Source organism: Nocardia sp. NPDC052254 (genome assembly GCF_040679495.1).
Taxonomy (GTDB): domain Bacteria; phylum Actinomycetota; class Actinomycetes; order Mycobacteriales; family Mycobacteriaceae; genus Nocardia.
This window is the reverse complement of sequence record NZ_JBFAUW010000001.1, coordinates 630,003-687,006: the sequence shown is the minus strand read 5'-3', so window position 1 is coordinate 687,006 and position 57,004 is coordinate 630,003. Positions and strand designations below refer to the sequence as shown.

At 67.7% G+C, this 57,004-nt stretch carries 51 protein-coding genes and 1 pseudogene (1 of these 52 running past the window's edge); 19 read left to right on the top strand and 33 right to left on the bottom strand.

Annotation, left to right across the window (positions count from 1 at the left end):
• From AB0L57_RS03160 to AB0L57_RS03150, 3 genes are all read right to left on the bottom strand, one after another.
• Nucleotides 1-1,528: the 5' portion of a DUF4153 domain-containing protein gene (locus AB0L57_RS03160; protein WP_364956233.1), read on the bottom strand. 356 nt of this gene lie to the left of the window's left edge; the window shows 1,528 of its 1,884 coding nt (coding positions 1-1,528); the start codon lies at nt 1,526-1,528; its stop codon lies beyond the left edge, outside the window.
• Nucleotides 1,529-1,604: 76 nt separating this feature from the next.
• A complete protein-coding gene (locus AB0L57_RS03155; RefSeq protein ID WP_364957256.1) occupies nt 1,605-2,627 on the bottom strand; it encodes an ATP-binding protein in 1,023 nt (340 codons plus the stop codon).
• A 53-nt stretch (nt 2,628-2,680) separates the two neighbouring features.
• Nucleotides 2,681-3,382, bottom strand: a complete 702-nt coding sequence (locus tag AB0L57_RS03150) for a response regulator transcription factor (protein ID WP_364956230.1) — start codon at nt 3,380-3,382, stop codon at nt 2,681-2,683.
• Between the two features lie 400 nt (nt 3,383-3,782).
• Between AB0L57_RS03150 and AB0L57_RS03145 the strand changes: the two genes are divergently transcribed.
• Entirely contained in the window at nt 3,783-4,247 is a 465-nt protein-coding gene (locus AB0L57_RS03145; RefSeq protein ID WP_364956227.1) for an RDD family protein, read from the top strand.
• 14 nt (nt 4,248-4,261) lie between these two features.
• On the opposite strand, the gene AB0L57_RS03140 is transcribed toward AB0L57_RS03145, so the two are convergent.
• On the bottom strand, nt 4,262-4,714 hold the full coding sequence (locus AB0L57_RS03140; RefSeq protein WP_364956224.1) for a helix-turn-helix domain-containing protein: 453 nt from the start codon (nt 4,712-4,714) through the stop codon (nt 4,262-4,264).
• 90 nt (nt 4,715-4,804) lie between these two features.
• Here AB0L57_RS03140 and AB0L57_RS03135 point away from each other — a divergent pair, with 90 nt between their 5' ends.
• On the top strand, nt 4,805-6,040 hold the full coding sequence (locus AB0L57_RS03135; protein WP_364956221.1) for an MFS transporter: 1,236 nt from the start codon (nt 4,805-4,807) through the stop codon (nt 6,038-6,040).
• An 85-nt stretch (nt 6,041-6,125) separates the two neighbouring features.
• On the opposite strand, the pseudogene AB0L57_RS03130 reads toward AB0L57_RS03135, so the two are convergent.
• Both AB0L57_RS03130 and AB0L57_RS03125 read right to left on the bottom strand, forming a co-directional pair.
• Nucleotides 6,126-6,218 (bottom strand): annotated as a pseudogene (locus tag AB0L57_RS03130) (NAD(P)-binding protein); the annotation flags it as partial.
• An 8-nt stretch (nt 6,219-6,226) separates the two neighbouring features.
• Nucleotides 6,227-7,036: an inositol monophosphatase family protein gene (locus AB0L57_RS03125; protein WP_364956218.1), complete on the bottom strand. Its 810-nt coding sequence runs from the start codon at nt 7,034-7,036 to the stop codon at nt 6,227-6,229.
• 283 nt (nt 7,037-7,319) lie between these two features.
• On the opposite strand from AB0L57_RS03125, the gene AB0L57_RS03120 reads away from it, so the two are divergent.
• On the top strand, nt 7,320-7,817 hold the full coding sequence (locus AB0L57_RS03120; RefSeq protein WP_364956215.1) for an LppP/LprE family lipoprotein: 498 nt from the start codon (nt 7,320-7,322) through the stop codon (nt 7,815-7,817).
• Between the two features lie 79 nt (nt 7,818-7,896).
• Here AB0L57_RS03120 and AB0L57_RS03115 read toward each other — a convergent pair whose 3' ends face one another.
• From AB0L57_RS03115 to AB0L57_RS03085, 7 genes are all read right to left on the bottom strand, one after another.
• Entirely contained in the window at nt 7,897-8,748 is an 852-nt protein-coding gene (locus AB0L57_RS03115; RefSeq protein ID WP_364956212.1) for an acyl-CoA dehydrogenase family protein, read from the bottom strand.
• A 69-nt stretch (nt 8,749-8,817) separates the two neighbouring features.
• Nucleotides 8,818-9,906: an acyl-CoA dehydrogenase family protein gene (locus AB0L57_RS03110; protein WP_364956209.1), complete on the bottom strand. Its 1,089-nt coding sequence runs from the start codon at nt 9,904-9,906 to the stop codon at nt 8,818-8,820.
• A gap of 74 nt (nt 9,907-9,980) precedes the next feature.
• On the bottom strand, nt 9,981-10,397 hold the full coding sequence (locus AB0L57_RS03105) for a nuclear transport factor 2 family protein (protein ID WP_364956206.1): 417 nt from the start codon (nt 10,395-10,397) through the stop codon (nt 9,981-9,983).
• Nucleotides 10,384-11,595 (bottom strand): amidohydrolase family protein, encoded by a 1,212-nt coding sequence (locus AB0L57_RS03100; protein WP_364956203.1) that lies wholly within the window; start codon nt 11,593-11,595, stop codon nt 10,384-10,386. Before AB0L57_RS03100 ends, AB0L57_RS03105 begins: the two co-directional genes overlap by 14 nt.
• 3 nt (nt 11,596-11,598) lie before the next feature.
• A complete protein-coding gene (locus AB0L57_RS03095) occupies nt 11,599-11,940 on the bottom strand; it encodes a hypothetical protein (RefSeq protein WP_364956199.1) in 342 nt (113 codons plus the stop codon).
• Nucleotides 11,927-13,192, bottom strand: a complete 1,266-nt coding sequence (locus tag AB0L57_RS03090) for an aromatic ring-hydroxylating dioxygenase subunit alpha (protein ID WP_364956196.1) — start codon at nt 13,190-13,192, stop codon at nt 11,927-11,929. The genes AB0L57_RS03095 and AB0L57_RS03090 overlap by 14 nt, the downstream gene beginning before the upstream one ends.
• 4 nt (nt 13,193-13,196) lie before the next feature.
• Nucleotides 13,197-13,727: a carboxymuconolactone decarboxylase family protein gene (locus AB0L57_RS03085; RefSeq protein ID WP_364956193.1), complete on the bottom strand. Its 531-nt coding sequence runs from the start codon at nt 13,725-13,727 to the stop codon at nt 13,197-13,199.
• A 291-nt stretch (nt 13,728-14,018) separates the two neighbouring features.
• On the opposite strand from AB0L57_RS03085, the gene AB0L57_RS03080 reads away from it, so the two are divergent.
• The 7 genes from AB0L57_RS03080 (at nt 14,019) to AB0L57_RS03050 (ending at nt 20,790) form a co-directional block, all read left to right on the top strand.
• Complete coding sequence (locus tag AB0L57_RS03080; protein ID WP_364956190.1) at nt 14,019-14,324, top strand: hypothetical protein; 306 nt, start codon at nt 14,019-14,021, stop codon at nt 14,322-14,324.
• 44 nt (nt 14,325-14,368) lie between these two features.
• Nucleotides 14,369-15,535 carry an acyl-CoA dehydrogenase family protein gene (locus AB0L57_RS03075; RefSeq protein WP_364956187.1) on the top strand — a complete coding sequence of 389 codons (1,167 nt, stop codon included), beginning with the start codon at nt 14,369-14,371 and terminating at the stop codon, nt 15,533-15,535.
• Nucleotides 15,535-16,299 (top strand): SDR family NAD(P)-dependent oxidoreductase, encoded by a 765-nt coding sequence (locus AB0L57_RS03070; protein ID WP_364956184.1) that lies wholly within the window; start codon nt 15,535-15,537, stop codon nt 16,297-16,299. The genes AB0L57_RS03075 and AB0L57_RS03070 overlap by 1 nt, the downstream gene beginning before the upstream one ends.
• A complete protein-coding gene (locus tag AB0L57_RS03065) occupies nt 16,299-17,543 on the top strand; it encodes a CaiB/BaiF CoA-transferase family protein (RefSeq protein WP_364956181.1) in 1,245 nt (414 codons plus the stop codon). The genes AB0L57_RS03070 and AB0L57_RS03065 overlap by 1 nt, the downstream gene beginning before the upstream one ends.
• A 104-nt stretch (nt 17,544-17,647) precedes the next feature.
• On the top strand, nt 17,648-18,490 hold the full coding sequence (locus tag AB0L57_RS03060; RefSeq protein ID WP_364956178.1) for an enoyl-CoA hydratase-related protein: 843 nt from the start codon (nt 17,648-17,650) through the stop codon (nt 18,488-18,490).
• Nucleotides 18,483-19,628: a thiolase family protein gene (locus AB0L57_RS03055; RefSeq protein ID WP_364956175.1), complete on the top strand. Its 1,146-nt coding sequence runs from the start codon at nt 18,483-18,485 to the stop codon at nt 19,626-19,628. The genes AB0L57_RS03060 and AB0L57_RS03055 overlap by 8 nt, the downstream gene beginning before the upstream one ends.
• Nucleotides 19,629-19,641: 13 nt before the next feature.
• Nucleotides 19,642-20,790, top strand: a complete 1,149-nt coding sequence (locus tag AB0L57_RS03050; RefSeq protein WP_364956172.1) for an acyl-CoA dehydrogenase family protein — start codon at nt 19,642-19,644, stop codon at nt 20,788-20,790.
• Between the two features lie 55 nt (nt 20,791-20,845).
• On the opposite strand, the gene bfr is transcribed toward AB0L57_RS03050, so the two are convergent.
• The 3 genes from bfr to AB0L57_RS03035 form a co-directional block, all read right to left on the bottom strand.
• Complete coding sequence (gene bfr / locus AB0L57_RS03045; protein WP_364956169.1) at nt 20,846-21,325, bottom strand: bacterioferritin; 480 nt, start codon at nt 21,323-21,325, stop codon at nt 20,846-20,848.
• 55 nt (nt 21,326-21,380) lie between these two features.
• Nucleotides 21,381-21,572 (bottom strand): (2Fe-2S)-binding protein, encoded by a 192-nt coding sequence (locus tag AB0L57_RS03040; protein ID WP_364956166.1) that lies wholly within the window; start codon nt 21,570-21,572, stop codon nt 21,381-21,383.
• Between the two features lie 153 nt (nt 21,573-21,725).
• The gene (locus tag AB0L57_RS03035; RefSeq protein WP_364956163.1) at nt 21,726-22,706 is read right to left on the bottom strand and encodes a helix-turn-helix domain-containing protein; all 981 of its coding nucleotides are present in this window, start codon (nt 22,704-22,706) and stop codon (nt 21,726-21,728) included.
• A 100-nt stretch (nt 22,707-22,806) separates the two neighbouring features.
• Here AB0L57_RS03035 and AB0L57_RS03030 point away from each other — a divergent pair, with 100 nt between their 5' ends.
• From AB0L57_RS03030 to AB0L57_RS03020, 3 genes are all read left to right on the top strand, one after another.
• Complete coding sequence (locus AB0L57_RS03030; RefSeq protein ID WP_364956159.1) at nt 22,807-24,120, top strand: MFS transporter; 1,314 nt, start codon at nt 22,807-22,809, stop codon at nt 24,118-24,120.
• A gap of 87 nt (nt 24,121-24,207) precedes the next feature.
• Nucleotides 24,208-25,473: a serine hydrolase domain-containing protein gene (locus AB0L57_RS03025; RefSeq protein WP_364956156.1), complete on the top strand. Its 1,266-nt coding sequence runs from the start codon at nt 24,208-24,210 to the stop codon at nt 25,471-25,473.
• Between the two features lie 200 nt (nt 25,474-25,673).
• On the top strand, nt 25,674-26,783 hold the full coding sequence (locus AB0L57_RS03020; protein ID WP_364956153.1) for a hypothetical protein: 1,110 nt from the start codon (nt 25,674-25,676) through the stop codon (nt 26,781-26,783).
• A gap of 10 nt (nt 26,784-26,793) precedes the next feature.
• Here AB0L57_RS03020 and AB0L57_RS03015 read toward each other — a convergent pair whose 3' ends face one another.
• A complete protein-coding gene (locus tag AB0L57_RS03015; protein ID WP_364956151.1) occupies nt 26,794-27,096 on the bottom strand; it encodes a hypothetical protein in 303 nt (100 codons plus the stop codon).
• A 187-nt stretch (nt 27,097-27,283) separates the two neighbouring features.
• Between AB0L57_RS03015 and AB0L57_RS03010 the strand changes: the two genes are divergently transcribed.
• Both AB0L57_RS03010 and AB0L57_RS03005 read left to right on the top strand, forming a co-directional pair.
• Nucleotides 27,284-27,658 (top strand): VOC family protein, encoded by a 375-nt coding sequence (locus AB0L57_RS03010; protein ID WP_364956148.1) that lies wholly within the window; start codon nt 27,284-27,286, stop codon nt 27,656-27,658.
• Nucleotides 27,659-27,725: 67 nt separating this feature from the next.
• Complete coding sequence (locus AB0L57_RS03005; protein WP_364956146.1) at nt 27,726-28,208, top strand: GAF domain-containing protein; 483 nt, start codon at nt 27,726-27,728, stop codon at nt 28,206-28,208.
• A 68-nt stretch (nt 28,209-28,276) separates the two neighbouring features.
• Here AB0L57_RS03005 and AB0L57_RS03000 read toward each other — a convergent pair whose 3' ends face one another.
• Nucleotides 28,277-28,897, bottom strand: a complete 621-nt coding sequence (locus AB0L57_RS03000) for a DUF4822 domain-containing protein (protein WP_364956144.1) — start codon at nt 28,895-28,897, stop codon at nt 28,277-28,279.
• A gap of 178 nt (nt 28,898-29,075) precedes the next feature.
• Here AB0L57_RS03000 and AB0L57_RS02995 point away from each other — a divergent pair, with 178 nt between their 5' ends.
• Nucleotides 29,076-29,930 carry a MaoC/PaaZ C-terminal domain-containing protein gene (locus AB0L57_RS02995; RefSeq protein WP_364956141.1) on the top strand — a complete coding sequence of 285 codons (855 nt, stop codon included), beginning with the start codon at nt 29,076-29,078 and terminating at the stop codon, nt 29,928-29,930.
• Nucleotides 29,931-29,940: 10 nt separating this feature from the next.
• Here AB0L57_RS02995 and AB0L57_RS02990 read toward each other — a convergent pair whose 3' ends face one another.
• Genes AB0L57_RS02990 through AB0L57_RS02980 form a run of 3 tightly spaced genes read right to left on the bottom strand, consistent with a single transcriptional unit; the run spans nt 29,941 to nt 39,031 of the window.
• Complete coding sequence (locus AB0L57_RS02990; protein ID WP_364956138.1) at nt 29,941-30,786, bottom strand: alpha/beta hydrolase; 846 nt, start codon at nt 30,784-30,786, stop codon at nt 29,941-29,943.
• Nucleotides 30,783-38,168: an SDR family NAD(P)-dependent oxidoreductase gene (locus AB0L57_RS02985; RefSeq protein ID WP_364956135.1), complete on the bottom strand. Its 7,386-nt coding sequence runs from the start codon at nt 38,166-38,168 to the stop codon at nt 30,783-30,785. Before AB0L57_RS02985 ends, AB0L57_RS02990 begins: the two co-directional genes overlap by 4 nt.
• On the bottom strand, nt 38,165-39,031 hold the full coding sequence (locus AB0L57_RS02980) for a prenyltransferase/squalene oxidase repeat-containing protein (protein WP_364956133.1): 867 nt from the start codon (nt 39,029-39,031) through the stop codon (nt 38,165-38,167). The genes AB0L57_RS02985 and AB0L57_RS02980 overlap by 4 nt, the downstream gene beginning before the upstream one ends.
• Nucleotides 39,032-39,500: 469 nt before the next feature.
• On the opposite strand from AB0L57_RS02980, the gene AB0L57_RS02975 reads away from it, so the two are divergent.
• The 3 genes from AB0L57_RS02975 to AB0L57_RS02965 all read left to right on the top strand — a co-directional run bounded on the left by AB0L57_RS02975 (nt 39,501) and on the right by AB0L57_RS02965 (nt 43,225).
• Nucleotides 39,501-41,144, top strand: coding sequence for an AMP-binding protein (locus AB0L57_RS02975; RefSeq protein WP_364956130.1), 1,644 nt, complete (start codon nt 39,501-39,503; stop codon nt 41,142-41,144).
• Nucleotides 41,141-42,412, top strand: a complete 1,272-nt coding sequence (locus tag AB0L57_RS02970) for a cytochrome P450 (RefSeq protein ID WP_364956127.1) — start codon at nt 41,141-41,143, stop codon at nt 42,410-42,412. Before AB0L57_RS02975 ends, AB0L57_RS02970 begins: the two co-directional genes overlap by 4 nt.
• Before the next feature lie 234 nt (nt 42,413-42,646).
• The gene (locus tag AB0L57_RS02965; RefSeq protein ID WP_364956124.1) at nt 42,647-43,225 is read left to right on the top strand and encodes a carboxymuconolactone decarboxylase family protein; all 579 of its coding nucleotides are present in this window, start codon (nt 42,647-42,649) and stop codon (nt 43,223-43,225) included.
• 50 nt (nt 43,226-43,275) lie between these two features.
• Here AB0L57_RS02965 and fabG read toward each other — a convergent pair whose 3' ends face one another.
• The 12 genes from fabG to AB0L57_RS02905 form a co-directional block, all read right to left on the bottom strand.
• Nucleotides 43,276-44,019: a 3-oxoacyl-ACP reductase FabG gene (gene fabG, locus AB0L57_RS02960; protein WP_364956121.1), complete on the bottom strand. Its 744-nt coding sequence runs from the start codon at nt 44,017-44,019 to the stop codon at nt 43,276-43,278.
• Nucleotides 44,016-44,843: a TauD/TfdA family dioxygenase gene (locus AB0L57_RS02955; protein ID WP_364956118.1), complete on the bottom strand. Its 828-nt coding sequence runs from the start codon at nt 44,841-44,843 to the stop codon at nt 44,016-44,018. Before AB0L57_RS02955 ends, fabG begins: the two co-directional genes overlap by 4 nt.
• A 44-nt stretch (nt 44,844-44,887) precedes the next feature.
• Nucleotides 44,888-45,436 carry a nuclear transport factor 2 family protein gene (locus tag AB0L57_RS02950; protein WP_364956115.1) on the bottom strand — a complete coding sequence of 183 codons (549 nt, stop codon included), beginning with the start codon at nt 45,434-45,436 and terminating at the stop codon, nt 44,888-44,890.
• A gap of 41 nt (nt 45,437-45,477) precedes the next feature.
• Nucleotides 45,478-46,338, bottom strand: coding sequence for an SDR family NAD(P)-dependent oxidoreductase (locus AB0L57_RS02945; RefSeq protein WP_364956112.1), 861 nt, complete (start codon nt 46,336-46,338; stop codon nt 45,478-45,480).
• A gap of 29 nt (nt 46,339-46,367) precedes the next feature.
• Nucleotides 46,368-46,910, bottom strand: coding sequence for a nuclear transport factor 2 family protein (locus AB0L57_RS02940; protein ID WP_364956109.1), 543 nt, complete (start codon nt 46,908-46,910; stop codon nt 46,368-46,370).
• Between the two features lie 139 nt (nt 46,911-47,049).
• Nucleotides 47,050-48,486, bottom strand: a complete 1,437-nt coding sequence (locus AB0L57_RS02935; protein ID WP_364956106.1) for an aldehyde dehydrogenase family protein — start codon at nt 48,484-48,486, stop codon at nt 47,050-47,052.
• Between the two features lie 52 nt (nt 48,487-48,538).
• A complete protein-coding gene (locus tag AB0L57_RS02930) occupies nt 48,539-50,239 on the bottom strand; it encodes a thiamine pyrophosphate-binding protein (protein ID WP_364956103.1) in 1,701 nt (566 codons plus the stop codon).
• Complete coding sequence (locus tag AB0L57_RS02925) at nt 50,236-51,168, bottom strand: SDR family NAD(P)-dependent oxidoreductase (protein WP_364956101.1); 933 nt, start codon at nt 51,166-51,168, stop codon at nt 50,236-50,238. The genes AB0L57_RS02930 and AB0L57_RS02925 overlap by 4 nt, the downstream gene beginning before the upstream one ends.
• A gap of 37 nt (nt 51,169-51,205) precedes the next feature.
• Nucleotides 51,206-53,032: an NAD(P)/FAD-dependent oxidoreductase gene (locus AB0L57_RS02920; RefSeq protein ID WP_364956098.1), complete on the bottom strand. Its 1,827-nt coding sequence runs from the start codon at nt 53,030-53,032 to the stop codon at nt 51,206-51,208.
• 34 nt (nt 53,033-53,066) lie between these two features.
• Nucleotides 53,067-54,443, bottom strand: coding sequence for an aromatic ring-hydroxylating dioxygenase subunit alpha (locus AB0L57_RS02915; RefSeq protein WP_364956095.1), 1,377 nt, complete (start codon nt 54,441-54,443; stop codon nt 53,067-53,069).
• Between the two features lie 19 nt (nt 54,444-54,462).
• Nucleotides 54,463-55,311 (bottom strand): SDR family NAD(P)-dependent oxidoreductase, encoded by an 849-nt coding sequence (locus tag AB0L57_RS02910; RefSeq protein WP_364956092.1) that lies wholly within the window; start codon nt 55,309-55,311, stop codon nt 54,463-54,465.
• A gap of 5 nt (nt 55,312-55,316) precedes the next feature.
• A complete protein-coding gene (locus AB0L57_RS02905) occupies nt 55,317-56,963 on the bottom strand; it encodes an SMP-30/gluconolactonase/LRE family protein (protein ID WP_364956090.1) in 1,647 nt (548 codons plus the stop codon).
• Nucleotides 56,964-57,004: the final 41 nt, after the last annotated feature.

Genomic DNA, 57,004 nt, shown 5'->3' with positions numbered 1-57,004 from the left:
GCAGGCGCAGCACGGTGAATCCATACGCCTGCTGATAGGTCCACATGCGGCCCAGCGCGGAGGCGATGATCACCAGGGTGAGCCCGCTGATCGTGCAGAGCAGTCCGCGCAGCCAGCCGCGGTCGGTCGCCGAATCACTGGCGGCCCGGTGCAATACGGGCAGGATGATCGCGAGTGTGAGCAGCGTGACCGCGGCCAGTTGCCAGAAGCCGCCGCGCGCATAGTCGGCGTAGGTGAGCCCGGCGGTGCGCTGCACATAGTCGTCGCCACCGAACAGCGCCATCAGTTGCGCGCCGACGAACAGTGCGAACAACACCGTCAGCGCGCCGACCGGCAACCCCCATTCCAGCCGTGCCAGTGTGCGTTTCGGCGTTCGTCGGTGTTGGTCGGCGGGAGCCGGGGGCCCCGCGAGCACGTACAGTGCGCCCAGAGTCGCGGTGCCGACGAGCAGGAACGCCACGATCCAGCCGGTGAGGGTGGCCGCGTCCAGGCGCGGGACCAGACCCTCGACCATGGCCGCGAACGTGGCGTCGGCGCCGGCGAGCAGCGGCACGAACACCGCCAGCAACACCATCGTTGCGGCGACGGACACCGCGAGCCGCCGGTGCCGTGCTCCGGTACCGCCTCGTCGCGTGGCCTGCGCCGCGTACACCCAGGCGAAGGCGCCGGCCGATGCCAGCGGGACCGCGATCGCATCGTGGAGTACCCCGCGGGCCGACGGCCGGCCCACCACCGCCAGCGACCCGGCCACGGCCGCCGCGATCAGGCAGAGGACGAACAACCACCCCGCGGCCCGGAAGGTGCCCACCGCGAGCAGTGCCAGCGCGGCCACCGCCCACCAGCGACCGGGGCGGTTGTGGCGCTCGGCGGCCGCATCCTCGCGGACCGCGGCGCGACGATGGACCGTGCCGACCGCCACCGCGGTCGCGGATCCCGCCAGCAGCCAGCCGATTCCGGGCCGGTCGAAGGAGAGCGTGGCCGCCGCGACCAGACCCGCGCCCGTGGCTGCGGGCAGCACACCCGCCGGATGGGCGACCCGTCGCCAGCGCGGCGGAGCGGCCGGCGCGGGCATGGGGTGCCCGGCAGCCCGCGGCTGCGGACCGAGAGGTCCCGGCAGCCAGGTCGTGGCGCGTTGATCGCCCGTCGGGCCCCGGTGTGGTCCGCCGGATATCGCTACACCGGTCGTACCCGGATTCCGGGACCACACCGAGGCATCGACGGAGCCGGCCGTCGCCGTGGCGCCGACAGCGGCGAGGCTGTGCGCTGCGGTGCCCGTGGTTTCGCCGGGGTCGTTCCGGGGTGCGGTGTGCGCCCGATTCGGTGCGGTGCCCGCGGATGCCGGTGCGACCGTGGGGGATTGCTGTGCCGGTGCCACGGGACCGGTGGCAGCCGCCCGATCGTCCGGACCGACGGTGTCGTCCGGTGTCGGTGCGGGCTGCTTGGATTCGGCCGGAGCCGAGGCGGGCTCGGTGTGCGCCGGCCGCTCGGCGGAGTCCGCCGGGTCCGCGGGTTCGGGTGCTTCGGGCATGACTGGGGTCCCTCCTCAGGGTGTGCGGTATCGGCCCGGAACCGAATCGGTCGGCCGGGCTGCGGAATTCGAGATGTCAGTGGCGCGGTGGTGTGGCCGGGAGTACCACGCGGATTCGTGAGCCGGGTTCGGCCACCGCGATGGAGCCGTCGTGCAGATCGATCACCCAGCGGGCGATGGCGAGGCCGAGCCCGGTGCCACCGCCGTCGGTGGTCCCGCCGCGGCTGAAGCGGTCGAAGATGCGTTCCCGCTCCGCGGGCGGGATGCCGGGCCCGTCGTCGGAGACATCGATCACGAGATCGCCGCCCATGGTGCGGGCGTGCAGGCGGACTTCGCCACCGGCGGGGCCGTGCCGGACGGCATTGTCCAGTAGGTTCAGCAGCACCTGGTGGAGGCGGGCGCGGTCGGCGTACACGGTGGCGGTGGCGGGATCGACCTCGCTGCGGAAGCGGACACCGCGGCCCAGCGCCGCGGTCATGACCTCCGCCTCGGCGGTCACCGTCCTGAAGATCGGTGCGATGTCGAACAGTTCGCGGTCGAGCGGGATCGCTCCGGCCTCGATACTGGACAGATCGAGTAGTTCGGACACGAGCCGGCCGAGCCGTTCTGTTTGTGCGAGTGCGGTTTCCAGTGTGCTCGGATCAGGTTCGGACACCCCGTCCACGAGGTTCTCCAGCACGGCGTGCAAGGCCGTGATCGGCGTGCGCAACTCGTGCGAGACATTGGCGATCAGTTCGCGGCGCTGCCGGTCGGCGGCGGCGAGGTCGGTCGCCATCCGATTGAACGCGTCGGCCAGCTGTCCGACCTCGTCGCGGGAGGAGGCGCGGACCCGGCTCGTGTAGTCGCCGTGTGCCATCCGCCGCGCCGCGGCCGTCATCTCCCGGAGCGGCATGGTGATGCCGTGCGCCAGGAACTGGGACGACACCAGGGCGATGAGCATCGCGGTCAGCATGGTCGCCGGCGGCAGCCAGCCGATCCGGAGACTGAACCAGCCGAAGGCCAGCCCGCCCGAGAAGGTCATCAGAGCGGCCAGTTTGAGTTTGATGGATCGGATTCGATCCAGCGGGCGCGGTAGCCGATCCGACGCCAGTTTCAGCATGGCCGGAACCCGGTACCCGGGACGATCGTCGGCGTCGATGCCGGCCCGCTCGCTCATCGGGGCTCCAGCGCGTAGCCGACGCCGTGGACCGTGCGGATCAGATCGGCACCGAGTTTGCGGCGCAGCGCCTTCACATGACTGTCGACGGCACGGGTGCCGGCGGCATCTGCCCAGTCCCACACCTCTTCGAGGAGCCGTTCCCTGGCGAGCACCGCGCGCGGACGCCGGGCGAGCCGGGCCAGCAATTCGAATTCCAGCGGCGTGAGCTGGGCTTCGACCCCGCCGCGCCAGACCCTGCGCTGGTCGGTGTCGATGCGCAGATCACCGACGACGGTGACCGCGCCGCGCTGATCACCCGCGCGCTCGACCCGGCGCAGCAGCGCATGCACGCGTGCGGTGAGTACCCGCAGCGAGAACGGTTTGGTGAGATAGTCGTCCGCGCCCACACCCAGACCGATCAGCTGGTCGGTCTCGTCGGTCCGCGCGGTGAGCATCAGTACCGGTATCGAGCGCTCGGCCTGGATCCGCCGGCACACCTCCAGCCCGTCGTAGCCGGGCAGCATGACATCGAGGACCACGAGGTCGGGCTCGAACGACGTCGCGGTCGCCACCGCGGCCGGACCGTCGTGGGCCTTGGCGACCGTGAACCCTTCGGCCCGCAGCCGCGCCGCCACCGACTCCGCGATCGTCGACTCGTCGTCCACGACCAGAATCCGCCGCGCGGTCGCGGGATCGGCCGGTGCGTTCAGTTCCATGACCGGGGAGCCTAGCGATCCGATGTGGAGAGAACCGGTACCAGTTGTGGAGATTCTGTGTGGCGGGCGGGCGTCGGTTCCGCTGCGGGCGACAGCGTGCCGGCAGGTGCGCAAACCCGTTGTGGCGCAGCGTGGATCGGCCGAAGTCGTGTACCTGTCGCGCTGGAGCCGCAGGTCGGTTGCCTGCGGTGAGAGCGCGAGAGCTGTGGGTCGGAACGGGGGCGGCAGGCCCGGCCTCGGCGGCACCGCTCCACCGCGTTCGACGAGCCGGAGTATCCGGTGAGCCCGGAGCTGCCGTGCATACCGAACACGGCACAGTTTCCCCGGAGTTTGCTCCGTATGTGCGATCGTAGGGACGCACACCCGACACAGCGTGGTCGTCCTTACGAGGAGGAGCGTGATGAGTACCGGTGGATACCAACCTCAGTTCGGCGCGGCGGCGGGCGTGGCCCCGGGTGGCCTCGCCAAACGCGCCTTGGCACGCTTCATCGACTGGATAATCGCGGGCATCGTCGGCGGAATCCTGTTCTGGTTGCTGAACAAGGCGCACACGCCCGATTGGGTGTCGGTCCTGCCCGGCGCCGGATTCGGTTTCCTGTACTTCGTCGGATTCGAGATAACGACGGGATCCACACCGGGCAAGAAGATCCTCGGCCTGCATGTCCGGGGCTCCGGTGGCGCCGACAAGCCCAATATCAAGGATTCCGCACTACGCAATGCGTACATGCTGCTCAACCTGATTCCGTACATCGGCGGCCTGCTGTGGTTCGTCGCCGCGATCGCCATCGCCGTCACGGTGAGTTCCAGCCCGACGAAACAGGGCTGGCACGACCGACTGGCCAACGGCACCCAGGTGGTCGACTGACCGGAGCTCCGCGGTCATCGAACTTTCCGAACGGTTGTCGTATCGGGGTTCACCGGTTGCCCTGTCGAGTCCGTGGGTTGGAGCTCGGGGATCGGGACACCGGATTCGTCGACGAGGACGGAATGCTGCTCGGCCGGTGCGAATGTGTGCCGCTCACCCCACTGGCGCAGGGCGACGACGACGGTGAACAAGTCCCGCCCGGCCGGTGTGAGTGCGTAGATGTGCCGCCGGCCCGACGGTCCGGGGGTTCGGTCGATGATGCCGTGCCGAACCAGGCGCCGGAGTCGGTCGGTGAGGATGTTGCGCGCTATCCCGGTGGACTGCTGGAAGTCGCCGAATGTCCGCGCGCCGTCCATCGCATCGCGAACGATCAGCAGACTCCAGCGGTCGCCGACCACGTCGAGCGTGCGGGCGACCGGGCATGCCGGATCGGTCCAATCGATGTGTTCGGCAGTCGGCTGGGTCATCACACCCTCCCATAACGGTTGCTAATTGCAACCATTGTGACGTACCGTCCAAATGGTTGCAAAATGCTACTGATTGGAAGCTGGGTGTTCATGTCCGCCGGTCGACGTCTGCTGTTCGCCACGATCTGCGCGGTATCCGTCGCGACCGTGTACTCGGCCCAGCCGATCCTCACTCGAATCGGCGACGACCTGGGGATATCGGGTGCTGCCCTGGGATGGATCGTCACGGCCGGGCAACTCGGGTATCTGGTGGGACTGGCCTTTCTCGTTCCGTTGGGAGACATGGTCGATCGGCGCACGCTCATCGCCGGGCACCTGCTGCTCACCGCTGTCGGCGTCCTGGCGGCGGCGAGTGCGGCACGCGGCTGGGTGCTGCTCGCCGGGGTGGCCGTCGCGGGCCTGTTCGCGGTCGTCGTACAGACAACGGTCGCCTATGCCGCGGATCTGTCGGCACCCGGGGAGCGGGGACGCACCCTGGGGCTGGTCACCTCGGGCGTCGTCGCGGGCATCCTCGGTGCCCGGATCGCCGCGGGCGCGGTGGCCACGGCCTGGGGGTGGCGCAGCGTCTATGCCGCCGAGGCTGTCCTTCTCGTCGTACTGGCCGTGCTGGTCCTGGCGCTGCTGCCGACCGACACGCGAACCGGTCGCACCGAGTATCGGCAGGTCCTGAGCGCGTCGATCCGGTTGTTCGGCGGCGGTCTCTTCCTCTCCCGCGGACTGATCGCCATGTTCGTGTTCGCTTCCTTCGGTGCGCTCTGGAGTGGTCTGGCACTGCCACTCGAGGCATCACCGTGGCATCTCAGCAGCGCTCAGATCGGCTTGTTCGGGTTCGCCGGGCTGGCGGGCGCACTGGGCGCGGGCCGAGCCGGACGGTGGGCGGATGGCGGTTTCGCGAACAGGGTCACCGGGGCGGGGCTCGTCTTGCTGGCTGTCTCGTGGCCGGCGACCGCACAGGCGACATGGTCGCTGTGGTTGCTCGTCGTCGGCGTGCTCGTCCTCGATTTCGCTGTGCAGGCCGTGCACGTCGGCAACCAGCACCTGCTCACCGCATCCCACCCGGACCGGACCAGCAGCGTCATCGGCGGTTACATGCTCTTCTATTCCGTCGGTTCGGCACTCGGCGCACTCACCACCACCGCCGTGTACTCCGTCGCCGGCTGGACCGGATCGAGCATTCTCGGCGCCGTGTTCGCGATCGGCGCGCTGGCGGTGTGGGCGGTCGGCCGCAAAGTGGCGCAACCTGCCGCGACTCCTGCCGAGTTCGCCTGTGCCGCACCTGCCATCGACCCCGTGGATGTCGTCTGCCGCGCTGAACCGACGTCGTGACCGTCCATGGGCGCACCCGGTCCAGCGCCGTGCTCGCGGCGGTGCCCAGCGGCACCCGTCCACCGTGATCGGATGCGCGCGGGCCGGTCTCGAAAACCTCGACATCCGCACCGATTCGGGCCAACGTGACAGCGACGGTGGCTCCGGCGATGCCCGCCCCGACGACGGCCGCGCGCACACCTCCGGTCACATCCCCGCCTGTTCGTCCAGGTACCCCAGCAACTCGTTGTGCAGCAATCCGTTCGACGCCGCCGCGCTGCCGCCGAGTGGATGAGGTCTGCCGTCGAGACCGGTGAAGGCGCCGCCGGCCTCGGTGACGATGACCGCGCCCGCGGCCATGTCGCCCGGAGACAGCTCGGGGTCGGCGCAGATGTCGATCACACCTTCGGCGACCATCATGTAGGGCCAGAAGTCGCCGTAGGCGCGTGTCCGCCACACCTCGCGAGACAGCGCGAGGACATTGTTCAACCGGCCGTCCTCTTCCCAGCCGGTGATGCTGGAGTAGGCGAACGAGGCGTCGGGCAGCGTCGAGACACCGGACACGCGCACGCGCGAGGCCGAGGACAGGCTGCGACCGGTGAACGCGCCGTGATCCTTGGCCGCCCACCACCGCCGCGCGAGCGCGGGAGCGGAGACCAGGCCGACAATGGGCCGATAACCGCCCATCGAGACCTCCAGCAGCGAGATCTGGGTGGCCCACACCGGCACACCTCGCGCATAGTTCTCGAGCCCGGCGATGGCGTCGACCACCCAGCAGCGCGGACCACCGCCCACCAGCCCCTCACCGGCGCCCAGCACAGCGTCACGCGGCCGGGAACGGCGGAGTTGACCACGGATGAGCTTTTCCACGGCGTTCTCGGCCTCGCTCACCGAGGTCATATCCGGTCTCGTCCGGACCGAGAGGTCGAGGCCCTTGAAGCGGTCCATGTTCACCGCGTCGGCGGAATCGGCGAGGACATGGGCGAAACGGAGGTCGTCGTCGAGGTGGTCTTGCATGACTGCAAGCTATCCGCAGGAGTCGGCCACTGCCACCGGTTCGGGTGACGAGGGGATTCCGGTTTCCCGACCGGCGGCCCACGGCCCTGGGTGCACGGTGTGCGGCCCAGCAGCCGCTCGCGGCCATGATGCGCACGGCGGCCATGTCGATTGCGCGCAATCCCAATACAATTGAGCACGCCCGGCCCGGTGCGTATGTCGCCAGATCGATCACCTCGGTTGACGTGGCGGCGTTCCCGGTCGACGTACCGGGTGTCGATGTCGAACGAAAGGAGCCCACTGGATGCGTAGAACCGCTATCGCACTGGCACTGACATTCGCCGCTACGACAGTCGGAGCCGGCACCGCTGTCGCCGCCCCCGAACCCCCAGGATCACCGCAGCCGTGTCCCGCCCTCCCCGCCGATCGGGTCGACGAGGCCGTCGCGGGACTGCCACAAGCCTTCCCGAATGTCGCGTGGCATGTTTCCGGCAGCGGTTCGTCGGTCGATTGCGCGCTGAACTGGGTGCAGGTCGATCCGGAGGGCGCGACAGGTAGTTCGCCCACCCACATCCTGCTGTTCGACCACGCCACATTCGGGGGCACGGCCACCGAGAAGCCGACCGCGTTCACCAGTGTCGCCGGCAGCGATGCCCCCGGGCAGATCACGGTGTCGTTCCGGTGGCTCAATCCCGGTGACCCGAACGCGAATCCGACCGGACAGGCCGCTGTGCGCTACGAGCTGTCTCCGCAGGCGCCGCCGCACGCGATCGATCCGATTCCGCCCCAGGTGATCCACTGACGCGCACCGACCCACGAGCGCGGTAGCCGGAGCCGAGGTGTCGAGCCGGGGCTGCCCGCTCGACACCTCGGCTCCGATCTCACAGCTGGGCCAGCCGCGGCGCGCACGCGCGGGTGCGAATCCAAGCGCCCGCTTCGCGCGTCAGATCGGTTGTGCTGCCCAGTAATCCATCGAGTACCAGTGTCCGGCGGACGTGCCGGTGGAATTCGTGTTCGGCGGTGAAACCGATGCCGCCCAGCACCTGCTGACAGTGCCGTGCGGTGGTGCGGGCGGCATCCCCGGCGGCGGCCTTGGCCAGCAATGCGCCCAGGTCGTCATCGGCGGTGGCGAGCGTGGCCTCGGCGCCTTCGATGGCGACGAGGGTTTCGGCGAGGCGGTGGCGCACGGCCTGATGGGCGGCCAGGGGCCGGCCGAACTGGATGCGGTCGAGGGCGTGGCGGCGGGCCAAAGCCAGCATGGCGCGGCTGGTGCCGATCAGCCACCAGGCCAGGGCGTGCCGGCCTTCGGCGAGGGGGAGGGTTTCGCCGGCGCGGACGCGGCGCAGCGGCAGTTCGGGATCGAGCGCCGAATCACCCTCTGCCCCACACTGGTCGGCACCGATCGATGGCCTGGGCGCAGCCACGACGCCGCTCCCGGTGATCGGTCCCGCGGCGCGCTCCCACGACAGCCATCGCCCGCCCGTGAACGGCATCGGCACCGCCGCGGGCAGATCGCGACCCGCGGCGTGCGCGATGACGTCGTTGAGCAGCGGCGCGTGCGCACCGGTCTCGCCGAGCAGCCGGAACACCAGCGGTATTGCGATATCGGGTGATTCGGTGAGCAGATCGAGCCAGCCGAATTCGAGCAGGGCACGGTCGAGATCGTCGCCGGTGCGTTCGATCATCGTGGCGCGCAGCGTGCCGGTCAGCAGATCGAGTTCAGCAGCGTCCATGATGCGTCCGTTCGGCGGTGGGGTGGGTGGCTCTCGGTACGCCCGGACCGGGTGCGGGCCGCAGTATCGTCATTCCTTGCCCAGGTCCAGCAGTCGCCGGGCGATGATGTTGCGCTGGATTTCCGCGGTGCCGCCGTAGATGGTGGCGGCGCGTGAGTACAGGAACTCGGTGCGCCACTGCGGATCGTCGAATTCGATTGTGCCGGGCAGCATATCGCGCGCGGTATCGAACAGTCGCTGTTCCGCGGTGGCCAGCAGCACCTTGTCGACGGAGGTCTCCGGGCCCAGCCGGCCGCCGTCGGCCAGGCGCCGCTGGGTGGCGTGCGAGCGGCAGCGCACGGTGTGCAGCGCCAGATACGCCGCGCCGAGTGCGGCATCGTCGCGCAGCTGTGTCTCGGCGATCAGGGCATCCAGCCGGGTGAACAGATACGCGATGCGATGCCAGAAGCAGGTGGACCGCTCGTGCGGCAGCAGATCCATCGCGACCTTCCAGCCGTCACCGGGCTCGCCGAGCATCCGATCACCCGGAACCAGCACATCGTCGAAGTACACCTCGGCGAATTCGTCGACGCCGTGCATGGTCCGCAGCGGGTGCACGGTGATCCCGGGGGAGTCCATGTCGACGAAGAAGGCGGTGATGCCGTCGTGCCCGGGCGCGGTGCGGGTCAGCAGGACGCAGCGCGCGCAATACTGCGCCAGGCTGGTCCACACCTTCTGACCGCTGATCACCCAATTATCGCCGTCGGCAACGGCTTTGGTGCTCAGGGAGGCCAGATCACTGCCGGATCCGGGTTCGGAGAACCCCTGGCACCACTGCTCGCGCCCGGACAGCAGCGCGGGGACCATCTCGGCGGCCAGTTCCGGGCGAGCATAGGAGATCATGGTCGGTGCCAGCACCTCGACCATCGAGTAGATGCCGGGTTCTGCCAGGCCGCGAGTGGCGACCTCCTCACCCAGCACCGCCCGCAGTGCGGCGGGCCCGCCGAGTCCGCCGACATGTCCGGGCCAGCCGTAGCGCATCCATCCGGCATCGAACAGCGCCCGCCGGACCCGGGCCAGTTGCGCGACCTGTTCGTCGAGACCGTGACCATGCCCGGGGGTGAGGTCGTTGTCGGCGAGCCACCGCCGCAGCTCGTCCCGGAACGTCTCGATATCCATCCCGTCATCTCTCGGTTGTGTTGTGCGAAAGCTACATTCGGTTCGATCGGCGTACGGATCCCGGAATCTCGCGCTCAGACGCCGGGGCGTTCGAAGGCGTGCGGGATGCCGGAATCGTGGTCGCCGCTGCGCCGGATGAAGGTCATCTTGCGGGTCTTGATCCGCCAGCCGTCCGCGGTGCGGACATAGGTGTCGCTGTAGTAGCCGATCCGCATATCGTGGGTGGAATGCTCGACGAAGCACAGCGTCTGGGTGCCGGTGGCGTTGTCGCCGTCCAGGTCCAGAACCGGTGTGCCGGTCATGAACAGGCCCTTGGGGGCGGCGGCGACGAGTTCGGGGAACACATCGAGGCTGTAGCTGTCGCCGAAGGCGCTGTAGGTGCCGTCGGGGGTGAAAACTCCGACCAGACCGTCGATATCGCCCTGGGTGATGGTCACCGCGTAGCGCGCGAGCAGTTGCTGGATGTCGAGCAGATCGTCATTTCTGGACATAGATCTTTCCGCCTTTCATCACGAATCGCACATCCCGGGTGAGGGTGATGTCGTCCAGGGGATTGCCCGGTACGCCGATGATGTCGGCGAGCAGTCCCGGCGCGACCCGGCCGCGGTCGTCGGCATCGATGAGGTCGGCGGCGTTGATCGTGCCCGCGCGCAGCACGTCGATCGGTTTCAGTCCGCGTTCGACCAGCGCCACCAGTTCATCGGCGTTGCGGCCGTGCGGGATCGCCGGCGCGTCGGTACCGACCGCGATCCGCACACCGGCGTCGTAGGCGGCCTTGACCGAGATGCGGGCCTTGGGGAACATCTCGGCGGCCTTGGCCTGCAACGCCGGATCGGCCTTGGAGACGTCCATGGCATCGGCCAGGCGGGTGGTGGGCACCAGCCAGGTGCGGGCTTCGACCATTTGCGCGATGGTTTCGTCGTCGATGAGGAATCCGTGTTCGATGCAGTCGATTCCGGCGGCGATGGCGTGCCGAACGGCTTCGGCGCCGTGCGTGTGCGCGGCCACCTTGAGTCCGCGCCGGTGCGCCTCGTCGACGATCGCGCGCAGTTCCTCGTCCGAGTAGTGTTGTGCGCCAGGCGCTCCGGTGAGTGACATGACACCGCCCGAAACGCAGATCTTGATCAGCTGGGCGCCGTACTTGATCTGGTAGCGCACCGCCTTGCGCACCTCGTCCACGCCGTTGGCGATGCCCTCCTCGATGGTGAGGTTCAGGATGTCGGGCATGAACGCTGAGAACATGGTCGGATCGAGGTGACCGCCGGTGGGAGTGATGGCGTGCCCGGCCGGCACGATCCGCGGCCCGTCCACCCACCCCTTGTCGATCGCCTTGCCCAGCGCCACATCCAGCAGATAGCCACCGGTTTTGACGAACAGGCCCAGATTGCGCACGGTGGTGAATCCGGCACGCAGGGTGCGGCGGGCGTTACCCACGGCCCGCAGCACGCGCGTGGCCGGATCGTCGGTGACACTGGAGGCCAGTCCGGATTCCCCGCGCCCGCCCATGAGCAGGTTGACTTCCATATCCATCAGACCGGGTAACAGCACCAGATCGCCGAGATCGATGACCTCGCCCTCGGGTTCGCCGCCTACGCCGACGATTCGGTCGTCTTCGACCCGGACCACGCCGGGGCGGATGATCTCACCGGAGTCGATGTCGAGGACACCGGCGGCCTTCAGTGTCAGCATGGCCTACACCACCGTCTCTCGCACCAGATCCAGATATGCCGCACCCGAATCGGGCACCCGCGGCTGCTTCCACACCTCGACCGGGAACGACACCATGATCAGCGACTGCATCAGATGTGTCAGATACCGTGCGTCGTCGGGCATTTCGTCGAGCGGGAACTGGTCCAGATAGTCCAGTGCCTCCTCGAGCCGGGGGAACAGGGCGTCGTAGACGGCCTGCATTTCCGGCATGGTCGAGGCGAGCCGCTTGCGATAGCGTTCGGGCTCGGACTCCAGAATCCAGCCGGAGAACTTCTCCAGATCGGCGAATTCACCGGGCAGTTTCTTGACCTCAGGCGTTGGCATTGCGGTACTCCTGAACCTTGGTCTGCGCGACATGGTGCAGATGCCGCAGCAGGACTTCCTGATCGTTGAGGGGGAATTCCTTGATGACGGCTGTTTCCAGCATGGTCTGGGTGGCCTCGAGGGTGTTGGCGTCCTGCAACGCGTATTCCTTGAAGGTCACCCCGGCCAATTCCTGGCGCAGCCGCTCGCGGGCGTTCTTCGGCGGGACGAAGTACAGGTTCGCCTCGAAGATGTGCTTGTCCACCGCGGTCGGCCAATAGTGGTAGGTCAGGTACCAGCCCGGCGCCCAGATCAGGATGCCGAAGTTCGGGAAGACCTCGAATTCGTCCACGCCCCAGGCCCTGTGGCCCGAGGGGTTGACGCCCGACGGCAGCGGGTCCAGGCCCTCGATGTCCGGTCGGTCCCACGGCCCGAACAGGCCCGAGCGTAGGACTCGCTCGATCGGCTTGACCATGTTCGGGTCCTTCGGCGGGGCCATTCCGCCCCACGAGGACACCATGGAATGCGGGGAATCGATCTGGTAGTGCAGCGCCTCGAAACCGACGTCGGCGAGTTTGGCGGCCTCGTCCTTGACCGCCTGCTTCATGTGCAGGATCGGTGCGTGATAGAACTCGGCGAACGCGTCGATGAACAGTTTCCAATTACTGCCCACCTCGGCCTTGTAGCTGTAGACCTCGGTGAATTCGTGGAAGGGATATCCCTCGAGTCCCTTCACCATCGAGCCGAGGTATTCCTCGAGCGGTGCGGCATCGGGGTCGACATTGATGAAGATGAACCCCTCCCACACCTCGCACCGCACGTCGGCGAGGCTGTAGTCCGCCTTGTCCATGCCGAAGAATTCCTTCTCCTGCTGCACGAAGGTGCACTTACCGTCGAGGTCGTAGCGCCAGGCGTGGTATTTGCAGGTGAACTGGCGGCAGGTACCGGAGGTCTCCTCGTTCGGGAAATCGTCCCAGACGAGTTTGTTACCGCGGTGACGGCAGATGTTGTGGAAGGCCCGGATGACATCGTCGGTGCCCCGCACGATGATCAGTGAGGTGCCGATGCAGGACAGTTCCTTGGTGAAGTAGCTGCCCTTGCGCGGTAGCTGCAGGTCGCGGCCGACGCACAGCCAGCTCTTGCGGAAGATCGCGTTGCGCTCGTCCTCGTAGAACTGCGGATCGGTCGAATCGGAGTAGTCGACGGTGCCGGTACCCAATTCGGGATAGTTCTCGGTCCAGCTTCCGGCAGCTGGTTTGCTGAAGTGCGACAAGGGATTACCTCTCGTGTTCGGGCTGGATGCCGAAAGTGTTGAAGGCCATCGCGACCATGGCGTAGCCGCCGACGGTGAAAACCAGATCCATGCGCTGGCGTTCGTCGAGGTAGTCGCTCAACGCGGCCCAGGTGGTGTCGGACAGGTGCGACTGCTCGTCGAGTTCGTCGACCGCCGCCAGGAGCAGGCGGTCGAATTCCGCGGTGAGCTCACCACGCTCGATGCCGGCGACATCGGCGGCGGACAGGCCGTTGTCCTCGGCCATTGCGACGTGATGGGCCCATTCGTAGGCGCAGTGATGACGGTGTGCGATGCGCAGTATGGCGATTTCGCGCACGCGTGGCGGCAGGCTGGATCGGAACAGCAGATAGACCCCGAAGCCCAGATACGCCTCGGCCAGATCCGGGTGCCGGGCCAGGGCCGACATCGCCGGTCCCGCACCGTCGGGGTTGCGCCGAGCACGTGGCAGCAGAGCGGCCAGGGCGCCGCGGGTCCGATCGTCCCATTGATCGGCCGGCAGTGGCGGCAGGCGCATCCTTCCTCCTCTCATTCAGGAGAATGACATTCTCCTCAACGGACCAATAGATTTTCACGAAAGGGGTCGACTCGTCAACGCCGGCCGAGAATGTTAGTAAAGCGCCTGGTCGAGAGGGGGTAAGAGAGTGTGGCCCGGCGTGCGCGCACCGGCGTGTGTGGCTGTGAGGGGTGCGTCCCGGTGTGGTTCGCGCGGCGACGACCCGCGTGCGCGAGCACGAAAGAGAAGGTTGATTCTCCAAATATGAGAAGATAGTTTTCTAGTGCATCGTCCAGGAAAGAGGAGTCGGCCATGACAGCCCTGCGTCCCGGTGAACAGCTCGCCAGCACCGTCTGCACCACGAAGGTGGTGGTGGTGCGCGCCCCCGCCGATGCGAGCCCGGAATTGGCCTGCGGCGGAAGTCCTTTGGTCCCCGCGGCCGGCGCGGCACCCGTCGCGCCCACCGGCGGCGAACCGGCCACTCTGATCGGCAAGCGCTACGTCGATGCCGCCGACACCGTCGAATTGCTGTGCACCAGTGCCGGAACCGGCGAACTGAGCTGCGGCGGGGTGCCGATGACGATCAAGGCGGCCAAGGCGCTGCCGGCCTCGGACTGAGCGGGGGCGCGGGTGTGGAGAGCAGGTGTGATGTGTCCGAGGGGATGACATTCGAGCCCAGCGATGATCAACGGCTGATCCGCGAGGGCGTGGCCGAACTGTGCCGCAAATTCGACGACCGCTATTGGATGGACAGGGACCAGGGCCACGAATTCCCCGTCGAGTTCTACCGGGCGATCGCCACCGGAGGCTGGCTGGGGATCACCATCCCGGAGGAGTACGGCGGGCACGGGCTCGGGCTGACCGAGGCCACCATCCTCGCCGAGGAGGTCGCGCGCTCGGGCGGCGGGATGAACGCCGCCACCTCGATCCATCTGTCGATCTTCGGTATGCAGCCGGTGGTCAAATACGGTTCCGAGGAACTCAAACAGCGCACCCTGCCGCGCGTGGCCACGGGTGATCTGCATGTCTGCTTCGGTGTCACCGAACCGGGTGCGGGCCTGGACACGAGCCGGATCAGCACCTTCGCCCGGCGCGACGGGGACCACTATGTCGTCAACGGACGCAAGGTGTGGATCTCCAAGGCGCTAGAGTCCGAGAAGATTCTGCTGTTGACCCGTACGCAGTCCCGGGACGAGGTCGCGCGCAAGACCGATGGTATGACGTTGTTCCTCACCGATATCGACCGCGCGCACATCGATATCCGGCCGATCGCGAAGATGGGCCGCAATGCGGTGTCGTCGAACGAGGTCTTCATCGACAATCTGCGGATCCCGGTCGAGGACCGGGTCGGTGAGGAGGGGCAGGGTTTCCGCTATCTGCTCGACGGACTGAACCCCGAGCGGATGTTGATCGCCGCCGAGGCACTGGGACTGGGCCGGGTGGCATTGGACCGCGCGGTGAAGTACGCGGGCGAGCGGGTCGTGTTCGACCGCCCGATCGGAATGAATCAGGGCATCCAGTTCCCCCTCGCCGATTCGCTGACCCACCTGGATGCCGCCGAACTGGTGCTGCGCAAGGCGACCTGGCTCTACGACAATGGCAAACCCTGTGGGCGCGAGGCCAATACCGCCAAATATCTGTGCGCCGACGCGGGATTCACCGCGGCCGATCGCGCGCTGCAGACCCACGGCGGCATGGGATACGCCGAGGAATACCACGTCGCGCGCTACTTCCGCGAGGCGCGTGTCATGCGTATCGCGCCCGTCAGCCAGGAAATGATCTTGAACTACCTGGGTTCGCACACACTGGGATTGCCGAGGAGCTACTGATGCCGCAACGAGGACTTTTCGATCTGACCGGCCGCGCGGCCATGGTCACCGGCGCGGCGGGCGGTATCGGCTCCGCGGTCGCGCAGGCATTGGCCACCGCCGGTGCCGCGGTCCTTGTCACCGACATCGACCCGGGTGCCGCGAAGGCGGTGGCGGACAAGATCGTCGGCGCGGGTGGCCGGGCGGCGAGTTGCGGGCTGGACGTATCCGACCGTGCCGCCGCCGATCTCGCCGCCGGACAGGCCGCGGCCCTCGCCGACGGCACGCTGCACATCGTGGTGAACAACGCCGGAGTGACCGATCCCGCGATGTTCTCCAAGACCACCGTGGAGTCGATGCGCCGCCTCTACGACATCCACTCGCTGGGCACCTTCAACTGCGCCCAGGCGGCGCTGCCGTTCCTGGCGACCGACGGTACCGGGCGCATCATCAACGTCACGTCCTCGGCCGGGCTCACCGGAACGCTGGGCCAGGTGAACTATTCGGCGGCCAAGGCCGCCATCGTGGGCATCACCAAATCGCTGGCGCGCGAGTTGGCCCGCAAGAACATCCTGGTCAACGCCCTGGCTCCGCTCGCGGCCACACCCATGACCACCACCATCCGCACCGACGAGAAATTCGCCGCGCAGATGCTGAACCGGATTCCGTTGCGCCGCTGGGCCGAACCCGAGGAGGTGGCGGGCGCCTTCGTCTTCCTCGCCTCGGACGCCGCGTCGTTCGTCACCGGGCAGGTGCTGCCGGTGGACGGCGGCATGGTGATGTGATGATCATCGATCCGCAGGCCGCGGGTCCTCTGGCGGGAGTGACCGTGGTCGCTCTCGAGCAGGCGGTGTCCGCGCCGATGTGTACCCGCACCCTCGCCGATTTCGGGGCGCGGGTGATCAAGGTCGAGAATCCCGACGGCGGCGATTTCGCCCGCTACTACGACGATGTGGTCGAGGGGCAGGCCGCGCACTTCGTCTGGGTCAACCGGGGCAAGGAATCGGTGACCCTGAACCTGAAATCCGGTGCGGGAGTCGAGCTGCTGCACACACTGCTCGATCGCGCCGATGTGCTGGTGTCGAATCTGGCGCCGGGCGCGATCGACCGGCTCGGCCTGTCGGCGGCCGAACTCGAAGGCCGGCATCCGGATCTGATCTCGCTGAGTATCGACGGTTTCGGCGCGGGTGGGCCGTTGTCGCACAAACGCGCCTACGATCTGCTCGTCCAGGCCGAATCGGGGGTGTGTTCGGTGACCGGAACCGCGGGCGAACCCGCCAAACCCGGTCCACCGGTAGCGGATGTGACCACCGGGCTGTACGCGGCGCTGTCGATCGTGGCCGCGCTGTGCGGGCGGCTGCGGCGCGGCCCGGGGCCCGGAACGACGATCGCGGTGAGTTTGTTCGACACCATGGCCGAGATGATGGGCTATCACCTCACCTATGCCCGGCACAGCGGAATCGACCAGCAGCCACTGGGAATGAGTTCCCCGGCCGTGGCGCCCTACGGTGCGTACGGCACCGCCGACGGGCAGACCGTCGTTCTGGGCACCACCAATGACCGGGAATGGCAGCGGCTGGCCACCGATATTCTGGACCGGCCCGATCTGGCCGCCGACGAACGCTTCCGGACCAATCCAGGTCGGGTCGCCCATCGCGGTGAGCTGGATACCGCGATCGGAACCTGGTGTGCGCACAACGATCTCGCCGATATCCAGGCAGCCGCCGACGCGGCCGGAATCGGGAACTCGCGCTACAACACCCCCAGTGAGGTGCTGGCGCATCCGCAGCTGTCCGAGCGTGATCGCTGGCGCGGCATCGACACCCCGAACGGCCCGATTCCCTCGCTGCTGCCCCCGGCGGTGATCGAGGGCTATCACCCTCCGATGGGGGCGGTGCCCGGCCTGGGTGAGCACACCGATGCCGTGCTCACCGAGATCGGGTGCGATGCGGGGGAAATCGCACAGTGGCGCGATGCGGGCGCGATCGGTCCCGCGTACGCCCCGGCCGGTACGGCCCATGCACGGTGACGACATCGCGGCCCGGGCCACCACTCGGGCGCGGCCGAATCGAGCCGGTGTGGCAACCGCGGTGTCGCATCCGTGCGGTGGGGACCCCGATCCGAGGAGTGCCCATGGGTTCGGATGAGTCCGTGCTGCTGTGCGCCGACCTCGACGGTGTGCGCACCCTGACCCTCAACCGCCCGCATCACAAGAACGCGATCGACGCCGAGCTGTGGGCAGCGTTGCAGCAGACCCTGCGCGCCACCGCGGAAGACCGCGGGGTACGGGCCGTTGTCGTCACCGGGGCCGGTGGCGACTTCTGTTCCGGCGCTGACATTTCCACCCCCGACAACCGGCATCCGACCTATCGGATGCGGGATCTCACCGAGGTGGCCCTGGCCCTGCACGAACTGCCCATGCCGAGTGTGGCGAAGGTACGCGGTGTGGCGGTCGGCGCGGGCTGGAATCTCGCGCTGGGCTGCGATTTCGTCGTCGCCACCGCACAAGCTCGGTTTTCGCAGATCTTTCCCCGGCGCGGTCTGTCACCCGATCTGGGCGGATCCTGGCTACTGCCCAAGATCGTGGGCTTGCAGCAGGCGAAAAGACTGGCGCTACTTGGCGATACGATCGACGGCGAGCAAGCGCTCGCCATGAATCTGGTGACCTGGCTGCACCCCGACGACGAGCTCGACGGTGTCGTCGACGATCTGGCGCGGCGGTTGGCGGCCGGCCCGCCGGTGGCGCTGGCGCAGACCAAGGCCCTGCTCAACGAGGGTGCCGACCGCACCCTGCGCGAGGCGCTGGCGGGTGAGGCACGGGCGCAGGGCATCAATTTCGCCACCGCCGACGCCCCGGAGGCGTTCGCTGCCTTCGCCGAGAAACGCCAACCCCGGTTCACCGGACGGTGGACGGTCACCCGGCCGCCGGTCCGCAGCGCGGACCGGCCCGACAACGAAGGGCGAACAGATGCGTGAGGTAGTCATCGCCGCGGCGGTCCGCACCCCGATCGGCAAACGTAATGGCGGACTGGCCGGTTGTCACCCGGCAGATCTGTCCGCTCTGGTGCTGACGACGCTGGCCGAGCGCACCGGCGTGGATCCGGCGCTCGTCGACGACGTGATCTGGGGATGTGTATCGCAGGTCGGCGATCAGTCCTCGAATATCGCGCGCTACGCGGTGCTGGCGGCGGGCTGGCCGGAATCGGTGCCGGGCACCACGATCAACCGGGCCTGCGGGTCGAGTCAGCAGGCGGTGGATTTCGCTGCCGCCGTTGTCGGTTCCGGTCAGCAGGACCTCGTGGTCGCGGGTGGCGTGGAGGTGATGAGCCGGGTACCGCTGGGCGCGGCACGCTCCACCGGTGCGCCCTACGGCCCGAAAGCTCGTGCCCGCTACGACGACTTCTCCTTCGACCAGGGCATCTCGGCCGAATTGATCGCGCAGAAGTGGGGATTCACGCGAACGCAGCTCGACGACTATTCGGGTCGCTCGCACGCGCTGGCCGCCGAGGCGGTGGATCGTGGCGCCTTCGATGACCAGATCATCGATGTCGCTGTCGATTCCGCGACGATCTCCGCCGACGAGGGCATTCGCCGGGGGACATCCGCGGAAACGCTGGCCCGGCTGAAACCGGCCTTCCGCGCCGATGGCGTGATCCACGCCGGCAATTCCTCCCAGATCTCCGATGGCGCGGCCGCGGTGCTGGTCACAACGCCGGAGCGGGCCCGGGAGCTGGGGCTGACCCCGCTGGTGCGCTACCGCGGCGGCGCGGTGACCGGCGCCGATCCGGTCCTCATGCTCACCGGGCCCATCCCCGCCACCGAGAAGGTGCTGCGTAAGTGTTCTCTGGCCGTATCGGATATCGGAGTCTTCGAAGTGAATGAGGCCTTCGCGCCGGTCCCACTGGCCTGGCTGGCCGAGACCGGTGCCGATCCGGCTCGGGTCAACCCGCTGGGCGGCGCGATCGCTCTGGGCCACCCGCTCGGTGCGTCCGGTGCGGTGCTGCTGACCCGCATGATTCATCACATGCGCGACAACGGGATTCGCTACGGCCTGCAGACCATGTGCGAGGGCGGCGGCACCGCCAACGCGACCGTCGTCGAACTGCTGAGCTGATCGGGGAACCGCCGTGCGCCGCGAACTGTTCACCGCCGACCACGAGGCCTTTCGGGCCCTGGCCCGCGAGTTCATCGAGAAATATGTGGTCGGGAACTATCCGGACTGGGAGCGCGAAGGGCGTATGCCCCGCGAGATCTTCACGCGCCTGGGCGAATTGGGCCTGCTCGGCGTCGCGATCCCCGAGCAGTACGGGGGAGCGGGGCAGCGCGACTACCGCTACAACGTGGTCCTGCAGGAGGAGGCGGCCCGCGCCCTGGTCACGCTGTCGACCGTCCGTACCCAGCTGGACGTGATCCTGCCGTATTTCCTCGACTATGCCGACGCCGAGCAGCGCGAGCGCTGGTTCGGCGGCCTGGCGAGCGGCCGGCTGCTGAGCGCCATCGCGATGACCGAACCCGGCACCGGATCGGATCTGGCCGGAATGCGCACCACCGCTGTGCTCGACGGCGACCACTATGTGCTCAACGGGTCCAAGACGTTCATCACCGGCGGACTGCTGGCCGATCTGGTGATCGTCGTCTGCCGGACCTCGACCGATCCGGACAACCGCCGCAACGGCCTCACCCTGCTGGTGGTCGAGGACGGGATGGCCGGCTTCCGCCGGGGCCGGGTGCTGGAGAAGATGGGCTGCAAGGTGCAGGACACCGTGGAGCTGTTCTTCGAAGATGTCCGTGTTCCGGTCGGCAACCGGCTCGGCGCCGAAGGCGCGGCCTTCAGCTATCTCGGCCACAACCTGCCCCAGGAACGGCTCACCGTCGCGGTCGGATCGGTGGCGCAGTCGCGGGCCGCGGTGACCGCCACCGTGGAATATGTCAAGGAGCGCAAGGCATTCGGAACACCGGTGGCCTCGTTTCAGAACACCAAGTTCGAACTCGCGGCGATGTCCGCGGAGATCGAGGCGGCACAGACCATGCTCGACCGAGCGGTCGCCGATCTGGTCGACGGGGTGCTGTCGGGCGCCGATGCCGCCCGGGTCAAGCTGTTCTGTACCGAGGTTCAGGCCCGTGTCGTGGACCGGTGCCTGCAGCTGTTCGGTGGATACGGCTACATGATGGAGTACCCCATCGCCCGTCTCTACACCGACGCCCGGGTCGCGCGCATCTATGCCGGAACCAGTGAGGTGATGAAGACGATCATTGCGAAATCGCTGGCGTTGTAATCGATTCCGGTCCGCGAAGACCCGGCCGCGGTACCCCGCGGCCGGGTACCGGTGATCAGTCGTCGGGGGTGTCGGTGAACCGCTGCAGATACAGTTGCTCGCCGAGGGCGGTCAGCAAGTCGAGTTCGGTCTCGAGGTAGTCGACGTGGCTCTCCTCGTCCTCGAGGATCGACTCGAAGATGCGCGCGGAGGTCACGTCGCCGCGCGAGCGCATCAGATCGATACCGCCGCGCAGCCGCGTCACGGCCTCCATCTCGATCTGTAGATCCGCTTGCAGCTGCTCGGGCACGGTCTGGCCGATCCGCAAGACGTTGAGCTTCTGGTAGTTGGGCAGGCCTTCGAGGAACAGAATCCGGTCGGTCAGGATCTCCGCGTGCTTCATCTCGTCGATGGATTCGTGCCGCGTGTGCTTGGCCAGCTTGGTATAGCCCCAGTTCTCCTGCATCTTGGCGTGCAAGAAGTACTGATTGATCGCCGTGAGTTCGGCTGTCAACTGCTCATTGAGCAGCCCAATGATTTCCTTGTCGCCTTCCATGAGGTGATCGTGGCACAGATCACACGACTAAGGAAATGGTGGGGGGTGTGTCGGATCAGGCCGCGCTTGTCTGCGCCGGGTCTCCTTCGCGAGCCCGGTCGATCACTTCGGCCAGTCGAGCCGTACACGAGCCGCAGCCGGGTTTCCAGCCACAGGCCTTCTTCACTTGTCTTGTCGAACAGGCGCCGGCGGCGACACATGTGTGCACGTCTGCCTCGGAGACGGCATTGCAGATGCAGATGTACACGGTGGGCCTCGAAATGCTCTGAACGACAACTACTCGGGTCGAGAAGCAGGTAAGCCTCGCCTAAACAGGTAACCCTTGCCTAAGGTAGCACCCCGGACGGCGGGGTGGCAATGGGTTCGGAGCGTGTCGTGCGGGCCCGGGTATCCCCCCTGTTCAGGGCTGGGTGCCGGGCGGTCGCAGGAAGGTTTTGCGGTAGGAGCTGGGAGCCACACCCACGCGGGTGCGCAGATGGTGCCGCAGCGATGCCGCGGTACCCATTCCCGCCGAGCGTGCGACCTCGTCGACCGGCAGCGCGGTGGTCTCCAGCAGGTGCCGGGCGTGCCGCAGGCGCTGATGCAGCACCCAGGCGCCCGGGGCCAGGCCGGTCTCGGCCTTGAACCGCCTGGTGAAGGTCCGCACGCTCATTCTGGCGTGTGCGGCCAGCGTGTTCAGATCGAGTTCGCGGTCGAGGCGGCTCAGCGCCCATTCCCGGGTGGGGCCGGTGCCGTCGTCGCCCGGATCGGGAACCGACTGCTCGATGAACTGGGATTGGCCACCCTCACGCCACGACGGCACCACGCAGTAGCGCGCCGCCTGGTTCGCGGCGGCGCTGCCGTGGTCGCCGCGAATCAGGTGCAGGCACAGATCCACGCCCGCTGCCAGGCCCGCCGCGGTGCAGATGTTCCCGTCCTCCACGAACAACAGGTTCTCGTCGAGCCGCACTTCGGGATAGAGCCCGCGGAAGGCGTCGGCATGGGCCCAGTGTGTGGTGGCGCGGCGGCCGTCGAGCAGACCGGCCGCGGCGAGTACGAAGGCGCCGGTGCAGATCGAGACGATGCGCGCGCCCGGCCGGATGCTGGCGAGGGCGTCGCGGACCGCGGGCGGGAGTGTGCCGTCGTGGCGCGCGCCGGGCAGGCGCGTTCCCGGCACGATCACGGTGTCGGCGTCGGCGAGCAGTTCCGGGCCGTATTCCGGCACGATCGAATATCCGCCGGTCGACGGGATCGGAGTGTGGTCGATGCCGCAGATTCGTACGTCGTAGTACCGGTCGCCGGACGGGTCGGTGGCCGCGCCCAGCACGGTCGGCGGAATCGTCATGTCGAAGCCGACGATCGGAGCCAGGGCCAGGACCGCGACCGAATGGGGAACCGTCATCGTCGTCTCCTTGCCGCGCTGGCCATGACTGGCCGAATCTTTACGCATTATGGCATTCAGGCCACTCGTGGCCGGGGCGGGAATTCGGCACGATCGGTCGGTGACAGAAATTCGCCTCGCCGAGAACACCTCCCCACCTCCACCCCAACGACGAACCCGACGGCTGCCGCATCCGGCCTGGACCGTCGCCGCTGTCGGCTTCGTCGCACTGATCGGCGCGGCGGCCTTCCGCTCGGTGCCGAGCGTCCTGATGGATCCGCTGCACGAGGAGTTCGGCTGGTCGCACGGCACGATCGGGGCCGCGGTATCGGTGAACATGTTGCTGTACGGGGTGATTTCGCCGTTCGCCGCCGCACTGATGGATCGCTTCGGGATCCGCCGGGTGGTCTCGTGTGCGCTGGTACTCGTCGCGGCGGGCAGCGGCCTGACGGTCTTCATGACCCGGCCATGGCAGTTGATGGCCACCTGGGGGCTGCTCGTGGGTGTCGGTGTGGGATCGATGTCGATGCCGTTCGTCGCCACCCTGACTGGACGGTGGTTCGTCCGGCATCGGGGCCTGGTCACCGGTGTGCTCACCGCGGCCGGTGCGACCGGCCAGCTGGTCTTCCTGCCGCTGATCTCGGCGCTGGCCCGCGATCACGGCTGGCGGGTGCCGGCGCTCGTGGTCGCCGCCACCGCACTGGCGGTGGTGCCGCTGGTCGTGGTGTGCCTGCGCGACTACCCCAGCGATATCGGCCGCCGTGCCTATGGGGCCGGCCCGGACGACGAGACGGGCAATCGCACCGTGGCCGCCGGTGGCGCGATGCGGGCGGTGACGGTGCTGGCCGAGGTGGTTCGCCGGCCCGTGTTCTGGTTGCTGGCAGGAGGTTTCGCGATTTGCGGGGCCTCGACCAATGGGCTCGTGGGTACCCATTTCGTCAGCGCCGCACACGATCACGGGATGCCGCCCACCACCGCTGCCGGATTGCTGGCCACCGTCGGCATCTTCGATGTCGCGGGCACCATCGCCTCGGGCTGGCTCACCGACCGGATCGGATCGCGGTATCTGCTGACCGCCTACTACGCGCTGCGCGGTCTGTCGCTGCTGGTCCTGCCGGCGTTGTTCGCGCCCGATGTGCGGCCGAGCATGTGGATGTTCATCGTGTTCTACGGGCTGGACTGGATCGCGACCGTGCCGCCGACGGTGGCGTTGTGCCGCACGCACTTCGGCGCGGACGGGGCGATCGCCTTCGGCTGGGTGTTCGCCTCGCATCAGATCGGGGCCGCGATCGCGGCCGCCGGCGCCGGCGTGATCCGCGATCTGCAAGGCAACTACCAGCTCGCCTGGTATCTCGCGGGCGGTCTGTGCGCGGTGGCCGCGGTACTGTCGCTCAGCATTCGCCAACCTCCTTCGAGACCGGTACCGACGCAGTAGAGTTCTGGTCCCGGCTCCACCCGTTCCCGTGAGGGAGGTCGTGCGTTGCCCCCGGTATCTGCCTCGGTCCGGATCCGTCTCCGGCGAATGGTGTGCGCTCTGCTCGGTGTGGTCGTGCTGGCCGCGGCGGGCGGGTGCGGATCGTCGTCGCGGCCGCCCGGACCGGCCACCTCGTCCGCGCCCGCGAGCTCGCCGGTGCCGGGAATCCATCCACTGGACGCGGCGGCACTGACCGGCATCGTCGAACCGCTGGCCCGGCAGTGGTCGGTGCCGGGCGTGGTGGCGCTGGTGCGCACACCCGCCGGCGACGTCGGGACCGCCTACGGCACCAGGACATTCGGTGGCGGACCCGCGGTGTCGCCGGTCGATCATGTCCGGGTCGGCTCGGTCACCAAGACCTGGACGGGCACGGTGATCCTGCAGTTGGTGCAGCAGGGTGCGCTGGCGCTCGACGATACGGTGGCGAAATTCCGGCCGGATGTGCCGGGCGGACAGGCGATCACGATCGAGCAACTGCTCGATATGCGCAGCGGTCTCTACAATTACAGCGAGACCCGCGAGCTGGCGCAGGCCATGGACGCCGACCCGGCCCGAGTGTGGCAGCCCGAGGAACTGCTCGCGATGGCCTACGCCCATCCGGCGTACTTCGCGCCCGGGCAGGGATACCACTACTCGAACACCAACACCGTGCTGCTCGGGCTCATCGCCGAACAGCTGGACGGCAAACCGCTCGAACAGATTGTGCGGGACCGGCTGTTCGGACCGCTCGGGCTGACCGGCACCTCGTTTCCGCCACGCACCTCCGCGGCGATTCCCGATCCACATCCGCAGGGATACATGTACGGCACCAACGTGCAGACCATGGGATCTCCGCCGGCGCTGCCGCCGGAGTCGCAGGAGCGCGCGAAGGCGGGGACGCTGCAGCCCGGCGACCGCACCGCGGACAACCCGTCCTGGGCGTGGGCGGCCGGAGCCGGGATCTCGACGGTCGCCGACCTGGCCACCTGGTCCCAGGCCCTCGCCGAGGGCAAGCTACTCGACGCCGGTACCCAGGCCACCCGGATGGCGAGCGTGCGGCCGACCGATCCCGCCAATCCGCCGGAGGCGCCGCAATACGGTTTGGCGATCGCGAAATTCGGTGCGCTGTACGGACATACGGGTGAACTGCCGGGCTTCAACACCTTCGCCGGCACCGATCCCGTGCGCGGGGTGACCGTGGTGGTGTGGGCGAATCTCGAGCCCACCGCCGACGGGCACGCCGCAGCCAGCGAAATCGCGAAGGAAATCATCGGCCGGCTGTACGGCCCCGGTGCCGAGGCCACCTCGTCCACGACCGCGACAACCACCCGCTGACGGCTGCCCAGCCCTGCTTGAGGAGTGGTAGCAACAGTTCCGCATCCGATGCCTGTATAGGTATCAGTGGGTGTGGTCATCCAGTACCGTCGATGTGGTTACGGGTCGGCAAATATTCCGCTCGTGGCTCGCCCGGCATCGCTTGTGCCGGTCACGGGCCCATCCCACGCCGCGTGCGGGGGCAACGAAGGAGGATCGCAGTGCTGCACACCGACATCCCGACCCGCCGCGAGATCGAGACCCTCGCCGAATGGACCGGCCCGTGGTCGGTGTCGATCTATCTGCCCACCGAGGCCGTCACCGCGAATCCGGAGGCGAACCGGATCGCGTTCGGAAATCAGGTGCGCGAGGCACTCGAGCTGATCACCGACGCCTCGAGTCGGGGGGCCGTCGAGGAACAGCTCGCCGACCTCGCCGACGATGAGGATTTCTGGCGCTACCAGTCGCACACCCTCGTCGTGCACGTCACGCCGCAGCACATGTGGACCTTCCGGATTCCGAATCGACTCGGCGCGGCGGTGACGGTATCGGACCGGTTCCTGCTCAAGCCGCTGCTGCGTGCGATCACCTTCCCGCAGAGCGCGTTCGTGCTGGCGCTGGCCGAGGGATCGGTTCGCCTGGTGGAGGTCACCCCCGATCGTGCTGCCGAAGACGTGCGAGTACCCGATATGCCGAGCGACGCAGCGGATTTCGCCAACAAGGCCTCGATCGGCGACCGGTCGCCGAAGGGCCGGCTCACCGGCAGCGAGGGCAAGAAGGTGCGGGTGCGCCAGTACGCGCGCGGCGTCGACCGGGCCCTGCGCGACATCCTGTCCGGACGCGACATTCCGCTCGTGCTGGCCGCCCCGGAGCCGATCGACGGGATCTTCCGCTCGGTCGCCACCTACGGTGAACTACTCGGCGACGGGATCTCCGGCAACCCCGAACACCTCTCGGATCAGGAGCTGGCCGATCGCACCCGCCGCATCCTCGATGGTCATTACGCCGCCCAGCTCGCCGATCTGCGCGAATTGTTCGACAAGCGGCGCGGCGAGGCGCGCGCCACCACCGACCTCGCCGATATCGCGCGCGCCGCGACCTTCGGCATCGTGCAGACCCTGCTGGTCGATATCGATACCGCGGTGCCCGGCACCGTCTCGGCCGATACCGGCGCCATCGAATACGGTCCCGAATCCGATACCGAGACACCGGGAATCGCGGACGAGATCGCCCGCCGGGTGCTGCTGTCCGGCGGGCGGGTCCTGGCGGTTCGCGCATCCGACATTCCGGAGGAGGCGGTGGCCGCGGCGATCCTGCGCTACGCCCTGTGAGCGGGCGCGCTCAGTGCTCGTCGTAGTGGCCGGCGTGGGAGGCGTGACGGTGCCCGTCGTGGATGTAGTCGACGTGGTCTCCGTGCGGTACGGCGACGTGCCCGCAGCCTTCACCGTGCACATGGTCGTGTGATCCGGTGTGCTCGGTGTGGCCGGCCGGTTCGCATTCGTCGACATGATCGCCGTGTACCCGGTGAATGTGGCCATCGTGCACGTAGTCGACGTGGTCTCCGTGTGGCACCGCGACATGCCCGCAACCCTCACCGTGGACATGGTCGTGACCGGTATGGCTGGTGTGAACGGCGTTCGTCATGTGCTCGTCCTTTCCGATGGGCTGTCATTCATTCATTGATTCGCATCCTCGCACGCTTCGGACTGGTTGCCTAGTGTTAGCTGTTTGGGATGGGCGCGGAGCTTGTGTCGGCCGAGCCGGTGAGGAAGGGGACGGCGGCGAGTAAGGTCGGCCCGGACCGTTCACACGGGCCGACATCGGGGAAGCCATGACCGCAATCGCGAGGCTGGGAGCGATTTCGCTCGACAGCAGGGATCCGCATCGTCTGGGCGAGTTCTACCGCGCGCTACTCGGCGCGGAGATCCGCTACGAATCCGACGAATTGGTGGTTCTCGCAACTGCGGGAGTCGCGCTGACGATCGAGCACGTCGCTGATCACGAGCCCCCGGACTGGCCCGGGAATCGGACCCCCAAGCAGATGCACCTCGATCTGTTCGTGGACGATCTCGACACCGCCCAGGCGGCCGCGATCGCATGCGGAGCCGTGGAAGCCGCCGTTCAGCCCGCGCCCGATCGCTGGCGGGTACTGCTGGACCCCTCCGGCCACCCGTTCTGCCTGACCGTTGCCGGTGGCCGCAGCTGAGTGTGCAATCCGGATCGGCTCGAGTGCAGAGGTTCAGGTGCGGGCGGGTTCCGGGCACACTGTCGCCATGAGCAACGACGAGGATGAGCTCACGCCGGAGTATCGCGAGCTGGCCACCGCGGCGGCGGGGCTGCTGGCGGGCGAGCACGACCGGATCGCGAACGCGGCCAATCTGTCCGCACTGGTGTATCACGCCCTGCCCGAGGTGAATTGGGCCGGCTTCTATTTCTACGATGGCCGCGAGCTTGTCGTCGGGCCCTTCCAGGGGCAGCCGGCGTGTGTGCGGATCGGCCTGGATCGAGGGGTGTGCGGGGCAGCGGCACGGACGCGCCGCACCCAGCGGGTCGCCGATGTGCACGCGGTCGCCGACCACATCGCCTGTGATCCGGTGAGCAGGTCCGAAATCGTTGTTCCGCTGGTGCACAACGGAACTCTGGTGGGCGTCTTCGATCTGGACAGCCCGATCGCCGATCGGTTCGGCCCGGCCGACCAGCGTGGGCTCGAGGCGATCGCCGAGCTGTATCTCGACTCGCTGGACGCCATCGCCTGAGTGCCGCGCGCGGACGGAGCGCGCGCTCCCGGCGTCGAATGGCCGATGCCGGACCTCGGATCGGGCGGCTACGCGGCCGGTTCCGGGTGCGTGGTCGGGGTGTGGACGATGTCGAAGTACGCCGACTTGTTCGCGTCGTCGGGGTGGACGCGGTAGGTGAAGTTCCGGTCGTCGAGGGTGACGATGTCCACGACGCGGGTGAAACAGGTCTGTCCCGCATCGTCTTTCGCGACGAGTGTGCGGGTCCTGCCGTCCGGGGAGACCGACCAGTCACCGTGCATCTTCGGGCTGTCGTCGAGGTTGACCATCGTAAATGTCCCGTCGTTGTCGAAGTAGGCGAAGCCGACATAGTTCGAGACGTTCGCGTCGTTCAGCGCGACAGGAGCGCCGTGCGCGTCGGTGGCGGCGGTGGTCTCCCACGGGGTGGAGGCGAGCATCGCCGCCGGTGACCCGGGCGCGGCGGGGGCCGATTTGGCTACCGCGGTGGCCGGCACCGGGGCCGGCGACGTGGCCGATCCGGTGTCCTCATTGCTGCCGCAGGCGGCGAGCACGCCGGCGGCGGCGAGCGCGGCGACGATCGGAGCGATCTTGTACATGGCACTGTCCTCTCGGTGGTGGTCGACGACGTCGGCCGCTCCGGAAAGCGCATCGGGATCCGGCCTGGTGGTGTGGCTGACGTGATCCAGCATGTTTCACCAGTGTGTATAGCGTCCAATATCTGTTTTCCATCAATGCGATTGGTTCTGTCAATGTCTGGTGGGGGCACTCGAAATCGGCCGGTCGGCGGGCACGGATACGATCATCGCGGTGGTAACCACCGTTTCGCCGACGCCCGAAACGCGTCCAGACCGCACAGGAGTTCGCCCGATGCCCATCGACCGGCGGACCGTGATCGGAGTGACGGTGCCGACCCAGGAATTTCGCTGGGGTGAGCGTGAAGTGCTGAGCTATCGGCGGGCGGTCGGGCAGCGTGGCGAACAGACCGGCGTGCTGCCGACCTTCGCGATGACCGCTCCCGTCGCATTCGGTGTCGCGACGCCGGACTTCTATCATCGGGAACCGCCCGAGATCCGCTTTCCCGGCATCGCGCTGCGGCTGTCGACCCTGCTGCATCTGGAGCAGGAACTCGAGGTGCGCGCCCCGCTTCCCGACGCCGGATTCGCCTCCTGCCGCGCCGAGGTGGTGGGTGTGGAGGAGCGCCGCGATGCCGCGGTTCTGGTGCAGCGCACCAGCTTGACCGGAGCCGACGGTCAGGTGCTCGTGTCGGGCCTGTCCCGGATCCATGCCCGTGGTGAGGGCGTGGCAGGCGGTGCGCCGAGCCGCTCATCCGCCGTGCCCACTCCGGAACGCGAGCCCGACCTCGATATCCGCACACCCACCCACCCGGATCAGGCGCTCCGGTATCAGGGATGTGTACGCGGTGCCGCACTGCACGACAACGTCCACACCGATGCCGAGTTCGCGCGTGCGGCGGGGTTCCCCGGGCCGATCCTGCAGGGCGTGTGCACCTACGGCGTGGTGTGCACGGCACTGGTCGACGCGGTCCTGGACGCCGATGTCTCCCGGGTGCACCGCTACACCGCCCGCTTCCGGGGCATCGTCTTTCCCGGAGAGTCACTGCGCACGCGGATCTGGTCCGAGGGCGACGGCTACCTGTTCGATACCTCCGTGCCCGAACGCGGGGACCGATCGGTGCTGAGCGGTGCGCTGATCCCCGGCTGACCGGGTGGGCTCAGCCCGATTCCAGGAAGGTGCGGATCTCCTCGGCCACCGGGTCGGGGTTCTCCATGTGCAGATGATGGCCGCCGGCCAGCGTGACCTGGCGCATCTTGGCGACGCTTCCGATGCGCATCGGATAGTAGGGCTCCACCAGGGCGGTGCGCTCGGCGGTCACCAGCAGGGTCGGGGCGGTGATGTTGTGCAGGAAGGACAGCACCTGATCCTCCCCGAGCGTGGGCGTGAGGCCACGATTGAGCCGCACATCGTGACGCCAGGAGAATCCGCCGGGAACCTCGATCAGATCGCGATCGACCAGTGTCTCCGCGGTCTCGAGCAGGATGTCGGCCAACTGGACTCGGGTGCGCACAGCATGAATCCTGCTGCGGTACACCGGATGCCGATCGCCGTGCAGGTAGGTGTCGAGGTAGCGGCCCAGCCCGGACACCACCCGGTGCGGCTCGGCCGACAGCGGTCCGATGGCATCGATGAGGACCAGTCGATCGACCTTGTCCGGATGGATCCCGGCAACCAGCGAGGACACCGCACCGCCGAGCGAATGCCCGATCAGCTGGAAACGATCCCAGCCCTGCGTATGTGCCAGTTCCAGAACGGCGGCCGCGTAGTCGAGATAGTTGCAGGTGAGCGAGGGGACCGGGTCGGACAGGCCGTGCCCGGGCAGATCGACGGCGATCAGATTCGCCTCCGGCAGCCGCTGTGCCAGTGCGTCGAATCCGGCGCAGTTGTCCAGGATGCCGTGCAGGCACAGCACCGGAATCGTGCGGTCGTCTCCGGTTCGCTTGCCGCGCAGCGTGATTCCCGCTCCGGGCAGGGTGAACGAAACCTCCCGTAGCGATGTCATCGCTGCTCGAGCCGGTCGAGGACGAGATCGGACAGTTCCAGCACACTCGGGCCCTTCATCAGTTCCATGATCGTGACCTTCGTGCCCAGCTCCCGCTCCAGCCACGCGCTGATCTCGACGGCGAGCAGCGAATCGAGATAGTCCATCAGCGGCATGTTCTCGTCGAGGGTTTCCAGCGGGATACCCAGGACCGCCGCGAGCCGAATCTTCAGGGCGGTCGCGACCACGGCACCGCGATCCTCGCGGCTGCCGGCATCGAGCTGCTGGCGCAGGGAACCCGTGGCCGCACCGGTTGTGGCGGCGGCTTCGGCGGACAGCCGGTCATAGCGTGGCTGGGTGTCGGGTGAAATCCCGTGGTGGCCGAAGAATTCCGCCCAATCCATCGGCAGCACCCCGACCTGTGCGATCGGACGCGACCACAGCGTGCTCAGCGCTCGATACGCCGCGGCGGCGGTGAAGCCGCGCATACCGGTCGCCGCCACGAAGCGCCCGATGTCCTCGTGCCGGGACACATATCCGGCGTCGGCGATCGCACCCCAGTTGACCGAGAGTGCGGTGCGCCCGCGCGCCCGCCGCGCGTGCGCAAGATGGTCGAGGTAGGCATTGGCCACGGCGTAATTCGCCTGGCCGCGATTGCCGACCATCGACGTCGCCGAGGAGAACAGGACGAAGGCCTCCAGCGGCAGGTCGGCGGTGAGCGCGTCCAGATGCCAGGCGCCGAATGCCTTACCGGCGAGAACTTTTCGCATGCGCTCCGGGGTCATGTCGGCGAGCAGCGCGTCATCGAGAACCATCGCGCAGTGCAGTACGCCACGCAGCGGCGGGCCGTCGGTGGCGATGCGATCCAGTACGGCGGCCAGTTCGGTGCGAGACGACACGTCCACCGCCTCGGCCAGTACCTGTACTCCGCGTTGCCGCAGTGCCTGTACCCGCGCCGCCTGCTCGTCGTCGCGGATTCCCGAACGGCCGAGCAGCGCCAGGCTGCGCACCCCGGATGCGGCGAGCGATTCGGCCATCGCGAACCCGAATCCGCCGAGCCCGCCGGTGATCAGCCAGGTGCCCTCGAACGCGGGGGCCCGGTTCGGTACGACGACATTGATATCGCGCTCGCGCATGTCGACCACCACCTTGCCGATGTGACGTCCGGCGGCCAGATGCCGGAACGCCGCCTCGGTCTGCGCGGGATGGAACAACCGGTACGGCAGCGGCCGCAATTCCCCGGTCGCGAACCGGTCCATCAGGTCCCGGAACACCGTGTGGGTGGCCTGTGGCCGATCCAGCAGTAGCTGACGCAGGTCGAAGGCGAAGTAGGTGAGGTTTCGCAGGAACGGACGCAGCCCGATCCTGCGGTCGGCGAGCAGATCACGCTTGCCGAGCTCGATGAAACGACCGTATGGCGCCAGACAGGTCACGCTGAGTTCGGCTGCCTCGCCCGCGATCGAATTGAGGACGACGTCGACCCCTTCGCCGGCGGTGGCCGACCGGATTCCGTCGGCGAAATCCAAGGCGCGGGAGTCGAATACGTGCTGCACCCCGAGCGTTCGCAGGAGCTCGCGCTTGGCCGGGCTGCCCGCCGTGGCGAAGACCTCCGCACCCGCGAGCAGTGCGATCTGCACGGCCGCCAGTCCGGTGCCGCCGGCGGCGGCGTGAACGAGAATCCGCTCGCCCTTGCGGATTCGAGCGAGTTCGTGCAGTGCGTACCACGCGGTGAGGAAGACGATCGGCACCGATCCGGCGGCGTCGAATCCCAGCGCCGCCGGCTTGGGGACCACATGTGCGGCGGAGAGGGTGAGATAGGCGCTGAGCGCACCCTGGGCGGGGCTCACGGCAACCACCTCGTCGCCGACGGCGAGTCCTTCGACCGCACTGCCGACGCGGGTGACGATACCGGCGCATTCGGCGCCGAAACGAAGACCGTCCGCGGACTCCAGCGCGGGAATCCGGCCGAGTGCGACCATCACGTCGAGGAAGTTGAGCCCGGCCGTGACCACCTCGATCTCGATCTCGTCGGGGCCCGGCGCACGCCGGGCGCACCGGTGATAACGCAGTCCGTCGAGGGTGCCGGGAGTGGTTGTGGTCAAGGCGAATCCGGCATCGGGCACCACGGCCGCGCCGGCGGTTGTCCCGGGCGCCGGCGTCCACGGATCGAGCCTGCGGACGAATCGCTCACCGGCGCGAGCGAGGACTTCACGCTCGTTGTCGTCGGCGAACACCTCCGCCCACACGACGTCGAGGTCGGCGTCGGCCGGTTCGGCGTCGAGATCCACGACGGTGAACCGCAACTGCGGCATCTCGACCGCGATCACCGCGGCCAGACCCCACGCGGCCGCACCGGCGAGATCCACCTGCTGCGTGCGTACCGCGTGCGCGCCGCGGGTCACGTCGATCACCCGGGGCAGTTCGCGATCGTCGCGGCACACGCGTCGCAGCAGATCGACCAGATCGAGGGCGGAATCGGTGAGTGCTTCGTCGAGCCGGTCGGCATCGCGGTGGATACGCAGGTCGATGATGGTGGTCGGTGCCACCTCGTCGAGGTCGACCTGCTCCGGGGCGCCGGCCAGCACCGCTCGCCCGCCCCGGTCGGTGAGTCGATCGGCAAGTGCTGTGGCCAGTGGGTCGCCACCGGTCAGAACCAGCCAGGTGCCCGGCGTCTCGGTGTCGGTGACCGGCGCGGGTGCCGCCGGCTGCTGGGGTGCACGGGCCAGGATCACCGACTGGGAACCGGCTCCGGTGTGGGCGGGATCGCCGAATGCGCCGACCTCGTCGAAGTCCACCGACCGCAGCAGATCCAGCCAGCTCGCGGCCGACAACAGCGGCGTGTGCGGGCGCAGCCGCTGGTCGCGGAACGACCACCAGCCTTCGGTGAGTCCGAAGGTGAGGTCCAGCCACGGACTGTCCGGAGCCGCCTCCACCAGCATGAGCTGTCCGCCCTCGGCCAGTGCCTCCTGCAGATACAGCAGGGTCTTCTTGACATCCGCGGTGGCATGGACCACATCGGAGGCCACGACCAGGTCGAAGCTACCCGCCCCGATGCCCTGGCCGACGAGATCGTGTTCGAGATCGAGCACTCGATAATCGACGAATCCGTACTGCCGGAAGCGCTCTCGGGCGGTGGCCAGAAATGCCGGCGATACGTCGGTGAAGACATATTCGCAGCGGTCGGCGGGCAGCATCGGCAGCAGGGCCGCGGTGAGCCCGCCGGTGCCGCCACCGACCTCTAGCACCCGGATGGTCCGCTGCGGATCGGCGGTATCGGCGAGGTGCCGGATCAGTTGCCCGGCGAGGACGTTGTAGAACCGGGCCACCGGTGAGTTCTGGTAGATGGACTCGAGATCCACCGGTGAGCTGTCGGAGAACAGCAGTTCGACCGGGTCGGCGGCCCCGACGAGTACCTCGTGCAGGCGGGTGCCGGTCTGACGCAGCAGCAACAGCTCCCACGCGCACGACGGGTAGCGGGTGAACAACTGTGCCCACAGCTGTTCGGGGTCGGTGTCCGGCGAGGGAACGAACCGGTAGCGCCCGTCGGATTCGCGCAGTGCCGCCTCGTCGATCGCCCAGCGCAGCAGGCCGGGGATCGCACGCCGGTACGCGGGCAGTAGATCCGGGATGTCCGAGATCGTGAATTCTTCGCCCAGTTTCCAGATTTCGAGGCAGCGAATGACATACATCGCGCACAGCCGGGCGATGTCGCGCTGGTAATCGGTGGCGTACTCGACGCGATCGAGTCGCTGCGACAACTGCCGGGCGGCCGGTTCGAATCGGGTGGCCAGTTCGGCCGGCCCGACGGTGAACGCGCTGTGCCGCGGCGCGACCACGGGACCACGGGACTGCCATTCGAGGGTGTAGAAATCCCGGTCCAGCCGATCCGGGGTGTCCTCGATGGGCTGTGGCACCGACTTGCCGCTGAGCGCGGTGTATTCGGCGACGACCGCGCCCTGCTCGTCGAGCAGGTGGATGTCGACCAGCAGGGCGTCGTCGTTGCGGCGTGGGCGCGTGTAGCACCACACCGGCAGCGCGATCGGGCGGTACACCCGCACTCGCTCGATTCCGGTCGGCAGATAGCTGTTGGGCAGCAATTCGTCCGGATTGTCCGCGGACGGATGCAGAATCGCGCTCTGGAAGCAGGCATCGAGCACCGCGGGATGGAAAAGGTAGCCCGACACGCGATTGCGCAGCACGCGCGGTGTCCGGATGCGGGCCAATGCCTCGCCCTGTCCGAGATGGATCTTCTCGATTCCGCAGAAGGCGGGACCGTAGGCGTATCCGCGGGCAGCGAACCGGCCGTACACGTCGACGGCCTTGACCGTGCGTTCGCAGCGCTTCGACACGGCCGCGAGATCGATGTCGACCGGCTCGCCGGTCCCGTCGGGGGAGACGGCGTGAAAGCGCCCGCGGGCATTGCGCAACCAGGAGTCGCCACGCACGCTGCGCTGGTGGAATTCGAAGGTGCCCTCGTCGGGATCGAGCTCCAGCCGGGTCAGTTGCGGCTCGTCGGACAGCACACAGGCCCGCTCGAATTCGACGAACTCGAGGGCACACGATCCGCCGGTGACTTCGGCGGCCGCCGCCAGTGCGGCCTCGACATAGGCCGCGCCGGGCACGATCACCGAACCGAACACATCGTGTTCACGTGCCCAGGACAGGCGGTGGTCGTCCCAGCTGATGTCCCAGGCCGGTCGCGGGCCGTCGACGGCCTTGAGCATCGGATGGTCCTGGCCACCGGCGCGGTGGTCGTGGGACACCTTGCTCTCGTTCCAGTACGACTCGCGGACCCAGGCCATGGGTGCGATGTCGAGGACCGGTGCGCCGTGCGGGTGGTGCCGATCCCAGTCGACGGTGACACCGCTGGTGTAGAGGCGCGCGAAGGCGTCGCCGAAGACCGACCAATCGTCCTTCTTGCGGATCAGTGACGGCGCCACGATGGCCTCGGCGCTGATCTCGGTGACCGAATTGGCCAGTACCGGATGCGGACTCAACTCGACGAAGGTGTCGTATCCGTCCGCCAGCATCGCGCGCAGGGCCGGCTCGAACAACACCGGCTGCCGGAAGTTCCGCCACCAGTAGCCGGTTCCCAGCTCGGCACCGTCGATGAGTCCGCCGGTGAGGGTCGAATACATCGGAACGGTGGTGCCGGTGTGCTCGATATCCCCGAGCGCGTCGAGCAATTCCTCGCGCAACGGATCCATGTCCTGGCTGTGGCAGGCACAGTTCACCCGGAGCAGCCGGGCGAACACACCACGCTCGGTCAGCTCGGCGGCGACTTCCTCGAGGAGCTCGCGTCGTCCGGACACCGTGGTGGCCCTGGGGCTGTTGACCGCGGACACCCACATCCGGTCCGGATACTCGGCACACAGCTCGCGGGCCTCGTCGGCCGACAACGCGAGAAACATCATCGCCCCGGACGGATCGGCTCGATCCTGGATCCGGGCGCGATGACAGATCACCTTCAGCGCCTGCTCGAGCGACAGTGCACCCGACACGTGGGCGGCGGCGATCTCACCCATGCTGTGCCCGAGCACCGCGTCGGCGGTGACACCCCACGACCGCCACAGCTCGACCAGAGCGACCTGTACCGCGAACATCGTCGGCTGCAGGTACTGCGTCTGCCCGATCAGGGAGGACTGCTCGTCGGCGGTGAGGGCCTCGTACAGCGACCAGTCCAGGAACTGGCGCGACACCCGGTCGCATTCGAGAATCTTGTCCCGGTAGACCGGAGATGTGGACAGCAGCGTGCGTCCCATCGCATACCACTGCGGGCCTTGACCGTTGAACAGGAACGCGACCTTGCCGGTGTGGCCGTGGCGCACATGTCCGCTGACCACCTCGCCCGCCGCCAGCTTCGCGGCGGCCTCGGCGGGATCGGTGGCCACGACCGCGCGGCGGAACTCGTGATGCGTGCGGCGCAGCGCGGTGACGGCGGCGTAGTCGGGCAGCGATACGGCCGAATCCCGCAGTGCCCGAGCGTGGTCGGTGCCGAGCCGGTCGAGGGCCTCGGCACTTCGAGCCGCGAAGGTCAGTACCGTCGGCGCCGGACGCGCGGCGGCCACATCCGGCACGGAGTTCGCCGGCACCGCCGCGACATCCTCGGCCAGTACGACATTGGCGTTGGTACCACCGAAGCCGAAGGAGTTCACGCTGGCGACCGCGATCGGGTGATCGGCCGGCCAGGGTTGCGCCGCGGCGGCGACCGAGATGGGCAACGCGTCGAAGTCGATGTCGGGGTTGCCGGCACGGAAGTGCAGGCTGGGCGGAATTCGCCGATTCCGCACGCACAGTGCCGCTTTGATCAGTCCGGCGACTCCTGCCGCCGCCTCGAGATGTCCGATGTTGGTCTTGATCGATCCGAGCAGCGCCACCGATCCGGCCGCTCGCCCGGTGGCCAGCACCCGCCCCAGCGCGTTGGCCTCGATGGGGTCGCCGACCGGTGTCCCGGTACCGTGCGCCTCGACGTAACCCACCTGGGACGCGTCGATTCCGGCGGCCTGCAGCGCCGACCGGAAGTTCGCCTCCTGGGATTCACCACTGGGCACCGTGATGCCCTGGGTGCGGCCGTCCTGGTTGACGGCACTGCCGTGGATGACGGCGTAGATCCGGTCGCCGTCCTGCCGAGCCTGGGCCAGCGGCTTGAGCAGGACCAGGCCGACACCCTCACCGCGGACGTATCCGTTGGCCGAGGCGTCGAACGCGCGGGAACGCCCGTCCGGTGACAGCATGGCGGCCTGGCTGAGTGCGATCCCGAACTGGGGCGTGAGCATGAGGTTCACCCCGCCCGCCAGCGCGAGGTCGCTCTCGCCGCGCCGCAGGCTCTCCACGGCCAGGTGGACCGCCACCAGAGACGACGAACACGCCGTATCGATGGTCATACTCGGACCGCGCAGGTCGTAGGTGTAGGACAGGCGGTTGGACACGATGCTCATGAACGTGCCTGTCGCCGAATGCGGTCCGAGTCCGGTCACCTCGCCGGGCGCGGACTGCAGCGCACCGTAATCCTGACTGCAGGCGCCGATGAACACGCCGGTGCGCGTTCCCGCGGTGGCTGCGGGAACGAGGCCGGCGTCCTCGAACGTCTCCCAGCTCACCTCCAGCAATTGACGCTGCTGGGGATCCATCTGTTCGGCGACTCGGCCCGAGATGCCGAAGAAGGCGGCGTCGAAGGTGTCGACCTCGTCGAGGAATCCGCCCTGCCTGGCACTGATCCGGCCCGGTTGCTGCGCGGTGGGCGAATAGAAGCGGTCCACGTCCCAGCGGTCGTCGGGGGTGGGGGAGATCGCGTCGACTCCCTGCTCGAGCAGCTCCCAGAGCTGTCGCGGACCGCTGACGCCACCGGGGAGGCGGCAGCCGATGCCGATGATGGCGACGGGGTCGGTGTGGCCGAATGTCATTGCTGCTCCAGGTAATTGAATGCGGCGAGCACCTGCGCCGTGGTGAAGACGTCCTGTGTTGCCCGGAAGGAGGCGTAGCTCTCCGTCTCCGGATACGGGTAGCGGCCGCCGTACCAGGATCCGTCGGCACGGCGTCGATCGAGCAGCCACTCGATCGCTCGGCGGACCGGCGGGTCACCGGCATCCATGCCGGCGTGCGCCAATGTCGCCAGGGCGAGAGCGGTTTGCAGTTCCGGAACCGAGGGGTCGCCCCGGAATCCCTCCACCCGCGACTGCCAGCTGCCGTCCGGAAGTTGCCGGCTGATAACGAAATCGCGTGCAGCCGCGACCGCGGTGTAGTTTTCGAATTCGGCTAATGCCGCTACCGCCGGCCGCATCAGATAATAATGAGTACAGTAGTAGTACCAATTGATTCCGAAACTGCCATCCGGCTGTTGATTGCTCGCCAGAAATCCCAGTGCCTCGTCGACGTACTTCGGCTCCATTCCGGCATCCTCGAGTGCGCAGAGTGCAAACCCGGTGACGGACGGCTGCAATTGAAACGCTCTGGGAATATGACTGTGAACTTCTTCCCACGGGCCATCGGACCGCTGGCGGTTGCGAAGAAAATCCGCTTTCGCGTATGCGGCTTCGTGCAGACCCAATCGCGCCAATGCCGAAGTGTATTCACTGCTGGTTTCGGTGCAGTATTCGTCCGAGCCGATCTCGGTGGCACCCCAGCTCAGCATTCCCGTCGGTTTCTCGCGGGAGGCGAGGAACCCGAGAAGTGCGCTCACGACATCCGCCGAGCGTTCGGCCAGTACCGATTGCCACAGCGCAATCGCCTTGAGCGCGTTGACCGTATCCCATTCCTGGAAGACCACGACGGCGGGATCCTCGGTGATGGAACCGTCGGGCTGTAGGCAGCTCCGAAAATAGTCGAATGCGTCGTCGACGATTCGATCGATGGTCAGACTGCGATTCTCGAGGATCTGATCCAGCATCATCGGTCAGTGCGATCCATCGGTTCCCGACAACCACCACAGCGCTTCCTCATCCCAGATACTCATCATGCGCTCCGCGTTGTGCCGAAATCCGATGCCGGTATGTCGTCCGGCGCGAACATCCGGAAGCTATCACAACGCAACCGTGCCCTGACATTTCACTGGTGGGAATACCGAGGGGCTTGACCGAACGGTGCTTCCCGGCTGTGCTGAGGGAACCCTCCCGGCACTTTTGGTTAACATTATTCGAGCTCCATCGGACATCGCGGCAAACGGTTGCCGTGGTGACGCTGGTGCGGTACCTTCCGCCTGCCGGGGGGTGCTGTTCCGGTTGATTGGGAGTCATGAAATGAAACAGGGAGATCTCGTCCGGCATCGATGGGCCGAGGTCACTACTCTCGGCGATCTTCTGGACCGGCGAGCCCAGGAACACCCCGACCGGATCGCGCTGAGTTTCCCCGGGATCGAGCTGGACTACGCGCAGCTCGCCGCTCGGGCCGAAGTCCTGGCGCGCGGGTTGCTGGCCTCGGGTATCGCACCCGGTGACACCGTCGGCATTCTGCTGCCGAACTGCCCGGACTCGATCGCGGCTCTGTTCGCGGTGAGCCTGGTGGGTGCGCTGCCGGTACCGATCAACAGCCGCTTCAAGGAATTCGAGCTGAGCCGGGTCGTCGGCCATTCGCGAATGCGCCTGATGTTCGTCGGCTCGTCGACTCCGGTGCCGCCGGCTGTGCTCGGCGAGGCGGCCGATCTGCGCACCGTCGTCCAACTCGGCGCGGGCGAAGTTCCCGCGGGGCAGCTGACCGAGCGCGATTTCCTCGCGGCGGCGGCGCATGTCGATCCGGACGCGGTCCGGGCGCGCAGCTCGATGGTGCGGGTCCGCGACGCCGCGCTGGTGATGTACACCTCCGGCACCTCGGCCAGTCCGAAGGGCGCGTTGATCAGCCATGAGGCGCTCATCAGATTCGCGTCCGGGGCTGCCGAGACACGATTGCTGCTGACCGGCGAGGACCGGGTCTGGACACCGTTGCCGCTGTTCCACATCGGCGCCGTGGCCTTCGCCATCGCGAGCCTCTACGCCGGCTGCCGGTTCTCCCACGTGGGATTCTTCCAGCCGGGCACGGCGCTGGAACAACTGGAGAGCGAGCGCTGCACGGTCGCGCTCCCCGGATTCGAGACGGTGTGGTTGCCCGTCGTCGATCACCCCGATTTCGCCTCGCGTGATCTGTCCGCTCTGCGTGTGGTGATGACCGTCGGTGTCCCCGAACGTGTTCGGGACATGGCCACCCGGCTTCCGCACGCGCTGCAGGTGTCGTGTTTCGGTATGACCGAGGCTGCCTCGTTCCTGTCGCTGAGCGAGCAGACCGACACCCTCGAGCAGCGAATCACCACCGGTGGCAGGCCGTTGCCGGGTATGGAGTGCCGGATCGTCGACGCGCGCACGGGTGCGGATCTGGCGCCCGGGGCCGAAGGGGAGCTGTTGTTCCGCGGTACCAACTGTTTCGACGGCTATCTGCACGACCCCGAACTCACCGCGGCCAGTTTCGACGATGCCGGCTGGTTCCACACCGGCGATGTCGCGGTCATGGACGACGAGGGCCGGGTCACCTTCGTGAGCCGGGTCAAGGACATGCTCAAGGTCGGTGGGGAGAATGTCTCCGCGGTCGAGGTCGAGGATTTTCTGTTGCGCCACCCCGCCGTACGCATCGCCCAGGTCGTCGGCGCGCCGGACTCGTATTACGTCGAGGTGCCCGCCGCCTATATCGAGCTCGAACCGGGTGCCACGGTGACCGAACAGGAAGTGATCGATTTCTGCCTCGGCAATATCGCGACCTACCGGGTTCCGCGCTATGTGCGCTTCGTCGACGAGTGGCCGATGTCGGGGACCAAGATCAAGAAATATGTGCTGCGTGAGCGGATCGCGGACGAGCTGACCCGGCGCGGAATCGACAGCGCACCGAAACTGCGCGCACCACAGGGGGCACAGGGATGAGTGGCGAGCTGCAGACGATCAGGCGGCTGTACCGGAACTCGTGGCGACTGCGTACATCCGCGGTGCTGGGCGATCCGGTCGCGGCGGTGCAGAACCTGGCGCGCGGGTCCGATGGGCATGCCGCCTACGAGCGCATCCGTTCGCGCGGTGACCTCGTCCGCGGCCGTAGTGGCCTGTGTATGTCGGCGACCTATTCGGTGTGCGACGAAGTCTTGCGCGACAACCGGTTCCTGGTCGCGCCGACCTCGACCCGGCGCCTGAAATTGACTCCGCTGCCGGAGCAGCAGACGGATTTCCTGGTGCACCCGCTCGACGATTCGCTCGCCTCGGCCAACCTGCCCGAGCACACCCAGCTGCGAAAGCGCGTCGCTCCGCTGTTCGGCGGGGCCCGGATGCGCGCGCGCCGGGCGTTCGTCGAGGAATTGGTCGAACGGCAGCTCGATCGTCTGGACACCGACGAGGCCGTCGACCTGATCGGCGAATTCGCCTTGCGCATACCGAGTCTGGTGATCGCGGAACTGCTCGGCCTGCCGACCTCCGATCACGATCGGTTCGCGCGCTGGGGTATCGAATTCGGCGCGACCGTCGACGGTGCCCGCAGCGCGGGCGAACGTCGCCGGGTCCACGTGCTGCTCGCCGAACTGACCGACTACTTCGCGGCCGCGACGGCCGCGCGCCGCCGCGATCCCGGCGACGACATGATCTCGGCGCTGACATCGGCGGTCGACGACGGTGTGATGTCGGAGGCCGGGCTGGTATCCACCTGTCAGGCGCTGCTCATCGGCGGTTTCGTGACCACCGCCAACATCATCGGCAATGCGGTGACCGCCCTGTCGGCACAGCCCGAGCAGCACGAGCGTTTCGCCGCCGAGCCGGACCGGGCCGCCGATGTGGTCGAGGAGACGCTGCGGTGGGAAGCGCCCGCGCAGTACAGCGTCCGGATCGCGGGCGAGGACATGGAACTGGCCGGTCACCACATCAGGCGGGGCACACCGGTGGTGGCGTTGCTGGCCGCGGCCAATCGGGATCCGGAGGTGTTCGACGATCCGGCCCGATTCGATCTCGACCGCCCGAACGCACGTGATCATCTGTCCTTCGCCGCCGGGGTGCACTATTGCCTCGGCGCGGGTTTGGCCCGGATGGAAGGGGAGATCGCGCTGCGCGGGCTCTACCGCCGTTACCCCGGACTGCGGCGCGCGGGCGCGCTGACCTACTGCCCTTCCCGGGTGATCCGTGGACCGCAGCGCCTGATGGTCCGGACCCGCTGACCTCCCGGGTCGCGCGCCGCGGTGACGCGCTGTCGCGAGCGAGCGGGACGCCGGGAACCGGCGGTGCGGAAAATGATGGCGAGGACTGCCGGACAATGGCGTGTTTTGGTAGCATTTCGTTGCCGGAGAAACCGCCGGCATTGTGGAGATCACGGGTCGCCGCCGAATCGTGGATGCGCAGTCCCGAACGCTATGGCCGGCCCCTGACGATTGTCGGCCGGAGGGGAGCCGATAATGGCTCGGATATCACCCGCGGAGAAATCCGATTGGTCACCGGATCTGATCGAATTCATCGGCGAGTTCCGGAGTTCGGTACTCGGTGACACACCCGCCGACACCCACCCGGCCGGTGCGAATCTGCTCGGTACCCTGGCCCGATATCCCGCTCTGGCCAAGGCATTCCTGACCTTCAACGGTCATCTGCTCTACGGATCCACCCTGTCCGAGCGCCGGCGTGAACTGCTGGTGCTCCGGGTGGCGGCGGTGCGGCAGTGCGACTACGAATGGGCCCAGCACGCGATTCTGGCGGAAATAGCCGGGATCCCGAAAGAGCAGATCGAAAAGGTGCGGGAATCCGTGCCGGGCGCGGATTGGGATGCGATCGATAAAGCGTTGTTGTCGGCCGCGGACGAATTGTTGACCGACGGTGCCGTGAGTGCGGATACCTGGCAGGTGCTGGCCGGCGAATTCGATGAGAACCAATTGATGGATATCGTCTTCACCATCGGTACCTACGACATGCTCGCGATGGCGTTGCGGTCGTTCGGCGTGGAGCCCGAGGCCGATCTGGAGCCGTATCTGCCGCGCAGATGAGGTCCGGGCGGGATCCGGGTTCGCCGGATCCCGCTGCCGCGGTGCGATACTCAGGTGTTGCGCCCGCCGTTGACGCCGATCACCTGCCCGGTGATGTAGCTCGCCTCGTCGCTGACCAGGAAAGCGCACGCCGCGGCGATGTCCTCGGGCCGTCCGACCCGGCCCACGGGGGTCGCGTCGATCGCCTTCTGCATATCGATGAAGCCGCGGTCGGCGGTCGCCCGCATCATCGGTGTATCGATGAAGCCCGGAGGGATGGTGTTGACGGTCACCCCTTGCCGGGCGAACTCGAGCGCCAGCACCTTCGTCAGACCGAGCACGCCGGATTTCGAGGACACATAGGCCGCCATCCCCGCCGCGCCGCTGTGGATGCTGGAGGACGAGATGTTCACGATCCGCCCCCAGCCCTGGGCGACCATATCCGGCAACACCGCCTGGCAGCAGTCGAACGTACCTGTCAGATTCACCGCCAGCACCCGCGCCCATTCCGCCGCGGTGATCTCCAGAAACGGCCCGGAGGTGGAGATTCCGGCGCTGTTGACCAGAATCGACGGTGCCCCGAGCTCCCGGCGCACCTGCTGCACGCCGGCGTCGACCGCCGCCCGATCGGCGACGTCGACGCCGACCCCGATCGCCTTGCCGCCGGATTCGGCGATGGCCGCCGCGGCCGCGCGCGCGGCCGCGCCGTCGAGATCGAAGACCGCCACCGGATCACCGTCGGCGGCCAGCCGCGCGGCGATGGCACCACCGATTCCCGAGGCGCCCCCGGTGACTATCGCGATCCGGCCGCTCATTTGATCGACTCCTGTCCGACCAGGGTGGACCGGTGCATCCGGCGCGGCTGGGACCGATCGAACGGGCAGGCGCGGTGCACCAGGCCGGTGTTGTCCCAGATCACCATGTCGCCGACCGTCCAGCTGTGCGACAGCACCCGATCCGGGGCCGTGGCCCGATCGAGCAGGTCCTGCAGCAGCGCGCGGCCCTCCTCGAGGTCCATCCCGATCACGTGATCGGCCGAGGCGCCGAAAACCAGTGAGCGCCGCCCGGATTCGTGGGTCCACACCAGCGGATGCTCCCGGCCACCGCGGCGCGCCCACTCCTCGATCTGTTCCGGTGTCGGGTCGGCGTAGGTCAGCCGCTGGATCCGCTCGAAACTGTGCATCACCCGCAACCCCTCGAAGCGCCGCTTCTCCTGTTCGGAGAGCTCGTCGTAGGCGAGGTAGGTGCTGGCGAAGGCGGTCTCACCCCCCTGGTCGGTGACCATGTGCGCACTCATGATCGAGGCCTTCGCCGGGACCTCGTCCATGAATCCGTCCAGATGCCAGTAGTCGTTGCTGGCGAAGTACTCCACATTCGGATTGCCGGGATCGAAGCTGATCTCCATCACATCCGGATTCGGGTACAGCGGAAACTGCACCAGCTCACCGAGTGTGCGGCAGAACGCGGCCTGGGTCGGGTCGTCGGCGTGCAGCTGGGGAAACAGTAGTACCCCGTGCCGCTCGAGCGCCTCCAGGCAGGCCGCGGGCAGGTCGTCGTCGGTGCGGAGACGGTCGAGGTCGACGTCTTCCACCCGCACACCGACCGTGTCGGTCAATGGTGTCGTGGTGATCGCGGGCATCGGGGCTCCTGTCTGTCGATGCGGTACCGCGCTGCGCTCGGGGCTCAGCCGGGAATGTGGCGCCGCCGTGTGCTGATCAGCGGGCGGTGATAGGACGGGTCGTCGGTACTGCGCGACGGAGTGCCGTCGAGGGCGATATCGGGAACGTCGGCGAACGGAATCGGCATGGTCGGCGCCATACCGGACCATTCGATGACATTGGTGCGCAGTGCGATTCGCCACTGCCCGGCGCGGCGCTCGAGCCGGTCGAGGTAGCGGCCGCCGGCCAGCCAGTTGCTGTCGTCGCGATTGCGCGCGGCGAACAGGTAGTAGGTCTCGGTGTGCGCGGTGTCGCCGTCGATATCGCAGGTGTGGTTGAGCAGATTGTGCTGGGTGGCCGATTGCCCCTGCTCGTGCATGGCGCGGGCCCAGTCGTAGAGATCGGCTGGGCCGCCGACGAAATCGCCCGCCGCGATGGTGGCGTCGCAGTGGAAGGCCGACTGGAACAGTTCGCGGTCGAATCGGTCCATACCGCGGCTGAATCTGGTGAGACAGTCGAGTATGTCCTGCCGGTCCAGAAGGCTGTCGAGCCGGTCTCGGCGGTCGGTGGGCATGGGTATCGGTCCTCTCGCGTCACGGTGAATCCGGCCGCCACTCACACCGGGCTCCAGATGGGCGCTCCGCGGGTGTCGCGCAGTGACGGGGGAGTGGTGCCGTCGACATCGGTGATGCCGTACCGGCGGGCCAGTTCGGCGGTGATGTACGTGCCGCCCGTTCGCGTCATGAGATCGGGGTCGGCCGCCAGTGCCGCGATGACCCGGCCGGGGAATTCCGGTGTACAGGCATCGTGCGGTCGGGTGGCGGCCTGATCGCCGAGCCCGGGGATCGTGGCGAGATTGCGCTCGGCTCGTTCGGTGCGGGTCAGGCCCTGCCACAGCGAAACCGAGGCCACACCATGCGGTTTCAGCTCGACGGCCATGTCGCGCGCCATCCGGTCCACGGCCGATTTCGCGGTGCCGAACACCACTCCGTAGGTGTAGGCGACTCCGGTGTAGCCGCTGATGGCCACGATCAGGCCGGATCCGCGCGGGGCCATGATCCGGGCGGCGTGATGGGCGGCGACGAAATTCGACCGTACCCCGACATCGACCATCTCCCAGTTCGACAGCGGCTTGTCCCAGAACGGTCGCGGATCGGTGAGGTCGTCGGGGAGAGAGAAGGCGTTGTTGACCAGGATGTCCAACCGGCCCTGCTCGGTCCGTACCCGATCGAACAGGGACTCGACCTGTGCGTCGTCGCCGTGATCGACGGCGACCGCGATTCCGTGCCCGCCGCGCCGAGTGCATTCGGCGGCGGTGTCACCGACCGTGCCCGGCAGCGGATGTGATCCGGCTGTGACGGTGCGACCCGTGACGTACACCGTGGCGCCCTGCTCGGCCAGGGCCGTCGCTGTGCCCTTTCCGATTCCACGGCTCGCACCGGTGACGACCGCGACCTTGCCGCTCAGCGCTCCCATGGTCGAACTCCCTTGCCGCCGACCATGTGTCACCGTGCCTTCGGCATCTCGAAGAACGCCACACTGTGGTCCCCGTCCGCGCGCCCGGTGAAGTGCCCGGCCGAGAACGTCGTGCCCAGCAAGCCGTGCGACCAGTCGGCCGAGACGCCCAGATCCCGCGTCCAGTCGTAGAGCATGGTGCGTCGGACGACACGCCAGCTTCCGCCGCGCTGCTCGAACCGGTCGAGATAGCGGCCGCCGAGCATCAGATCGCGGTGCTCGGCCCCGGCGTCGACCCGGTGGTAGGCCGTGACATGGGTCTCGGCCAGCGCGATGGCTCCGGCGGGTTCGATCAGCGTCTGCCCCAGTACATGCTGGGTCAGGATCACCGCCGCCGCACCGGGCACCACCCAAGCGAGATAGTCGTCGAACGATCCGGCGAAGATTCCGAAATCGACTGTCGCGTCGGGCCAGAAACAGGACCGGATCAGTTCCGCGTCGCGACGATCCTCGCCGCGGGCGATACGGGCGAGCCGGTCGCGAATGTGCTCACCCACCGAGGGTGCGGCGGCGTCCCGCGGGTGGTCGTTCACCGTGCACCCGGCCGTTCGCGTACCGGACCCGCATCCGAACCGGCAGGACGGGTGGAGGCGGGGCCGATACGCGGTGCCCGCGCGTGCCCGGCGGCAGCGGACACGGCGCCGGGACCCCCGGCTGTGCGCGATGCGGTGCTCATGACGAGGCGTCCGTGGGCGCGTACCCGAGGATCGCCTTGGTCTCGAGGTATTCGTCGAACCCCGACGCACCCCATTCGCGGCCGTTGCCACTCTTGCGATAACCACCGAACGGACAGGCGAAGTCGAAACCGTCGTTGATGGAGACCGATCCGGCCCGTATCCGTCTGGCGACCGCCCGGGCCTGATCGAGGTCCGCGCCGGCGACGAATCCGGCCAGGCCGTATTCGGTGTCGTTGGCGATCGCGATCGCATGATCGATGTCGTCGTAACCGAGGATCGTCAGCACCGGGCCGAAGATCTCCTCGCGCGCTACGGTCATGTCGTTGGTGACATCGGCGAAAACGGTCGGCTTGACATAGAAACCGACGTCGAGCCCCTCCGGTCGTCCGGTACCGCCGGTGACCAGGGTGGCGCCCTCGTCGATACCCTTCTGGATCAGCGCCTGCACCTTGTCGAACTGGGCACCCGAGACCACCGGGCCCATGGCCACCTCCCCGGTGGGATCGCCGACGGTGATCTGCTCGGCCGCGGCGCGGGCCGCGGCCGCCGCCTCGGACATGCGCCCGGCGGGAACGAGCATCCGCGACGGCGCGGAGCACGTCTGCCCGGAGTTGCCCATCATCGACACCACGCCCTTGGCGACGTTGTCGGCGAAATCGGCGTCGTCGAGCAGGATGTTGGGACTCTTACCGCCGAGTTCCTGGCTGACCCGCTTCACCGTCGGCGCCGCGGTCCGCGCGATGTCGATCCCCGCGCGCACGGATCCGGTGAACGAGATCATGTCGATGTCGGGATGGGCCGACAGCGGCACACCGACGCCGGGACCGTCACCGTGGATCAGGTTGAACACCCCCGGCGGTACGCCCGCCGCCGCCAGCACCTCGGCGAAGATCTGCCCGCTGAACGGCGATTTCTCCGACGGCTTGAGAATCATCGTGCAGCCGGTCGCCAAGGCCGGGAACACCTTGACCGCGATCAGGCTCAGCGGCCAGTTCCACGGCGTGATCATCGCGCACACGCCGATCGGTTCCTTGGCGACCATCGACCCGCCGAGTTCCTCGGTGAACGCGAAGTTTTCGAGAACGGTGCACGCGGTGTCGAGATGTCCGGCCACCAGATCGACCTGGAATCCACCCGCCAGCGCGGCCGGGGCGCCCATCTCCTCGGTGAGCGCCGCCGCGAGATCGCCTCGGCGCCGGTCGTATTCGGCGGCGATCGCGCGCAACAGGGTCAGCCGCTCGGCGACCGTGGTGGCCGACCAGGAGCCGAAGGCCGCGCGCGCCGCGGCGACCGCCCGGTCCACATCCTGCGCCGAACCGGCCGCCACGGTGCCGCAGATCTGCTCGGTGGCCGGATTGACCACCTCGAAGGTCTGCGCGGTGGCCGGGGCGACCCACTGCCCGCCGATGTAGAACTTCCGATGGTCACGCATGAGTTGTCCGTCCTTCTCGTCGGATGTGCTGTGGGCCGGGCATTGTCGTCACCTACTGCTGGCCTTCGGCGTACCAGGTGCGGAATTCGTCGTAGCTGGGCATTTCTTCGGAGTTGGCCTTCGGATCGACCGCGACGTGGATGACACCGGGTTTGCCGCTGGCATAGGCCCGTTTGATCGCCGGAGCGATGTCCTCGTCGCGCTCGACGTATTCGCCGTGACAGCCGAATCCCTCGGCGACCTTGTCCAGTCGCGTTCCGGTGCCCCAGTGCACGCCGGTCTCGCGGGAACCGTGCCCGAACGTGCGTTTGTACACACCGACTTCCAGGCCCCACGCGTAGTCGACCCCGACCACGCACACCAGCGGCAGATTCAGCCGCACGGCGGTTTCGAGTTCGGCGATCTGGAACTGGAACGAGGAGTCACCGGTGACGAGCATGACCGGGCGATTGCCGCCCTCGGCCACGGAAGCGCCGATGGCATAGGGCAATCCGGTGCCCAGATGCCCGAAATTCTGATTCCACATCACGTCGTGCGGTTTGGCCTGGGAGTAGGTCCAGCCGAAGATCGTGGTGGCACCACCGTCACGGGCCATGATCCCGTCGGCGGGAAACGCTTTCGTCGCCTCCACGATCATCCGGGCGGGATGTACCGGACTCATTCCGCTGGGCGCGGTCTCGGCCAGTTCCGCCAGGCGCGCGGCATCGCGTTCGATCCACTGCGCCAGCTCGGGGGACGCGGTACGCGGAGTGTCCCGCAGCGCCTCCACCAGTTGCGGGACGATCGCACGCAGGTCACCCACCAGCGGAACGTCGATCGGCCGGTTGACGCCGATCGCGGCCGGATCCTGTTCCACCAGGATCCAGGTCCGGTTCTCCTCGCCGGCGACCCAGTGCCGCCCGCGGCCGAAGTGCACCGGCTCACCCAGCTCCGTACCGATGGCCAGGCACAGATCCGACTGCACCACCGCCTCGACCGCCGACGGCGAGAAACCGTAGGGGAAGGTGCGATCCTCGAGACCGGCGATGTAGGAGGTGCCGCCGGAGGTCTGGATCACCGGCGCGGCCATCAGTTCGGCCAGTTCCTTCACCGACTCTCCGGCACGCGCGGTGTGCACGCCGTGACCGATCAGCAGAATCGGCTGTTCGGCGGTGCGGATCGCCGCCACGGCCGCGGAGACCGCATCGGGGCCGGCGGTCTGGCCGACGAGCCGGTACCGGTGCGGCGACACGGCCGGGGGTACGTCGAGTTCCTCGAGAATGACGTGCTGCGGGTACTCGATGTAGACCGGCCCCGGTGTCCCCGACACGGCTTTGCGCAGCCCCTCACGAATGATCTCGTCGGTCTGATCGGCGTATTCGATACTGGCGCTGTACTTCACGGCGTTCTCGATCAGCGGGGCCTGCTGGACGAACTGGATGCGCCCGCGCCGCACCCGCTGCTCGGTGATCCGGGCACGCTGACCGCCGAGGAAGATCACCGGCGAGTTCTCGACCTTGGCGCACATGATGGCACCGGACAGATTCGCCAGGCCCGGACCCAGTGTCCCGATGCAGACCGCGGGCTTTCCGGTCATCCGGGCGACGCCCTCGGCCATCATCCCGGCCGATTCCTCATGATGCGGCGCCACCACGTTCCAGCCACGCTCCTCGGCGAGGTGGAACAGATGAACGAAATTGGGGTCCGGAATTCCGAACAGGGTATTGATGCCCTCGGCTTCGAAGAGCTCCAGAATCCGTTCGTAGACCTTCACTGTTGCTTTCCTTCCGTGACTGTCGCTGCGGTCGCCATCGCGAAGCTGCGGCCGATGTGATCGGCGTGTGCGCTCAGCGGGGGCAGGACCCACGAGTTGTCGGTGCTGCGGATGTCGTCGATGCGGGCGGCGACCTCATCGACGGTCCAGGACGGCTGGTACACCCCGGGGGTTTCGGCGATGTAGGCCCGCGCCACCCGCCCGGCGATCGCCACCAGCATTTCGCCGGTGAGAGTGCAGGATTCGTGTGCGAGATAACCCACGGCCGGAGCCACGAGTTCCGGCCGCATATCCGGGTAGGCCGAGGTGTCGATACCTTCGGCCATCCGGGTGACCGCCGAGGGCACGATGATGTTGCAGCGCACGCCGGAGTCGGCGCCCTCGAGTGCCACCACATTCGACAGGCCGATCATCCCGGCCTTGGACACCGCGTAGTTGGCGACCGCCTTGTTGCCGTAGATGCCGCCGATCGAGGAGGTCAGTACCACTCGCCCGTATCCGACCGCGCTCATCACCGGAAACGCCGCGCGCACGGTGTGGAAGGCGCCGCGCAGATGAACGTCGACGACCGCCTCGAAATCGGCGTAGCTGAGTTCGGTCAGCGACCCGTAGCGGACGTTGCCGGCGTTGTGCACGAGGATGTCCAAGCGCCCGAAATGGTCCAGGGCCGATGCGATGATCGCGCGCCCGCCCTCGGGGGTGGCGACCGATTCGGTACAGGCGACCGCGGTGCCACCGGCGGCCACGATCTCGGCGACCACCTGCGCGGCGACCCCGGCGTCGGGGCTCTCGCCGCGCACACTGGCGCCGGGATCGTTGACCACGACCTTGGCGCCGCGCTGTGCCAGCAGCAGGGCATAGGATCGGCCCAGCCCCCGCCCGGCCCCGGTGACCACCGCGACCCGGTCGTCGAATCTCAATTCGGGCAACGAAATTTCCTCTCGCGTAAGACTTTCCGGACGGCACTCACGTGTTGAGCGTCAAACCCTCCAGATCGCCGGCGTCGCGCCACGCCTGCAGCAGTTCCTCGAGCACGTAGAAGCCACCCCAGAACGGGTCTCCCAGGAACGAGCGGCCATTGGGCTCGCCCTCGCTGTTGTAATAGCCGGGCGTGCATTCGGTGGTGAAGGTGCTGTTGTCGATCGAGTGCGCCCGGATGATCTGCACCCAGCCCTCTTCGGCCTCCGCGGTGGGCTCCACCCGGGTCGCGCCGCGCCGCTGTGCCTGGGCGATGATGTAGGCGATGTGATCGGCCTGCTGCTCGTACATCAGCGTGGTGGCCGCGGTGACCCCGCCCTGTACGAATCCGGTGGCGAAATGATTCGGGAATCCGTGCGCCATGATGCCGTGCAGTGTCCGGAAGCCCTTGCCCCAGTGCTCGTAGAGGGATTCGCCGCCACGCCCGGCGAACGGCTCGATATCGAACTGCCGTTCCAGTGAGGTGGTGATCTCGAAACCGCTCGCGAACACGATGCAGTCGACCTCGTATTCGACACCGTGGGCGATGATCCCCTTCTCGGTGATGCGTTCCACGCCCTTGGTCTCGGAGACGTCGACGAGGGTGACATTGTCGCGATTGAACGTCGGCAGATAGTCGTCGTTGAACACCGGGCGTTTACAGAGATTGCGGTAGTAGGGCTTGAGTTTCTCCGCGGTCTCGGTATCGGAGACGATATCGGCGACGCGATCGCGCAGCCGCTGCATCGCCCGGTAATCCTCGATCTCCCTGAGCTCGAGGAATTTCGCCGGATCCGCCAGTGCCGCCCAGCCGTTGGTCTCGTCGAGTTTGGCGGCGAGATTGCGGGCCACCTCGGTCCAGCCGTCGCAGATCAGATCCGGCTCGCCGGGGGAGTAGAAGGCGTAGGCGGCATTGTGGAAATTGCGCTGCCGTTCGGCCCGCCAGCCCGGCCGCAGGGTTTTCACCCATTCCGGATCGGTCGGGTGGTTGTCGCGCTCGAAGATGTAGGAAGGCGTCCGCTGGAAGACCGTCACATGTTCGGCGCCCCGGGCCAGGTGTGGAATGGCTTGTACACCACTGGCTCCGGTGCCGATGACGGCGATTCTCTTGTCCGCGATGCGATCCAGGCCGCCGTGCAGATTGCCGCCGGTGTAGTCGTAGTCCCAGCGCGCGGTGTGGAAGGTGTGGCCCTTGAAATCGGTGATTCCGGGAATGCCGGGGAGTTTCGGCCGATTGTAGGGGCCCTGGCACATCACCAGATGGCGGGCGCGGATGTCGTCGCCGCGATTGGTGGTCAGCCGCCACCGCTCGATGTCCTCGTCCCACTCCAGCGATCGCACGAGGGTGTGGAAGAGCGCCTTGTCGTAGAAGCCGAAGTGCTTGCCGATCCGCTGTGCGTGCTCGTAGCACTCGTCACCGTGGGAGAACTTCTCCTTCGGCATGAAGCCGGTCTCCTCGAGCAACGGCAGATAGCAGTAGGCGTCCGAGTCGATCTGGATGCCGGGATAGCGGTTCCAATACCAGACACCGCCGAAATCGCCGCCCAGCTCGATGATCCGGAAATCGGAGACGCCGGCCTGCTGCAACCGGTGCGCGGTGATCAGGCCGGCGAATCCGCCGCCCAGGACCGCCACCTCGATGTCGGTGTCGAGCGGCTCGCGGGGAGTGACCGGACGATGTGGATCGGCCTCGTAGAAGTCGGCGAATTCGTTGTCGGCCTCGAGATATTGCTGCTGGCCTTCCGGGCGCAGGCGCTTGTCGCGCTCGGCGAGGTACTTGCGCCGCAGCGCCTCTTTGTCGACCTCGGGGGTCTGGGTCGGGGAGCAGGGTTTCATGTCGGAAAGTCCTCGTGACTGAAAGAAATTCGGATCAAGCCAGATCGGTGGGTTCGCCGGTGCCCATATAGGACGCGAGATTGTGGTGCAGGTTGACGATGGTGCGCTCGCGATACGGATTCGGCTTCGGTCCGGAGAATCCCCGCGATTTCATGCCCTGCTGCACCGCCGCCATATTGTCGAAATCCTGCGGCAGCACGGTGCGCCATCCGGGATCGCCGACCGGCGTGTAGATCCATTCGGTCTCCGGTTCCTCGCCGGGCGGGAACAATTCGAAGACCGCTGCCTCGAAGATGCACTTGTCCGGGTCGTGGCCGTAGGGCCGGAATCGGTAGCACAGCATGTTGTTGAGTGCGTGCCCGATCTGGAAGTTGGGGAAAATCTGCCAGGCGGTGCCCGCCTCGGCGACGACCTTCGGATCCACCGTCGGCCAGATCACCCCGCGCTCGGCGTCCTCGGAGCGGCAGGTGTCGAGCCAGTACCGCATCACCTGACCGGGCGGGGTGTCGGCGGGTAGTTCGCCGGCCAGCCGATTCGCCACCTCGACCATCGTCTCGGTGGTGTTGGTGTTGGCGTTCTCCCAGGTGAAGTTCTGCAGCTGCGCGGTCGATATCCGCGCGTCGGGCCCGGCGCCGATCCGTAGTTTGCCCTGGTTCTCCTCCATACCCTTCGGCGCGTCGTACCCGATGTTGCTGTGCAGTCCCTGCGCGCGGCCCCACCCGAGGAAATCGCCGAAGTTCATGAACTCCGGATGGGTGTAGGGCACGTGATAGGTCTCCATGAACGCCTCGAAGGCGACCTTCCAGTTGCAGTCGAAGGTCAGCCAGCGCCGCCACCGGTAGCGCATGTTCTCGAGCTGGAACGGATCCAGCAGCGACGCCGCGGGTTCCAGATAGTCGCGCAGTGGGACGCAGTCGGGGTCGAGGTTGATCCAGACCCAGCCGCCCCAGGTGTCGATACGCACCGCCGGTAGTCCGTCGTTGCGCTCGGTGAGCCCGCAGGGCCAGTCGCCACGTTCGGGGACGAAGGTGTTGCGGCCCTGCAGGTCGTAGCGCCAGCCGTGGAAGCCGCAGACGAACTGCTTGCGCTGACCGTGCGCGTCGTGGGCGCCGGGCGGGGTGTCGACCAGGCGGCGGCCACGATGGGCACAGACGTTGTGATGGGCGCGCAGGGTATCGGCAGCGGTGCGGACCACGAGGATCGAATCGGCGGCGATCTCGTAGGTCAGGAAATCGCCGACGCGCGGTAGTTCCTCCACCCGGCATACCTGCTGCCAGACCTTCGCCCAGAGTTTGTCGCCCTCGGCGCGGGCGTATTCGGGACTGATGTAGGCCTCGACGCCGATCGTCTTCGGCGTCGACAGTGGTTGCGCCGCAGCCGTTTCGGTGCTGCTGTCGGCGATATCGGTCATGATTTCTCCTGACGGCGTCTCAGCGGGTGATGGCGGCGCGGAACCCGTCGTCCTCGAGGAACAGCGAGGTGTTGTCCGCGCCCAGATGGGTCCATTTGAGGTTCAGGCCGCCGTCCACCAGCACCGTCTGCCCGGTGATGTAGCTGGACAGTTCGGACAGCAGGAACAGGATCGGCCCGGCCTGTTCGTCGGGCCGGGCGCGCCGGCCCATCGCGATGGCGCGCCGGTCGCGTTCGGGATCGGCGCCGACGTAGGTGCCCGAGGCCGGAGTGGCGGTGACACCGGGCGCCACCGCGTTGACCCGGATTCCGTCGAGGGCGAGTTCGGCGGCCATGGTCCGGGTCGCGGCGACGAGGGCGGCTTTCGCGGTGCCGTAGGCGATGTGGAACGGTGCGGCGTTCATGCCGCTGATCGACGACAGCGACACGATCGAGCCCGGCCGGCCCGTGGACTTGAGCTCCGCGGCCACCGCCTGGCTGAAGAAGAACATCGTCTCGAGGTTCCATTCCAGCAGTGCCCGCCAGTCGGCGCGGGTCACGCGGGTGGCGGGCATCCAGGTCGCCGGTGCCGCCCCGCCGGCGATATTGACCAGCCCGTAGAGCTGCCCATCGGCGCGGCGCGCGTGTTCGAGGACGGTCGCGATCCCGTCGTCGGTGGACGCGTCGGCGGCCACCGGCGTGATCTCGAGCCCTTGTGCGGCAAGGGGTGCGATGTCGATATCGAGTTTCTCGGCGGACCGGCCCACGGCGATCACGTGCGCGCCGGCCTCGGCGATGCGCCGGGCGACCGCGGTGCCGATACCGCCGCCGCTGGCGCCCGAGACGATGACGACGCGTCCGTCCAGTCCGAAGAAGTCGTCGATACTCATGCCGCTCACCGCTCCTCGCGCCGGATGGCGAGCACACTGCCCTCGGCATCGCCGGACAGATACAGCGTTCCGTCCGGTCCGGCGGCGAGACCGGTGAACGGTCCCTGCGGGCCGGAGAACGGCAGCAGGCCCTTGAGCGGTTTCGGTGTGACCCCGGCCGGTGCGCCCACCGGCAGATGTTTCGCGATCACTTGCCGCGCACCGGTTTTCGGATCGATCTCGATCAGCGTCCGGGCTTGCACATCCACGACGTAGAGCAGGTCGTCGTGGACCGCGAGTCCGTGCGGGCGCCCCAGGCCGTCGACCACGGTGTCGACGGCGGAACCGTCCACCGCGACCACTCGGCCGGCGCCGGCCTCGGCGACCAGGCAGGTGCCGTTCGCGGTGAACGCCACTCCCATCGGATCGTGCAGGCCTCGGGCCAAGACCTCCGATCCGCCCGAGCGCACCGCGTGTACGGAGCCCGTGCCCAGATCGGCGACCGCGATGGTGCCGCGCGCCGAGACGGCGACACCGTAGACCTGATCGAGTCCGTCGAACAGCACTTCGCTCTCGGCGGCGTCGGGGCGATAGCGGGCCACCGATCCGTTGCCGGTCACGATGAACTCGCCGTCGCCCACCGCGGTGATGCCGCGAATGTATCCCGGATATCCCGGGCTGAAAAGCATTCCGGCGGTGCGTATCTCCCCGCCCGGTGGCACGGCGAGCAGGAACGTGCCGTCGGCGATGTAGAGGGTGCCGTCGGCGCCCACGGTCAGATCCAGCGGCCAGGTCAGACCGTCGGCCAGTGCGGTGCGCGTCTCGCCGCCGCCGAGGATCTCGGTGATGCTGCCGGTGAAGCCGGAGACGAACAGGCGCCCGTCGACGAAGGTCAGATTGTCCAGGCCGGGACCGATGGTGGCGAGCACGGTGCGTTCTCCGTTGCGCGGATCGATCCGCAGCACCTCGCCCGTGGCGACCTGGGTGGACACGATATGGCCCGCCGCGTCGAATTTCACCGCGTCCGGGCCACCGAGATCGGCCGCGACGCGTTCGGGTTCGCCGCCCTCGGGATCGATGCGCCAGATCTCGTTGCTGCCCAGCAGCGGGTAGTACAACTTGCCGTCCGGTCCTACCTCGAGCGCATTGGGCATCGGCAGGTTGTCGAGCAGGATCCGGGGCGCTCCGCCGGCGAGGTCGAGTTCCATCAGCCGCCCACCCGGGCGGCATTCGTCGACGAACAACCGGCCCTGATGGAAGGTGATGCCGTTGGCGCCGGGAATGTCGTCGCGCAGCACCCGGGTCGCGCCGTCGGCGCCGCGGACACTGATTCGCCCGTCGTAGTACTCGGTGATGTACAGGTCGCCGTCGGGTGCGAAGGCGATGTCGTCGGGCGCGACCACCTCGCTGCCCATCGCGCTGATCGTCTCCAGATCGCCGGTTTCCGGATCGAGGGCGCTGATCTGGCTGCCGGCGACCTGGGCGATGTAGATGCGACCGTCGGTGCCGGTGCGAATGCCGTTGGCGCCGAACAGCCGGCTGGGCGAGGTGACCCGTCGCAGGGCCCACCCGTCGGCCACGTCTGCTGCGGTGGTGGTGATGTAGCGCGCGGGTGGAGTCACCGCGAAGCCTCCGTACTGCTCGGGAACGGTTCGTTCGGAATCGGTCGGCATTGCCCGGGAAATTCGCCGGCGAGGCGAAATTCGCCGAACGG

Bases quoted from the DNA above. Each gene is read 5' to 3' on its own strand.
- AB0L57_RS03155 (WP_364957256.1), bottom strand. From the start codon at position 2,627: ATGCTGAAACTGGCGTCGGATCGGCTACCGCGCCCGCTGGATCGAATC.
- AB0L57_RS03150 (WP_364956230.1), bottom strand. From the start codon at position 3,382: ATGGAACTGAACGCACCGGCCGATCCCGCGACCGCGCGGCGGATTCTG.
- AB0L57_RS03145 (WP_364956227.1), top strand. From the start codon at position 3,783: ATGAGTACCGGTGGATACCAACCTCAGTTCGGCGCGGCGGCGGGCGTG.
- AB0L57_RS03140 (WP_364956224.1), bottom strand. From the start codon at position 4,714: ATGACCCAGCCGACTGCCGAACACATCGATTGGACCGATCCGGCATGC.
- AB0L57_RS03135 (WP_364956221.1), top strand. From the start codon at position 4,805: ATGTCCGCCGGTCGACGTCTGCTGTTCGCCACGATCTGCGCGGTATCC.
- AB0L57_RS03125 (WP_364956218.1), bottom strand. From the start codon at position 7,036: ATGCAAGACCACCTCGACGACGACCTCCGTTTCGCCCATGTCCTCGCC.
- AB0L57_RS03120 (WP_364956215.1), top strand. From the start codon at position 7,320: ATGCGTAGAACCGCTATCGCACTGGCACTGACATTCGCCGCTACGACA.
- AB0L57_RS03115 (WP_364956212.1), bottom strand. From the start codon at position 8,748: ATGGACGCTGCTGAACTCGATCTGCTGACCGGCACGCTGCGCGCCACG.
- AB0L57_RS03110 (WP_364956209.1), bottom strand. From the start codon at position 9,906: ATGGATATCGAGACGTTCCGGGACGAGCTGCGGCGGTGGCTCGCCGAC.
- AB0L57_RS03105 (WP_364956206.1), bottom strand. From the start codon at position 10,397: ATGTCCAGAAATGACGATCTGCTCGACATCCAGCAACTGCTCGCGCGC.
- AB0L57_RS03100 (WP_364956203.1), bottom strand. From the start codon at position 11,595: ATGCTGACACTGAAGGCCGCCGGTGTCCTCGACATCGACTCCGGTGAG.
- AB0L57_RS03095 (WP_364956199.1), bottom strand. From the start codon at position 11,940: ATGCCAACGCCTGAGGTCAAGAAACTGCCCGGTGAATTCGCCGATCTG.
- AB0L57_RS03085 (WP_364956193.1), bottom strand. From the start codon at position 13,727: ATGCGCCTGCCGCCACTGCCGGCCGATCAATGGGACGATCGGACCCGC.
- AB0L57_RS03080 (WP_364956190.1), top strand. From the start codon at position 14,019: ATGACAGCCCTGCGTCCCGGTGAACAGCTCGCCAGCACCGTCTGCACC.
- AB0L57_RS03075 (WP_364956187.1), top strand. From the start codon at position 14,369: ATGACATTCGAGCCCAGCGATGATCAACGGCTGATCCGCGAGGGCGTG.
- AB0L57_RS03070 (WP_364956184.1), top strand. From the start codon at position 15,535: ATGCCGCAACGAGGACTTTTCGATCTGACCGGCCGCGCGGCCATGGTC.
- AB0L57_RS03065 (WP_364956181.1), top strand. From the start codon at position 16,299: ATGATCATCGATCCGCAGGCCGCGGGTCCTCTGGCGGGAGTGACCGTG.
- AB0L57_RS03060 (WP_364956178.1), top strand. From the start codon at position 17,648: ATGGGTTCGGATGAGTCCGTGCTGCTGTGCGCCGACCTCGACGGTGTG.
- AB0L57_RS03055 (WP_364956175.1), top strand. From the start codon at position 18,483: ATGCGTGAGGTAGTCATCGCCGCGGCGGTCCGCACCCCGATCGGCAAA.
- bfr (WP_364956169.1), bottom strand. From the start codon at position 21,325: ATGGAAGGCGACAAGGAAATCATTGGGCTGCTCAATGAGCAGTTGACA.
- AB0L57_RS03035 (WP_364956163.1), bottom strand. From the start codon at position 22,706: ATGACGGTTCCCCATTCGGTCGCGGTCCTGGCCCTGGCTCCGATCGTC.
- AB0L57_RS03025 (WP_364956156.1), top strand. From the start codon at position 24,208: ATGGTGTGCGCTCTGCTCGGTGTGGTCGTGCTGGCCGCGGCGGGCGGG.
- AB0L57_RS03015 (WP_364956151.1), bottom strand. From the start codon at position 27,096: ATGACGAACGCCGTTCACACCAGCCATACCGGTCACGACCATGTCCAC.
- AB0L57_RS03010 (WP_364956148.1), top strand. From the start codon at position 27,284: ATGACCGCAATCGCGAGGCTGGGAGCGATTTCGCTCGACAGCAGGGAT.
- AB0L57_RS03005 (WP_364956146.1), top strand. From the start codon at position 27,726: ATGAGCAACGACGAGGATGAGCTCACGCCGGAGTATCGCGAGCTGGCC.
- AB0L57_RS03000 (WP_364956144.1), bottom strand. From the start codon at position 28,897: ATGCTGGATCACGTCAGCCACACCACCAGGCCGGATCCCGATGCGCTT.
- AB0L57_RS02995 (WP_364956141.1), top strand. From the start codon at position 29,076: ATGCCCATCGACCGGCGGACCGTGATCGGAGTGACGGTGCCGACCCAG.
- AB0L57_RS02990 (WP_364956138.1), bottom strand. From the start codon at position 30,786: ATGACATCGCTACGGGAGGTTTCGTTCACCCTGCCCGGAGCGGGAATC.
- AB0L57_RS02985 (WP_364956135.1), bottom strand. From the start codon at position 38,168: ATGACATTCGGCCACACCGACCCCGTCGCCATCATCGGCATCGGCTGC.
- AB0L57_RS02975 (WP_364956130.1), top strand. From the start codon at position 39,501: ATGAAACAGGGAGATCTCGTCCGGCATCGATGGGCCGAGGTCACTACT.
- AB0L57_RS02970 (WP_364956127.1), top strand. From the start codon at position 41,141: ATGAGTGGCGAGCTGCAGACGATCAGGCGGCTGTACCGGAACTCGTGG.
- AB0L57_RS02965 (WP_364956124.1), top strand. From the start codon at position 42,647: ATGGCTCGGATATCACCCGCGGAGAAATCCGATTGGTCACCGGATCTG.
- fabG (WP_364956121.1), bottom strand. From the start codon at position 44,019: ATGAGCGGCCGGATCGCGATAGTCACCGGGGGCGCCTCGGGAATCGGT.
- AB0L57_RS02955 (WP_364956118.1), bottom strand. From the start codon at position 44,843: ATGCCCGCGATCACCACGACACCATTGACCGACACGGTCGGTGTGCGG.
- AB0L57_RS02950 (WP_364956115.1), bottom strand. From the start codon at position 45,436: ATGCCCACCGACCGCCGAGACCGGCTCGACAGCCTTCTGGACCGGCAG.
- AB0L57_RS02945 (WP_364956112.1), bottom strand. From the start codon at position 46,338: ATGGGAGCGCTGAGCGGCAAGGTCGCGGTCGTCACCGGTGCGAGCCGT.
- AB0L57_RS02935 (WP_364956106.1), bottom strand. From the start codon at position 48,486: ATGCGTGACCATCGGAAGTTCTACATCGGCGGGCAGTGGGTCGCCCCG.
- AB0L57_RS02920 (WP_364956098.1), bottom strand. From the start codon at position 53,032: ATGAAACCCTGCTCCCCGACCCAGACCCCCGAGGTCGACAAAGAGGCG.
- AB0L57_RS02915 (WP_364956095.1), bottom strand. From the start codon at position 54,443: ATGACCGATATCGCCGACAGCAGCACCGAAACGGCTGCGGCGCAACCA.
- AB0L57_RS02910 (WP_364956092.1), bottom strand. From the start codon at position 55,311: ATGAGTATCGACGACTTCTTCGGACTGGACGGACGCGTCGTCATCGTC.
- AB0L57_RS02905 (WP_364956090.1), bottom strand. From the start codon at position 56,963: ATGCCGACCGATTCCGAACGAACCGTTCCCGAGCAGTACGGAGGCTTC.